The sequence below is a fragment of the Oceanibaculum pacificum genome (assembly GCF_001618175.1).
GTDB lineage: Bacteria > Pseudomonadota > Alphaproteobacteria > Oceanibaculales > Oceanibaculaceae > Oceanibaculum > Oceanibaculum pacificum.
The window spans coordinates 1-53154 of sequence record NZ_LPXN01000035.1; the positions used below are offsets into that span (position 1 = coordinate 1).

Annotated in this window: 54 protein-coding genes; 34 read left to right on the plus strand and 20 right to left on the minus strand. The window is 67.3% G+C overall.

Annotation, left to right across the window (positions count from 1 at the left end; genetic code table 11):
* Positions 1-33: 33 nt before the first annotated feature.
* The 5 genes from AUP43_RS18560 to AUP43_RS03170 form a co-directional block, all read right to left on the minus strand.
* On the minus strand, positions 34-333 hold the full coding sequence (locus AUP43_RS18560; protein ID WP_084462506.1) for a GIY-YIG nuclease family protein: 300 nt from the start codon (positions 331-333) through the stop codon (positions 34-36).
* 16 nt (positions 334-349) lie between these two features.
* Positions 350-760 carry a winged helix-turn-helix domain-containing protein gene (locus tag AUP43_RS03155; protein ID WP_084462508.1) on the minus strand — a complete coding sequence of 137 codons (411 nt, stop codon included), beginning with the start codon at positions 758-760 and terminating at the stop codon, positions 350-352.
* A gap of 78 nt (positions 761-838) precedes the next feature.
* Entirely contained in the window at positions 839-2446 is a 1608-nt protein-coding gene (locus AUP43_RS03160; protein ID WP_067552576.1) for a phosphoenolpyruvate carboxykinase, read from the minus strand.
* Between the two features lie 145 nt (positions 2447-2591).
* Positions 2592-3347, minus strand: a complete 756-nt coding sequence (locus tag AUP43_RS03165; protein ID WP_067552579.1) for a HugZ family pyridoxamine 5'-phosphate oxidase — start codon at positions 3345-3347, stop codon at positions 2592-2594.
* Positions 3325-3819 carry a copper chaperone PCu(A)C gene (locus tag AUP43_RS03170; RefSeq protein ID WP_067552582.1) on the minus strand — a complete coding sequence of 165 codons (495 nt, stop codon included), beginning with the start codon at positions 3817-3819 and terminating at the stop codon, positions 3325-3327. Before AUP43_RS03170 ends, AUP43_RS03165 begins: the two co-directional genes overlap by 23 nt.
* 236 nt (positions 3820-4055) lie before the next feature.
* Here AUP43_RS03170 and AUP43_RS03175 point away from each other — a divergent pair, with 236 nt between their 5' ends.
* The 8 genes from AUP43_RS03175 (at position 4056) to AUP43_RS03210 (ending at position 12370) form a co-directional block, all read left to right on the plus strand.
* Entirely contained in the window at positions 4056-4754 is a 699-nt protein-coding gene (locus tag AUP43_RS03175) for a response regulator transcription factor (RefSeq protein ID WP_067552585.1), read from the plus strand.
* A 32-nt stretch (positions 4755-4786) separates the two neighbouring features.
* Positions 4787-6550, plus strand: coding sequence for a stimulus-sensing domain-containing protein (locus tag AUP43_RS03180; protein ID WP_084462510.1), 1764 nt, complete (start codon positions 4787-4789; stop codon positions 6548-6550).
* A gap of 7 nt (positions 6551-6557) precedes the next feature.
* Positions 6558-6983, plus strand: a complete 426-nt coding sequence (locus AUP43_RS03185; RefSeq protein WP_067552588.1) for an HPr kinase/phosphorylase — start codon at positions 6558-6560, stop codon at positions 6981-6983.
* A gap of 10 nt (positions 6984-6993) precedes the next feature.
* Entirely contained in the window at positions 6994-7938 is a 945-nt protein-coding gene (gene rapZ / locus AUP43_RS03190; RefSeq protein WP_067552591.1) for an RNase adapter RapZ, read from the plus strand.
* Positions 7939-7976: 38 nt separating this feature from the next.
* A complete protein-coding gene (locus AUP43_RS03195; RefSeq protein ID WP_067552595.1) occupies positions 7977-8384 on the plus strand; it encodes a PTS sugar transporter subunit IIA in 408 nt (135 codons plus the stop codon).
* Positions 8381-8662, plus strand: a complete 282-nt coding sequence (locus tag AUP43_RS03200) for an HPr family phosphocarrier protein (RefSeq protein ID WP_067552598.1) — start codon at positions 8381-8383, stop codon at positions 8660-8662. The genes AUP43_RS03195 and AUP43_RS03200 overlap by 4 nt, the downstream gene beginning before the upstream one ends.
* A gap of 140 nt (positions 8663-8802) precedes the next feature.
* Complete coding sequence (gene ahcY / locus AUP43_RS03205) at positions 8803-10098, plus strand: adenosylhomocysteinase (protein ID WP_067552601.1); 1296 nt, start codon at positions 8803-8805, stop codon at positions 10096-10098.
* A 91-nt stretch (positions 10099-10189) separates the two neighbouring features.
* Complete coding sequence (locus AUP43_RS03210) at positions 10190-12370, plus strand: sensor histidine kinase (protein WP_198154808.1); 2181 nt, start codon at positions 10190-10192, stop codon at positions 12368-12370.
* Positions 12371-12375: 5 nt separating this feature from the next.
* Here the strand turns inward: AUP43_RS03210 and AUP43_RS03215 are convergent, their stop codons facing one another.
* Positions 12376-13392 (minus strand): NAD(P)/FAD-dependent oxidoreductase, encoded by a 1017-nt coding sequence (locus AUP43_RS03215; protein ID WP_067552607.1) that lies wholly within the window; start codon positions 13390-13392, stop codon positions 12376-12378.
* Between the two features lie 157 nt (positions 13393-13549).
* Here AUP43_RS03215 and tsaE point away from each other — a divergent pair, with 157 nt between their 5' ends.
* The 8 genes from tsaE to upp all read left to right on the plus strand — a co-directional run bounded on the left by tsaE (position 13550) and on the right by upp (position 24398).
* Positions 13550-14026: a tRNA (adenosine(37)-N6)-threonylcarbamoyltransferase complex ATPase subunit type 1 TsaE gene (tsaE, locus tag AUP43_RS03220; RefSeq protein WP_232314863.1), complete on the plus strand. Its 477-nt coding sequence runs from the start codon at positions 13550-13552 to the stop codon at positions 14024-14026.
* Positions 14023-15030: an aminoglycoside phosphotransferase family protein gene (locus tag AUP43_RS03225; protein WP_067552610.1), complete on the plus strand. Its 1008-nt coding sequence runs from the start codon at positions 14023-14025 to the stop codon at positions 15028-15030. Before tsaE ends, AUP43_RS03225 begins: the two co-directional genes overlap by 4 nt.
* A complete protein-coding gene (locus AUP43_RS03230) occupies positions 15027-15752 on the plus strand; it encodes a nucleotidyltransferase family protein (RefSeq protein WP_067552613.1) in 726 nt (241 codons plus the stop codon). Before AUP43_RS03225 ends, AUP43_RS03230 begins: the two co-directional genes overlap by 4 nt.
* Positions 15752-18757 (plus strand): double-strand break repair protein AddB, encoded by a 3006-nt coding sequence (gene addB / locus AUP43_RS03235; RefSeq protein WP_067552616.1) that lies wholly within the window; start codon positions 15752-15754, stop codon positions 18755-18757. Before AUP43_RS03230 ends, addB begins: the two co-directional genes overlap by 1 nt.
* A gap of 175 nt (positions 18758-18932) precedes the next feature.
* Entirely contained in the window at positions 18933-22367 is a 3435-nt protein-coding gene (gene addA / locus AUP43_RS03240) for a double-strand break repair helicase AddA (protein WP_067552619.1), read from the plus strand.
* An 8-nt stretch (positions 22368-22375) separates the two neighbouring features.
* Positions 22376-23206 carry a class D beta-lactamase gene (gene blaOXA / locus AUP43_RS03245; RefSeq protein ID WP_067552623.1) on the plus strand — a complete coding sequence of 277 codons (831 nt, stop codon included), beginning with the start codon at positions 22376-22378 and terminating at the stop codon, positions 23204-23206.
* A 132-nt stretch (positions 23207-23338) separates the two neighbouring features.
* Positions 23339-23659, plus strand: a complete 321-nt coding sequence (gene trxA / locus AUP43_RS03250; RefSeq protein ID WP_067552626.1) for a thioredoxin TrxA — start codon at positions 23339-23341, stop codon at positions 23657-23659.
* A 91-nt stretch (positions 23660-23750) separates the two neighbouring features.
* Positions 23751-24398: a uracil phosphoribosyltransferase gene (gene upp / locus AUP43_RS03255; RefSeq protein ID WP_067552629.1), complete on the plus strand. Its 648-nt coding sequence runs from the start codon at positions 23751-23753 to the stop codon at positions 24396-24398.
* A 94-nt stretch (positions 24399-24492) separates the two neighbouring features.
* Here upp and cobT read toward each other — a convergent pair whose 3' ends face one another.
* The 3 genes from cobT to AUP43_RS03270 all read right to left on the minus strand — a co-directional run bounded on the left by cobT (position 24493) and on the right by AUP43_RS03270 (position 28136).
* Positions 24493-26355: a cobaltochelatase subunit CobT gene (gene cobT / locus AUP43_RS03260; protein ID WP_067552632.1), complete on the minus strand. Its 1863-nt coding sequence runs from the start codon at positions 26353-26355 to the stop codon at positions 24493-24495.
* 33 nt (positions 26356-26388) lie between these two features.
* Positions 26389-27417, minus strand: coding sequence for a cobaltochelatase subunit CobS (gene cobS, locus AUP43_RS03265; RefSeq protein WP_067552635.1), 1029 nt, complete (start codon positions 27415-27417; stop codon positions 26389-26391).
* Positions 27418-27506: 89 nt separating this feature from the next.
* A complete protein-coding gene (locus tag AUP43_RS03270) occupies positions 27507-28136 on the minus strand; it encodes a J domain-containing protein (protein ID WP_067552638.1) in 630 nt (209 codons plus the stop codon).
* 200 nt (positions 28137-28336) lie between these two features.
* Here AUP43_RS03270 and AUP43_RS03275 point away from each other — a divergent pair, with 200 nt between their 5' ends.
* Together AUP43_RS03275 and AUP43_RS03280 are read left to right on the plus strand one after the other, a co-directional pair.
* Positions 28337-28612 carry a BolA family protein gene (locus tag AUP43_RS03275; protein WP_067552641.1) on the plus strand — a complete coding sequence of 92 codons (276 nt, stop codon included), beginning with the start codon at positions 28337-28339 and terminating at the stop codon, positions 28610-28612.
* A gap of 146 nt (positions 28613-28758) precedes the next feature.
* Positions 28759-29073 carry a ribbon-helix-helix domain-containing protein gene (locus tag AUP43_RS03280; protein ID WP_067552644.1) on the plus strand — a complete coding sequence of 105 codons (315 nt, stop codon included), beginning with the start codon at positions 28759-28761 and terminating at the stop codon, positions 29071-29073.
* 10 nt (positions 29074-29083) lie between these two features.
* On the opposite strand, the gene AUP43_RS03285 is transcribed toward AUP43_RS03280, so the two are convergent.
* Together AUP43_RS03285 and AUP43_RS03290 are read right to left on the minus strand one after the other, a co-directional pair.
* Positions 29084-29764, minus strand: a complete 681-nt coding sequence (locus AUP43_RS03285) for a glutathione S-transferase family protein (protein ID WP_067552647.1) — start codon at positions 29762-29764, stop codon at positions 29084-29086.
* 125 nt (positions 29765-29889) lie between these two features.
* A complete protein-coding gene (locus AUP43_RS03290) occupies positions 29890-30480 on the minus strand; it encodes an RNA methyltransferase (RefSeq protein ID WP_067552650.1) in 591 nt (196 codons plus the stop codon).
* A 90-nt stretch (positions 30481-30570) separates the two neighbouring features.
* Between AUP43_RS03290 and AUP43_RS03295 the strand changes: the two genes are divergently transcribed.
* Complete coding sequence (locus AUP43_RS03295) at positions 30571-31617, plus strand: asparaginase (RefSeq protein WP_067552653.1); 1047 nt, start codon at positions 30571-30573, stop codon at positions 31615-31617.
* 2 nt (positions 31618-31619) lie between these two features.
* Positions 31620-32594, plus strand: coding sequence for an NADPH:quinone oxidoreductase family protein (locus AUP43_RS03300; RefSeq protein ID WP_067552655.1), 975 nt, complete (start codon positions 31620-31622; stop codon positions 32592-32594).
* Positions 32595-32605: 11 nt separating this feature from the next.
* Here AUP43_RS03300 and dusA read toward each other — a convergent pair whose 3' ends face one another.
* Positions 32606-33613 (minus strand): tRNA dihydrouridine(20/20a) synthase DusA, encoded by a 1008-nt coding sequence (dusA, locus tag AUP43_RS03305; RefSeq protein ID WP_067552658.1) that lies wholly within the window; start codon positions 33611-33613, stop codon positions 32606-32608.
* 48 nt (positions 33614-33661) lie between these two features.
* A complete protein-coding gene (locus tag AUP43_RS03310) occupies positions 33662-34417 on the minus strand; it encodes a rhomboid family intramembrane serine protease (RefSeq protein ID WP_084462514.1) in 756 nt (251 codons plus the stop codon).
* A 114-nt stretch (positions 34418-34531) separates the two neighbouring features.
* On the opposite strand from AUP43_RS03310, the gene AUP43_RS03315 reads away from it, so the two are divergent.
* Positions 34532-35881: a pentapeptide repeat-containing protein gene (locus AUP43_RS03315; protein ID WP_067552660.1), complete on the plus strand. Its 1350-nt coding sequence runs from the start codon at positions 34532-34534 to the stop codon at positions 35879-35881.
* Here AUP43_RS03315 and AUP43_RS03320 read toward each other — a convergent pair.
* Positions 35878-36477 (minus strand): DedA family protein, encoded by a 600-nt coding sequence (locus tag AUP43_RS03320; protein WP_067552663.1) that lies wholly within the window; start codon positions 36475-36477, stop codon positions 35878-35880. The two genes, AUP43_RS03315 and AUP43_RS03320, sit on opposite strands and share 4 nt — an antisense overlap.
* 127 nt (positions 36478-36604) lie before the next feature.
* On the opposite strand from AUP43_RS03320, the gene AUP43_RS03325 reads away from it, so the two are divergent.
* The 6 genes from AUP43_RS03325 to AUP43_RS03350 all read left to right on the plus strand — a co-directional run bounded on the left by AUP43_RS03325 (position 36605) and on the right by AUP43_RS03350 (position 43956).
* Entirely contained in the window at positions 36605-37834 is a 1230-nt protein-coding gene (locus tag AUP43_RS03325; protein ID WP_067552666.1) for an MFS transporter, read from the plus strand.
* Between the two features lie 53 nt (positions 37835-37887).
* Entirely contained in the window at positions 37888-39126 is a 1239-nt protein-coding gene (locus AUP43_RS03330) for a M20/M25/M40 family metallo-hydrolase (RefSeq protein ID WP_067552669.1), read from the plus strand.
* A gap of 125 nt (positions 39127-39251) precedes the next feature.
* Positions 39252-40145, plus strand: coding sequence for an isocitrate lyase/PEP mutase family protein (locus AUP43_RS03335; RefSeq protein WP_067552672.1), 894 nt, complete (start codon positions 39252-39254; stop codon positions 40143-40145).
* Positions 40146-40239: 94 nt separating this feature from the next.
* Positions 40240-42429 (plus strand): alpha-ketoacid dehydrogenase subunit alpha/beta, encoded by a 2190-nt coding sequence (locus AUP43_RS03340; RefSeq protein ID WP_067552675.1) that lies wholly within the window; start codon positions 40240-40242, stop codon positions 42427-42429.
* 17 nt (positions 42430-42446) lie between these two features.
* Complete coding sequence (locus tag AUP43_RS03345) at positions 42447-43166, plus strand: SDR family NAD(P)-dependent oxidoreductase (RefSeq protein WP_067552678.1); 720 nt, start codon at positions 42447-42449, stop codon at positions 43164-43166.
* A gap of 13 nt (positions 43167-43179) precedes the next feature.
* Positions 43180-43956, plus strand: a complete 777-nt coding sequence (locus tag AUP43_RS03350) for an HpcH/HpaI aldolase family protein (RefSeq protein WP_067552681.1) — start codon at positions 43180-43182, stop codon at positions 43954-43956.
* Between the two features lie 7 nt (positions 43957-43963).
* Here the strand turns inward: AUP43_RS03350 and AUP43_RS03355 are convergent, their stop codons facing one another.
* The 5 genes from AUP43_RS03355 to AUP43_RS03375 form a co-directional block, all read right to left on the minus strand.
* Positions 43964-44494 carry a universal stress protein gene (locus AUP43_RS03355; protein ID WP_067552686.1) on the minus strand — a complete coding sequence of 177 codons (531 nt, stop codon included), beginning with the start codon at positions 44492-44494 and terminating at the stop codon, positions 43964-43966.
* A gap of 6 nt (positions 44495-44500) precedes the next feature.
* Complete coding sequence (locus AUP43_RS03360) at positions 44501-45262, minus strand: TIGR02186 family protein (RefSeq protein ID WP_232314864.1); 762 nt, start codon at positions 45260-45262, stop codon at positions 44501-44503.
* A complete protein-coding gene (locus AUP43_RS03365) occupies positions 45259-46182 on the minus strand; it encodes a sulfite exporter TauE/SafE family protein (protein ID WP_067552688.1) in 924 nt (307 codons plus the stop codon). The genes AUP43_RS03360 and AUP43_RS03365 overlap by 4 nt, the downstream gene beginning before the upstream one ends.
* A gap of 116 nt (positions 46183-46298) precedes the next feature.
* Positions 46299-46634, minus strand: coding sequence for a rhodanese-like domain-containing protein (locus tag AUP43_RS03370; RefSeq protein WP_067552691.1), 336 nt, complete (start codon positions 46632-46634; stop codon positions 46299-46301).
* A 12-nt stretch (positions 46635-46646) separates the two neighbouring features.
* A complete protein-coding gene (locus AUP43_RS03375; protein WP_067552694.1) occupies positions 46647-46961 on the minus strand; it encodes an ArsR/SmtB family transcription factor in 315 nt (104 codons plus the stop codon).
* A gap of 153 nt (positions 46962-47114) precedes the next feature.
* On the opposite strand from AUP43_RS03375, the gene AUP43_RS03380 reads away from it, so the two are divergent.
* The 6 genes from AUP43_RS03380 (at position 47115) to AUP43_RS03405 (ending at position 51929) form a co-directional block, all read left to right on the plus strand.
* Entirely contained in the window at positions 47115-47366 is a 252-nt protein-coding gene (locus AUP43_RS03380; protein WP_198154809.1) for a sulfurtransferase TusA family protein, read from the plus strand.
* Between the two features lie 128 nt (positions 47367-47494).
* Positions 47495-48556 (plus strand): tartrate dehydrogenase, encoded by a 1062-nt coding sequence (locus AUP43_RS03385; RefSeq protein ID WP_067552697.1) that lies wholly within the window; start codon positions 47495-47497, stop codon positions 48554-48556.
* Entirely contained in the window at positions 48553-49002 is a 450-nt protein-coding gene (locus AUP43_RS03390) for a MaoC family dehydratase (RefSeq protein WP_067552700.1), read from the plus strand. Before AUP43_RS03385 ends, AUP43_RS03390 begins: the two co-directional genes overlap by 4 nt.
* A gap of 5 nt (positions 49003-49007) precedes the next feature.
* A complete protein-coding gene (locus AUP43_RS03395; protein ID WP_067552703.1) occupies positions 49008-50264 on the plus strand; it encodes an MFS transporter in 1257 nt (418 codons plus the stop codon).
* Complete coding sequence (yddG, locus tag AUP43_RS03400) at positions 50261-51133, plus strand: aromatic amino acid exporter YddG (RefSeq protein ID WP_067552706.1); 873 nt, start codon at positions 50261-50263, stop codon at positions 51131-51133. Before AUP43_RS03395 ends, yddG begins: the two co-directional genes overlap by 4 nt.
* Positions 51134-51176: 43 nt before the next feature.
* Positions 51177-51929, plus strand: a complete 753-nt coding sequence (locus AUP43_RS03405) for a DUF3750 domain-containing protein (protein WP_067552709.1) — start codon at positions 51177-51179, stop codon at positions 51927-51929.
* Positions 51930-51994: 65 nt separating this feature from the next.
* On the opposite strand, the gene AUP43_RS03410 is transcribed toward AUP43_RS03405, so the two are convergent.
* A complete protein-coding gene (locus AUP43_RS03410; RefSeq protein WP_067552712.1) occupies positions 51995-52276 on the minus strand; it encodes a DUF2312 domain-containing protein in 282 nt (93 codons plus the stop codon).
* A 300-nt stretch (positions 52277-52576) separates the two neighbouring features.
* Here AUP43_RS03410 and AUP43_RS03415 point away from each other — a divergent pair, with 300 nt between their 5' ends.
* Positions 52577-53116: a hypothetical protein gene (locus AUP43_RS03415; RefSeq protein ID WP_067552715.1), complete on the plus strand. Its 540-nt coding sequence runs from the start codon at positions 52577-52579 to the stop codon at positions 53114-53116.
* Positions 53117-53154: the final 38 nt, after the last annotated feature.

Below are 53154 nucleotides of genomic sequence, written 5' to 3' on the forward strand. Positions count from 1 at the left end.
ACAAGGCCGGGGGTGACGGTCTGAGAATTTCCCTTACTTCGTCATTCCCGGCCTTGTGCCGGGAATCAGGTCAAGCCAATCGGGATTATCGCGTTCGATCAAATTGACTTTCCAATCGCGGCGCCTACGTTTCAGCGATTTTTCTCGCTGAATGGCCTCTAGCGCTGTCCCAAACAACTCGTAATGAACAAGGCGTTTAACCGCGTAGCGTTTAGTGAAACCCTTTACGGCGCTTTGCCTGTGCTCATATGCGCGCCGCGCAATGTCATGGGTAACGCCGATATAAACAGTGCAACGTACATCACTGGCGAGAATATAGACGTAGTAGGCCATGCGTGCCCTGTAATGGCTACTCCGACCGGTCCGCCAGCGCGTCGGTCAGCGCGGTCAGATGCGTGGCGGCGGCGATGGCGGTGGCTTCCTCCATCGCCCGGTAGTGACGGATCACCGCCTCGCCCAGGGGCGAGAGGGCGGCGCCGCCGCCGCCGGGGCCGCCATGCTGGGTTTCGACCAGCGGGGCCTTGAAGGCCTGGTTCAGCCCGTCGACCAGCAGCCAGGCGCGGCGGTAGGACATGCGCATCGCCTTGCCGGCGGCCGTGATCGAGCCATGCTGGCTGATCAGTTCCAATAACCGTACCTTGCCCGGCCCCAGCGCGCCCTGGGCGCCGAAATCGACGCGCAGCGTGAGGCGCGCGCCCTCGTCGCCACGGGCGGGCGGGGCGGAGCGGCGGGTGACGCCTTTCTGGGCTGGCTGGCTCATGCAGAAATTATAGCGCAGGCGGCACGAAAAACGGCGCGGGCCTTTCGACCCGCGCCGCTATTTTCGCGATCTCGTCAATCAGGCGGCGGCGCGGATGCCGGCGGCCTTCACATTGTCGGGAACATGCGCCTCGAACTGCTGGAAGTTCTTCTCGAACCGGCCGCGCAGGTCGTGGGCGGTGGTGTCGTAGGCGCCCTTGTCCGACCAGGTCTTGCGCGGGTCCAGCACGTCGGCCGGCACGTCCGGACAATTCTCCGGCACCAGCAGGCCGAAATTCGGGTCCTGCCGCACGCCGACCTGGGCCAGCGTGCCGTTCAGCGCGGCGGCCACCATGGCGCGGGTATAGGCGATCTTCATGCGCTGGCCGACGCCGGCCTTGCCGCCGCTCCAGCCGGTGTTCACCAGCCAGCATTTGGCGCCATGCTTGGCGATGCGGTCGCGCAGCATCTCGGCATAGACGGTCGGGTGGCGCGGCATGAAGGGCGCGCCGAAGCAGGTGGAGAAGGTCGCCTGCGGCTCGTTGCCCAGACCCTTTTCGGTGCCGGCGACGCGCGCGGTATAGCCGGACAGGAAGTGATACATCGCCTGCTCCGGGCTGAGCTGGCTGATCGGCGGCAGCACGCCGAAGGCGTCGGCCGTGAGCATCACCACATTATCGGGATGGCCGCCCATGCCCGACAGATCCATGTTGGGAATGAAGTCCAGCGGGTAGGAGGCGCGGGTATTCTCGGTCAGGCTGGCGTCGTCCAGGTCGAGCATCCGGGTGACCGGATCCATGACCACATTCTCCAGGATGGTGCCGAAGCGCTCGGTGGTGGCGAAGATTTCCGGCTCCGCCTCGCGCGACAGCCGGATCACCTTGGCGTAGCAGCCGCCCTCGAAATTGAACACGCCATTATCCGACCAGCCATGCTCGTCATCGCCGATCAGGGTGCGGGTGGAATCGGCCGATAGGGTGGTCTTGCCGGTGCCCGATAGGCCGAAGAAGATCGCCACATCGCCGCGCTGGCCGATATTGGCCGAGCAATGCATCGGCAGCACGCCCTGGGCCGGCAGCAGGTAATTCAGGATGGTGAAGACCGATTTCTTGATCTCGCCGGCATAGGAGGTGCCGCCGATCAGCACCAGGCGCTTGGCCATGTCGACCAGGATGAAGGTCTCGGAGGCCAGATCGTCGGCCTTGCCGCGCCCCATCAGGCTGGCGACGTTCACGATGGTGAATTGCGGCTGGAAGCCCGGCAGTTCGTCCAGCTTCGGCTGGATAAACATGTTGCGGGCGAACAGGTTATGCCAGGCGCTTTCGGTGATCACGCGGATCGGCAGGCGGAAGGCGGGGTCGGCCCCAGCATAGCAATCCTGCACGAAGATTTCGCGGTTCTGAAGATAGGCCTGCACGCGGGCGAGAATTTCGTCGAACCGGGCCTGGGAGATCGGCCGGTTCACCTCGCCCCAATTAATGTCCTTGTTGGAGCCGGGCTCGTCGACGAAGAACTTATCCTTCGGCGCGCGGCCGGTATGCTTGCCAGTGTTGGTCACCAGCGCGCCGCCATGACCGATCTCGGCCTCCCCGCGACGGATCGCCGCTTCGTACAGCGCCGGCGTCGTCAGGTTCCAATGCGCGGCTTTCAGATTGATAAGTCCGTGATTGTCCAGGCCGTATGCGGCCTGGGTGCCGGTGCTGTGCACGTCGGGTCTCCTCCTAAAATTCTGCCGGGCATCTTCTCGCCGAACAGGCGCGGGGGCGTATCGATGCCTCAATTAGTGCAAACTAGATAACGGGGCGGCATGGCTCCATGCAACATCCTTGTAACGCAAAAACAGCCCCGGAGTTTCAAACTGCGCCATTCCGTCGCGCCTGTTTGACCAGCCGCACCAGTTCGGCCCGCGCCTGCTCGGCGTCGCGCACGAGGTTGGCGAAGGGCAGGCGGGCGACCTGTCCGCCGCGCCGCAGATCGCAACCTTCCGGGTCGCAGCCGGTCATGATCCAGCCTTCGCCCGGCAGGCTCAGCAGCGTCGAGGCATATAGCGAGACGGCATCGGCATGATCCTCGTTCATATGCCCGACGATATCGGCCTCGCGCTCGGCCAGCGCTTCCGCGCCCGTGCTGTCGAACAGGAAATCCTCCAGCCAATGGATGCGCCCGAAGCCGGCGACCAGATGCGCGCGCTCCGGCATCAGCCGATACAGGTTGAAATCCGTGAAGCCGGCATAGAGCGCCGCCCCTGGATGCCGGGCGACGAAGCGTCGCTTCAACATCTCATCGCCGCTGGGCTGAAGGCGCCCCTGCAGCGTGACGCGCGGGCCGGTCAGCGGCTCCTCATAGCCCGCCGTGCCGTCGATCAGCAGCGACACGCGGGCGTCGGTCTTAAGGTTTTTCGTATGGTCCGCCAGGTCGGACAATAGCAGCAGCGGCCGCGCGTCATGGTCGCAGGCCAGCAGGACCAGCGAGGCATAGGGCCAGCCCTCGGCCCCCACCAGGCTGGTCGCCAGCGTGCCGCGATCCGCTGTGCGGATCAGCCGCCGGGCGATGTCGCCCGGCGTGTCCTCGACGTTAGTGCCGCTCTCAGTGGGTGTGGGCTTTGCCATGGCCGCCCATGCCGCCCATGCCCTCGGGACCGGCGGCGCCGGTCGGCAGCACCTCGGCGGTGACCTTCACCTCGCCGGCGGTCTCATAGACCAGCACCAGCGGAATCGCCTGGCCGGCGACCAGCGGCTGCTTCAATCCGATCAGCATGATATGCAGCCCGCCCGGCTGGAAGACGACCGGGGTGCCCGGCTCCACCTCCACGCCGTCAATGCGGCGCATGCGCATGATGTTATTCTCCATCATGTGGGTGTGAATCTCGACCTTTTCCGCCACGTCGGATTTCACCGCGACCAGCTTGTCGGCCTTGCCGGTATCGTTGGTCAGCGTCATGTAGACCGCGCCCGTCTTGGCGGTCGGCGGTGTCGCGCGGCTCCACACCTTGCTGGCCTCGACATGGTCATGATGGGCGCTGGCGGCGACCGGCATCAGCAACGCCAGCGCGGCGACGATAAGGGACGATAAAAGACGCATGGTTATACTCCCGGGTTCAATTGCGGCAATTTTCCGTCAAGATGATCTCTGGGAGTAATGCCTTCAACAGGTCATGACGCCGCAGAGCCGCAGATTTCCGTCGATTACAGGTAATTTGCGAAAACTTGGCAGAATGCACCGAAAAAGTCTAAATCCCTTGCTATCCATCCTGATCGGCCGGCAAAAAGCGCGTCCGATGGGGTTTTATTGGGGACGTCCTTCCAAAGGGGGAGACCGTGGCACATACCATCGCGCTGGTGGATGACGATCAGAACATCATAACTTCCGTGCAGATCGCATTGGAGGCGGAGGGCTTCGAGGTACGCACCTACGGCGATGGCGAGGAGGCCTTGCAAGGCATCAGCCAGCGCCCGGTCGATCTGGCGGTGCTGGACATCAAGATGCCGCGCATGGATGGCATGGAGCTGTTGTCCAAGCTGCGCAAGAAGACGGCGATGCCGGTGATCTTCCTGACCTCCAAGGATGACGAGGTGGACGAGGTGCTGGGCCTGCGCATGGGCGCGGACGACTACATCACCAAGCCGTTCTCGCAGCGCCTGCTGATCGAGCGCATCCGCGCGCTGCTGCGCCGCCAGGATTTGGCGCAGGAAACGACTGAGCCGGGCAAGGAGAACGTCATCGTGCGCGGCGAGCTGGTGCTCGATCCGCGCCGCCACATGTGCACCTGGAAGGGCGGGCCGGTGAACCTCACCGTCACTGAATTCCTGATCCTGAAGGCGCTGGCCCAGCGGCCTGGCCATGTGAAGAACCGCGACCAGCTGATGGATGCGGCCTATGGCGAATCGATCTATGTCGACGACCGCACCATCGACAGCCACATCAAGCGGCTGCGCAAAAAGTTCAAGCAGGTTGACGACGACTTCCAGGAAATCGAGACCCTGTATGGCGTCGGCTATCGCTATCGCGAGGGCTGATGCTTTTTTCCAGCGCAAGGGCTGCGTAGACAATGTCTTCACGCGCCGAGCACCAGTCGCAGGAACGGCGGTCCCTGCCGGTCCCCTTGGAGGACCGGCCGCCCCTAGCCGTGCTGCCGCCCGAGGGGGGGGCAGGCGAGCCCCAAGGCGGCGAGGACAGCGCCTCCGTACAGGCCCTAGAGGAGGCTGAGGCGCGCCTGCGCCGCCGCCGCCGCTGGCGCTGGTCGCCGCTGACCACGCGCATCCTGGCGATCAACCTGCTGGCGCTGGGGCTGCTGGTGGCCGGCGTGTTCTATGTCGACGAATATCGCCGCGGGCTGATCGAGGCCGAGTTGCAGGCCTTGCGCCTGCAGGCCGATCTGTTCGCCGAGGCGTTGGGCGCTGGCGCCGTGCAGATGCCGTCCGACGATGGGGTGGATATCTCCGGCGAGCTGGCGCGCCAGCTTGTGCGCCGGCTGGAAGGGCCGATGCGCACCCGCCTGCGGGTGTTCCGGCTGGATGGCGAGCTGATCGCCGACAGCCGCCTGTTGCGCGGCCCCTACGGCACGGTGCAGATCGAGCCGCTGCCGCCGATCATCGAGCGGCCCGGCCTGTCCGAACGGGTGGCCAACACGATCTATGACTGGGTGATGAACTGGCTGCCCACCAACGAGAATTTGCCGGCCTATGCCGAGGCCCCGGTGCAGAGCGGCAATGATTACCCGGAAGTGCGCAGCGCCTTGCAGGGCGACCCGGCGACCGAGCTGCGACAGACCGGCGACGGTCGCATGCTGCTGTCGGTCGCCGTGCCGGTGCAGAGCTACCGCCAGGTGCTGGGCGCGCTGATGATCACCGGCACCGACAAGGTGATCGACGAGCGGGTGCGCGCCGTGCGCATCGACATCCTGAAGGTCTTCACCCTGGTCTTCACGCTGACGGTGGCGCTGTCGCTCTATCTCGCCGGCACCATCACGCGCCCGCTCTCCAAGCTGGCGGCGGCGGCGGAGCGGATGCGCCAGGGCATGAACCGGCAATACCGCATCCCCGATTTCCGCCGCCGCAACGACGAGATCGGCGACCTGTCGGGTGCGTTGATCGAGATGACCGAAGCGATCTGGCAGCGCATGGACGCCATCGAGCGTTTCGCCGCCGATGTGTCGCACGAGATCAAGAATCCGCTGACCAGCCTGCGCAGCGCCGTGGAGACCGCCGCCCGGGTGAAGGATCCCGACCAGCAGAAGCGGCTGATGGCCGTGATCCTGGACGACGTGCAGCGCCTGGACCGGCTGATCAGCGACATCTCCGACGCCTCGCGCCTGGATTCCGAGCTGTCGCGCGCCGATGCCGAGCCGGTGGATATCACCGTCATGCTCTCGACCCTGATCGAGGTCTATATGGCGGTGACGCGGGAGGAGGGCCCCTCCTTCAGCCTCAGCCTGCCAAAGGAAAAGCTGGTGGTGCTGGGGCTGGAAACCCGCCTTGGCCAGGTGGTGCGCAATTTGATCAGCAACGCCATCAGCTTCTCGCCGCCCGATGGCACGATTGCCGTCTCGGCCCGCCGGCACGGCAATTGGGTGCTGTTCACGGTCGAGGATGAAGGCCCCGGCATCCCGGAAAACAAGCTGGCGGACATCTTCAACCGGTTCTACACGGAACGGCCGAAGGGCGAGAAGTTCGGCCGCCATTCCGGTCTCGGCCTGTCTATCTCCAAACAGATCGTCGAGGCGCTGAGCGGCACGATAACGGCGGAAAACCGCCGCGACGCCGACGGCAATATCTGCGGCGCCCGCTTCACCGTGCGCCTGCCCAAGGCCTGATCCGGCCATGAGCGAGCTGCTGGTGCATGCCACCGCCATTGCGCTGAACGGCCGCGCGGTGCTGCTGTGCGGTCCGTCCGGCAGCGGCAAGTCGGACCTGGCGCTGCGCGCCATTGAGGCCGGCGCGGTGCTGGTGGCGGACGATCAGACCCGGCTGCGCCGGCAGGGCGACCGGCTGATCGCTGAATGTCCGGAGACGATTCGCGGCCGGCTGGAGGTGCGCGGCATCGGCATTGTCGACATGCCGACGCGCGAGCGCGTGCCGGTGGCGCTGGTCGTCGATCTGGTCGCGCCGGCCCGGATGGAGCGGCTGCCGGAGCGGCGCAGCCGCGAATATCTGGGCATTGCCGTGCCGTTGCTGCTGCTTTCCCCGTTCGAGGCGTCGGCCCCGGCCAAGCTTCGGCTTGCCGTGGCCCGGCTTGCGGGGGAATAATGCGCGGCTCATGACCGACACGGCCACAGCCCCCGCCCTAACGGCGTCCCATTCCGACCGGATCGTGCTCGTCACGGGGCTATCCGGGGCCGGGCGCACCGCGTGCCTGAAGGCGCTGGAGGATATTGGCTATGAGGCCATCGACAATCTGCCGATCGGCCTGCTGCGGCTGTTGATCGATGGCGGCTGCGCCGGCCCGGCTCCGCAGGGCGGCGGCCACCCGCGCCCGATCGCCATCGGCGTCGACATCCGCACCCGCGATTTCGAGGTGGAGCGCGTCGCCGCCCTGATCGACCAGTTGCGCGCCGATAGCGGCCCCGAAGTGCGGCTGTTGTTCCTGGATTGCGATACCGAGGTGCTGGCCCGGCGCTTCACCGAGACCCGCCGCCGTCATCCGCTGGCCGCCGACCGGCCGGTGATGGACGGCATCGAGCTGGAACGCCAGCGCATCGCGCCGCTAAAGGAGCGCGCCGACCAGGTGATCGACACCACGGCGCTCGCCCCCGGCGATCTGCGCCGCCGGCTATGGGCCGAATTCGCGCTCGATCCGCGCCAGGGCGTGACCATCACGGTCGAATCCTTCTCCTACCGCGAAGGATTGCCGCGCGAGGCCGACCTGGTGTTCGACGTGCGCTTCCTGGACAATCCGCATTATGTCGATGCGCTCCGCCCGCTGGACGGCAGGCATCCGGACGTTGCCGCCCATATCGAGCGCGATGCGGGTTTCGAGCCTTTCTTCGAACGGCTGATCGCCATGCTGGGGCCGTTGCTGCCGCGCTATTACCAGGAAGGCAAAAGCTATCTCACCATCGCCATCGGCTGCACCGGCGGGCGCCATCGCTCCGTCTATGTCGCCGAGCGGCTGGCCATCTGGCTGGGCGAACAAGGCCAGCGGGTGATCCTGACCCATCGCGATCTCGAACGCTGGGCAAGCCGCCAGAAGAGCGGCCTCTAAAGAATGCCAAGGACAAGGACAAAGCAGGGGAAGTCCATATGATAGGCATGGTGCTGGTGACCCACGGCCGTCTGGCCGCGGAGCTGATCGCCGCTCTGGAACATGTCGTCGGCAAGCAGGAACGGGTCGCCGCCGTCTGCATCGGCCCGGATGACGACATGGAGCAGCGCCGGCAGGAAATTCTCGACAAGGTCGGCGAGGTGGAGGAAGGCGAGGGCGTCGTGGTGCTGACCGACATGTTCGGCGGCACGCCGTCGAACCTCGCCATCTCGATCATGAACAAGGCCAAGGTGGAGGTCATCGCCGGGGTCAATCTGCCGATGCTGATCAAGCTGGCCAGCGTGCGCCTGACCGAGGATCTGGCGCGCGCCGTGGAGAGCGCCCAGGACGCCGGACGCAAATATATCAACGTCGCCTCCAAGCTGCTCGCCGGGGAGGCCTCTTGACCACCGCCGCCGCCGTCAGCAGAACGCTGACCATCCTGAACAAGCGCGGCCTGCACGCCCGCGCGGCCGCCAAATTCGTGAAGCTGGCGGATCTGTACGAGGCCGACATCCAGGTCTCGAAGAGCGGCACCACCGTCTCCGGTCTGTCGATCATGGGCCTGATGATGCTGGCCGCCGCGCCGGGCTCCACCATCGACGTCACCGCCACCGGCCCGCAGGCCGCAGAGGCGGTGGACGCCATCGACCAACTCGTCGCCGACAAGTTCGGCGAGGAGTAGCCCGCCGCCAGGAGCAGCTCGCCCGATGCGCATAACTATATAAAGATATCTTTATTCTTGCCCCGATGGTTGCCCTCTGCTATAGCCGCGCCAGATTTTCAGACCATATCGCCTTGGGCGAATCCCAGAGGAGACAGCCGATGAGTTCCTTCACCGACTACAAGGTCGCCGACATCAAGCTGGCCGACTGGGGGCGCCGCGAGATTCGTATCGCCGAGACCGAGATGCCGGGCCTGATGGCGCTGCGCGAGGAGTATGGCGATTCCAAGCCGCTGGCTGGCGCGCGCATCGTCGGCTGCCTGCACATGACGATCCAGACCGCCGTGCTGATCGAGACGCTGACCCATCTGGGGGCCACTATCCGCTGGTCGTCCTGCAACATCTACTCGACCCAGGACCAGGCCGCCGCGGCGATCGCCGCCGCCGGCATTCCGGTCTTCGCCTGGAAGGGCGAGACGGAGGAGGAGTTCTGGTGGTGCATTGAGCAGACCGTGAAGGGCCCGGACGGCTGGACCCCGAACATGATCCTCGACGATGGCGGCGACCTGACCGTGCTGATGCACGACAAGTACCCTGAGATGCTGAACGATGTGCGCGGCCTGTCGGAAGAGACCACGACCGGCGTGCATCGCCTGTACGAGATGCAGAAGAAGGGCACGCTGAAGGTTCCGGCCATCAATGTGAACGACAGCGTCACCAAGTCGAAGTTCGACAATCTCTATGGCTGCCGCGAAAGCCTGGTCGACGGCATCCGACGCGCCACCGACGTGATGATGTCGGGCAAGGTCGCCGTGGTGTGCGGCTATGGCGATGTCGGCAAAGGCTCCGCCGCCTCGCTGCGCAATGCCGGCGCGCGCGTGATGGTCACCGAGATCGACCCGATCTGCGCCCTGCAGGCGGCCATGGAAGGCTTCCAGGTCGTGACCATGGAGGATGCCGCCCCGGTGGCCGATATCTTCGTCACCGCGACCGGCAACAAGGACATCATCACCATCGACCATATGCGGGCCATGAAGGACCGCGCCATTGTCTGCAATATCGGCCATTTCGACACCGAGATTCAGATCGGCGCGCTGTCCAACTACACCTGGGAAGAGGTGAAGCCGCAGGTCGACGAGGTGGTGTTCCCGGACAATAAGCGCCTGATCGTGCTGTCCAAGGGCCGCCTGGTGAATCTGGGCAACGCCACCGGCCATCCCAGCTTCGTGATGAGCGCCTCCTTCACCAACCAGGTGCTGGCGCAGCTGGAACTGTGGAAGAACCACGCGAATTACGAGCGCAAGGTCTATGTGCTGCCCAAGCATCTCGACGAGAAGGTGGCGGCCCTGCATCTCGCCAAGGTCGGCGCCAAGCTGACTAAGCTGACCCCGGACCAGGCCGCCTATATCGGCGTCGAGGAAACCGGGCCGTTCAAGGCCGAGCAGTATCGCTACTGATCCGGCGCGAAGCGGGTTTCCGAAGGGCCGGCGTGTCATGCGCCGGCCCTTTTGTCTTTGTCCTGGCTTACGGGCATTGAGGCGGTGGCCGGTGCTGACTACAGTTGCCGGTATGTCGCATCCTCTGCTGCGCGCGCCACTGCTCTCCATCCTCGCCGGCTGCATGCTCGCGATGCCGGCCATGCCGGCCTTCGCTCAGGCTGCCGGGCTGGTTGGCGGCCTGCCGATAGCCGGCCATCCGCTGGCGCTGGGCGGCGTCGCCCTGCTGTTTATCCTGCTTGCCGCCCTCGCCCTGATCCTGCGCCGTCGCCTTGTTCGCGCCGAGGCGCGCGCCGATGAGGCCGAGCGGGCCTTGGCGCGCACCGGCGACGCGCTGGCCGCCGCCGAGGCGCGATTGACGGAGGCCGCCGGGCGGGATGCGGTGTTCGCCGCGACCGAGGCGCTGGGGGTGCCGGTCTGGCGGCGGGACGCCGAGGCGCGCTTCGCCTGGGGCAACCGGGCCTATCGCGCGCTGCTGGCCGATACCGGCGGCGTCGAGGAGGAGGGCGAGATCGGCGGCGCGGGATCGTCCGAGACCGGGCCGGAGCTGGCGCTGCGGGCGCTGCGCAGCGGCCATCCGCAATCCGCCAGCCGGCATGTCGCGGCCGCCGGCCGCCGGCAGTTGATGGAATTCACCGAGACGCCGCTGGCCGAGGCCGCCGGCACGGTCGGCTATGTGCTCGACGTCTCGGCGCTGGAGCGCGCGCAGGCGGAACTGGACCGCCACATCGCCGCGCATGACGATGTGCTGGAGAATCTGCGGGTCGCCATCTCCATCTTCGGGCCCGACCGGCGGCTGAAATTCTTCAACGCCACCTTCGCCAGCCTGTGGAACCTGGATACCCGCTTCCTTGCCGCCGAACCCACGCTGGGCGAGGTGCTGGACGCGCTACGCGAACGCCGCCGCCTGCCGGAGGTGACCGATTTCCAGGCCGTGAAGCGCGGCATCGAGAAGCGCTTCACCTCCCTGCTGGGGCCGGACGAGGAATTGCTGCATCTCCCCGACGAAACGACGATCCGCCGGGTGACCACGCCGCATCCGTTCGGCGGGCTGGTCTTCGCCGACGAGGATGTGACCGACCGGCTGGCGATGGAGCGCAGCTACAACACGCTGAACGCGGTGCAGCGCGAGACCATCGACAAGCTGCATGAAGGCATCGCCGTGTTCGGCGGCGATGCGCGCCTCAAGCTGTGGAACCCGGTCTTCGCCCGCATGTGGGCCCTGCCCACCGAGATGCTGGAGGCCGAGCCGCATATCTCCGAGATCATGGAGGCGACGCGCGGCTTCTTCCCGCATATCGACTGGACGGCGTTCAAGGCGGAGACGCTGGCGCGGATCAGCGAGCGGGAAACCACCGCCGGCCGGCATCTGCGCGGCGATGGCACGGCCATCGACTATGCCTTCGTGCCGCTGCCCGATGGCGCGACGCTGATCTCCTATGTCGATGTCTCCGATTCCGTCCGCGTCGAGCGCGTGCTGCTGGAGCGCAACGAGGCGCTGGAGGAAGCCGACCGGCTGAAGAGCGAGTTCGTCGCCAACGTCTCCTACGAGCTGCGCACGCCGCTGAATGCCATCGTCGGCTTCTCGGAAATATTGGCGCAGGGCTATTTCGGGCCGCTGAACGACCGGCAGAAGGAATATAGCCAGGCGATCCTGACCTCCTCCCAGCGGTTGATCTCGCTGGTGAACGATATTCTCGATCTCGCCAGCATCGAGGCCGGCTACATGACGCTGACGGTGGAGCCGGTGGACATCGCCGAATGCATGGCCTCGCTGCTGGTGCTGTCCTCTGAGGGCGCGCGCAACCACGATCTACAGATCGTGCTCGACTGTCCGGACGATATCGGCTCGATCCAGGCCGACGAGCGGCGGCTGAAGCAGGCACTGTTCAACGTGATCTCCAACGCGCTGAAATTCACCCTGCCGGGCGGCACCATCACGCTCGCGGCCCGGCGGCGCGAGCCGGACCAGGTAACGCTGACCGTCAGCGACAATGGCGTCGGCATTCCGCTGCACGATCAGAATCGCGTATTTGGCAAGTTCGAGCGCGGCCGCAACCAGCGCGAGGCCGGGGCCGGCCTGGGGCTTTCCCTGGTGAAGAGCCTGGTGGAGTTGCATGGCGGCACGGTCGAGATGCGCTCGGAAATCGACCACGGCACCATCGTCCACATCCACCTTCCGGTCGACGGCCCGCCGCAACCCCCGACGCCCGTGCCGGAGGCGATGCTTTAGCAGCCTCACCCGCCGGCGGGGACGCCCTTGGTGGTGGAATATTCGAAATGCAGCGCCGTGTCGGGCCGCAGGATGGGGTGAATGGCGTGCGCCGCATGGGCCGCCTCGGCGAAGCCGGTGAGGATCAGCTTCAGCTTGCCGGGATAGGTATTGATGTCGCCGATGGCGAAAATGCCGGGCACGCTGGTCTGGCAGGTCGCGGGATCGACCGTCAGCATGTGCCGCTCCAGCGCCAGCCCCCATTCGGCGATCGGCCCCAGATTCATCGACAGGCCGAAGAAGGCCAGCATGGCGTCGGCCTCCAGCCGGCGCACCGTGCCCTCCAGCGTCGAGACGGTGACGGCGTCGAGCTGTCCGTCATGGCCCTCCAGCCCCTGTAGCTGATAGGGCACCACCAGCTCCAGCACGCCCTCGGCATGCAGCTGTTCCAGCCGACAGACATTCTCGTAGGCGGCGCGGAATTTGCCGCGCCGGTGCACCACCATGACCTGCGCGATCTCCGACAGCGACAGCGCCCAATCGACCGCGGAATCGCCGCCGCCGGCGATCACCACCTTCTTGCCGCGAAAATCCTCGCGCCGCTTCACCATGTAGTGCAGCGACTTTCCCTCATAGGCCTCGATCCCTTCGATCGGCGGCCGGTTCGGCCCGAACGCGCCGGAGCCGGCGGCGATCACCACCGCGCCGGCCTCGATCACCGTGCCGGCGGAGGTTTCCAGCCGCCAGCGCCCATCCTCCAGCCGGGTCAGGCCGGTCGCCTGCTGGCCCAGATGGAAGATCGGCGCGAAGGGGGAGGCCTGCTCCTCCAGCCGGTGGATCAGCGCCGCCGCCTCGATCTTGGGATATCCCGGAATGTCGAAGATCGGCTTTTCCGGATACAGCGCGATGCATTGCCCGCCGATGCCGTCCAGCGCGTCGACCACCTGGCAGCGAAAGCCCAGCATGCCGAGCTGGAAGATGGCGAACAGCCCGACCGGGCCGGCGCCGATGATCGCTACATCGGTCTTGTTGGGATTGCTCATGGGAACCGGTCGCTTTGCGGAAAACGTCGCTAAACATGGCCGGGCGCGGCGGCCATATCAACCCCAGGCGGAATCCGGGCATGCCCCGTTGCCTATCCGCCGCCGCCTCGCTACAACCGGGGATGACGAGTGCCGTGTCGCAGGGACCATTGCCCGCGTGTCCGATTCCACCTCCCTCATCGCCGAATTCGACCTGCCCGACGAGGCGGCCACGCTGGCGCTGGGCGCGGCGCTGGCCAGGCGGCTGCGGGCGGGCGATGTGGTGGCGCTGCGCGGCGATCTGGGGGCCGGCAAGACGGCGCTGGCGCGCGGCTTGATCCGGGCGCTGTTCGGCGCGGCTATCGAGGTGCCGAGCCCCACCTTCACCCTGGTGCAGACCTACGATCCGCCCGACGGCCCGGCCGTCTGGCATGTCGATCTGTACCGGCTGGAGCAGCCGGAGGAGGCCATCGAGCTGGGCCTGGAGGACGCCTTTGCCGACGCCGTCTCGCTGATCGAATGGCCGGACCGGCTGGGGCCGTACCTTCCCGCCCGGCGGCTCGATCTGACGCTGACCCATGCGGGAGACGGCCGCCGCGCCAGCCTGGCCGGCGGCGGCGACTGGCCCGCGCGGCTGAAAGGGCTGAGCCTGTGAGTGCGACCACCCGCGACGATCTGATCGATACCTTCCTGGCCCGCGCCGGCTGGGGCGACGGCGCGCGCGAGAAATTGCCCGGCGACGCCTCCTTCCGGCGCTACGAGCGTATCCGGCGGCAGGGCGAGAGCGCGATGCTGATGGACGCCCCGCCGCCGCAGGAGGATGTGCGCCCCTTCATCGCCATGGCCGAGCATCTGGTGGCGCTGGGCTACAGCGCGCCGCGCCTCCTGGCGCGCGATGCCGAGGCCGGCTTCCTGCTGCTGGAGGATCTGGGCGACGCCACCTTCACCCGCGCGCTGGCTTCCGGCGCGGACGAGACGCCGCTCTACACCGCCGCCGTCGATTTGCTGATCGATCTGCATCGCCAGCCGCGCGCCGCCGCCATCGACCTGCCGCCTTATGACGATGCGCTGTTCCTGCGCGAGGCGCATCTGCTGACCGACTGGTACCTGCCCGCCCTTGTCCCCGAGGCCGACATCGAGGCTGCCCGGTCCGGCCTCACGGAGGTGCTGACGCCGCTGCTGGCGCAAGCGCGGGTCGCTGCCCCGACGCTGGTGCTGCGCGACTATCACGTCGACAATCTGATGGTGCTGCCCGGCCGGGCCGGCGTCGCCGGGCTGGGGCTGCTGGATTTCCAGGATGCGGTGATCGGCCCCGCCGCCTACGATCTGGTCTCGCTATTGGAGGATGCGCGGCGCGACGTGCCGCCGGACCTCGCGGCGGCGCTGCTGGCGCGCTATGCGGCGGCCTTCCCGGACCTCGACCCGACGGCGCTGGCGCTGTCTTACCGCATCATGGGCGCGCAGCGCAGCATGAAGATTATCGGTATCTTCACCCGCCTGTCGCGCCGCGACGGCAAGCACCGCTATCTCGGCCATATCGACCGGCTGTGGCGGCTGATCGACCGCGACACCGACGATCCGGCGCTGGCGCCGCTGCGCGCCTGGCTGGCCAAGACCTTTCCGCCCGACCTGCGCCGCATCCCGGAGACGCCCGCATGAAACCACCCCGCGCGATGATCCTGGCCGCCGGCGAGGGCCGCCGCCTGCGCCCGATCACCGACACCATCCCGAAGCCGATGGTGCCGATCTGCGGCAAACCGCTGATCGACTATGCGCTGGACCGGATGGAGGAGGCCGGCATCGGCACCGTGGTGGTGAATAGCTGGTGGAAGGCGGAGGTGCTGGAAGCCCATCTGGCGAACCGCCGCAGCCCGGAAATCCTGCTATCCCGCGAGGAGGTGCTGCTGGAAACCGGCGGCGGGGTGAAAAAGGCGCTGCCGCTGCTGGGTGAGGACGCCTTCATTGCCGTGAATGGCGACAGCCTGTGGCTGAACGGCCTGTCCTCCGCCCTGGCGCGGCTGGTCGCTTTCTGGGACGATGCGACGATGGATGCGCTGCTGATGCTGTTCCCCACCTATGGCGCGCCGGGCTATCGCGGCGAGGGCGATTTCTTCCTGCATCCCGATACCCGACTGCGCCGCCGCAAGCAGAATGAGATCGTGCCCTTCGCCTATATGGGGGTGCAGATGCTGCATCCGCGCCTGTTCGAGGGCGCGCCGGACGGGCCGTTCTCGCTGAACATCCTCTACGACAAGGCGGCCGAGGCCGGGCGGCTGCACGGCATGGTGCATGACGGCATGTGGTATCACGTCAGCACGCCGGCGGATGTGGCCGAGACCGAATCCGCCTTCCTCGCCGGCCATACGCTGAAAATGGTGTGATGGCGGACGCGGCAGCCCCGCCCGTCTTCACCATCCCGCCGACAGCGGGCTTCGTCGATGCGCTGGCCGCCGGGCTGATGCAGCGCGCCGGGGGCGATCCGCTGGCGCTGTCGCGCATGCTGATCCTGCTGCCCACGCGGCGCGGCGGCCGCAGCCTGCGCGACGCCTTCCTGCGGCTGGCCGACGGGCGGCCGATGCTGTTGCCGCGCATGATGCCGCTGGGCGATCTGGATGCCGAGGAGATCGACCTGCAGGGCGGCGAGGAGCTGCTGTCTGGCGAGGGGCTGGATATCGCGCCGGCCATCCCCGGCCTGCAGCGGCAATTGCTGCTGGCCCGGCTGATCCTGCAACTGGGCGAGGGCCGGCCGGAAGGCCCGCACCGGCCCGACCAGGCGGTGCGCCTGGCGGCGGAACTGGCCCGGCTGCTCGACCAGGTGCAGACCGAGCAACTGACCTTCGACGCGCTTGCCGCCCTGGTGCCGGAGGATTACGCCCGGCACTGGCAGGTGACGCTGGAATTCCTGCGCATCGTCACCGAATTCTGGCCGCGCGTGCTGGCCGATTACGGTGCGCTCGACCCCGCCGCCCGGCGCAACGCGGTGCTGGAAGCGCAGGCCGATATCTGGCACGCCAGCCCGCCGGACCATCCCATCGTGGTCGCCGGCTCCACCGGCAGCGTGCCGGCGACGCGCGCGTTGATGGCCGCCATCGCGGCCCTGCCGCAGGGGCTGATCGTGCTGCCCGGCCTGGATAAGGAGAGCGATGACGCCACCTGGACCGCGATCGAGCGCGACGAAACCCACCCGCAATTCAATCTGGCGCAGCTGATCCGCCATCTCGGCGTGACGCGCGGCGCGGTGCGGGACTGGACCGCCTCATCCATCCCCCCGGCCCCTTCCCCCCGTCAGCGGCTGGTGGCCGAGGCGCTGCGCCCGGCGGAGACCACGGAAGCCTGGCGGCAGGCAGCGCCCTTTGGCGATTCCGACCTGGCCGGCCTGTCGCGCATCGACTGCGCCACCGCGCAGGAGGAGGCGGGCGTGATCGCCCTGGTGCTGCGCCAGGCGCTGGAGGTGCCGGGCAAGACCGCCGCGCTGGTGACGCCCGACCGGTCGCTCGCCCGCCGCGTCGCCGCCGAGCTGGCGCGCTGGGAATTGCTGGTCGACGATTCCGCCGGCGTGCCGCTGATGGAAACCCCGCCCGGCGGCTTTCTGCGCCTGACCGCGGCGCTTGCCGCCGAACGCTGCGCGCCGCTGGCCCTGCTCGCCGCGCTGAAGCACCCGCTGGCGGCCGGCGGTGAGGATCCGGCGGATTTCCGCCGCCGCGTGCGCCTGCTTGAGGAACACGCCCTGCGCGGCCCGCGCCCGAAGGAAGGCGTCGCCGGCATCCGCGAGGCGCTGGAGCAGAATATCCGCGATCTGGAGGAGCGCACCCAGCGCGACCACCGGCCGCGCCTGGCGCATCTGTTTCCCTGGCTCGACCGGCTGGAGGCGTTGCTGGCGCCGTTCAGCGCGCTGATGGCGGCGGACAGGGCCGACCCCGCCGAACTGCTGGAGGCGCATGGCCGGCTGGCCGAGGCGCTGGCCGCCAGCCGCGACGAGCCCGGCCCGGTGCGGCTGTGGCGCGGCGAGGCCGGCGAGGCGGCGGCGAATTTCCTGGCCGAACTGCGCGAGGCGGCGGGCACCCTGGGGCTGGCCGGTCCAGGCTTCTATCCCGCCCTGCTGGACGCGCTGCTGGCTGGGCGGGTGGTGCGGCCGCGGCAATCCAGCCATCCGCGCCTGTCCATCTGGGGGCCACTGGAGGCGCGCTTGCAGCAGGCCGACCTGGTGGTGCTGGGCGGGCTGAACGAGGGCACCTGGCCGCCCGAGGCCGGGGCCGACCCCTGGATGAGCCGACCGATGCGCCGCGCATTCGGCCTGCCGCTGCCGGAACGCCGCATCGGCCTGTCGGCGCACGATTTTGCGCAAGGATTCGCCGCGCCGGAGATCGTGCTGACGCGGGCCGAGAAGGTCGATGGCGCGCCGACCGTGCCCTCGCGCTGGCTGCTGCGGCTGGATACGGTCCTGGGGCCGGCCGCCGCCACGCTGCGGCGGGCGGAACCTGTCTGGCGCGGCTGGTGGGCCGCCATCGACCGGCCGCCGGCCATCCGTCCCGTCACCCGGCCGGAGCCACGGCCGCCGCTGGCGGCGCGCCCGACCCGGCTGTCGGTCACCGAGATCGAGACGCTGATGCGCGATCCCTACGCCATCTACGCCGCCAAGGTGCTGAGGCTGCACGCGCTGGACCCCATCGACGCCGACCCGGGTGCCGCGGAGCGCGGCACCATCATCCACAAGGCGCTGGAACGGTTCCTGGCGGACCATCCCGGCCATCTGCCGCCGGACGCGCAGGAGCGGCTGCTGGCCATTGGCGCGGCGGTGTTCGCCGAGGCGCTGGAGCGGCCGGGCGTCTGGGCCTTCTGGTGGCCGCGCTTCGAGCGCATCGCAAGCTGGTTCGTCGCCGCCGAGCGGGAGCGGCATGACGGAATCGCCCGGACGCTGACCGAGCTGCGCGGCCAGATCGACTTGGCAGGCTTCACGCTGACCGCCAAGGCCGACCGCATCGACCTTCTGAAGGATGGCACGCTGGCGCTGATCGACTACAAGACCGGCCAGCCACCGGCGAAGCGGGAGGTCGCCGCCGGCCATGCGCCGCAATTGCCGCTGGAAGCGCTGATCGCGGCCCAGGGCGGCTTTCCGGGGCTGGCCCCCGCAGCGGTCTCCGACCTGTCCTATTGGCGGTTGTCCGGCGGCGACCCGGCCGGCAAGATCAGCCCTGCCGCCGACGATATCGCCGCCGTGACCGAAAGCGCCCGCGACGGGCTGGAACGGCTGATCGCCGCCTATGCCGACCCCGCCACGCCCTACCTGTCGCGTCCCGATCCGGACGCCGCCCCGCGCTACAGCGATTATCTGCATCTGGCGCGGGTGAAGGAATGGTCCTCCAGCGGCGAGGAGGAGGCGGAATGAATCGGATTGCGGCGCTTTCCGCTGTGTCCTTCGAGACGCTTGCTGCGCAAGCTCCTCAGGACGAGGGGAGACGGGGGGCAAAGGCAGTAGGGCAAAACACCCCTCATGCTGAGGAGCTTGCGCAGCAAGCGTCTCGAAGCATAGCGGGGCAAGGACTCGTGGGGAGCAGGGGCGCATGACCACCCTGCTGCCCGATCCCGCCGAGGCGCAGCGGCGCGCGGCGCATCCCAGGACCTCGGTCTGGGTCGGCGCGTCGGCCGGCACCGGGAAGACCAAGGTGCTGACCGACCGGGTGCTGGGTCTGCTGCTGCAAGAGACGAAACCCGAGCGGCTGCTGTGCCTGACCTTCACCAAGGCGGCGGCGGCGGAGATGGCGAACCGGCTGAACGCCACCCTGTCGGACTGGGCGGTGATGGCCGACGATGCGCTCGCCGACCGGCTGCTGGCGCTGACCGGCGAGCGGCCGGCCCCGGAGGTCATGACCCGCGCGCGACGGCTGTTCGCCCAGGTGCTGGACACGCCGGGAGGCTTGAAGATCCAGACCATCCACGCCTTCTGTCAGGCGCTGCTGCGGCGCTTCCCGCTGGAGGCCGACATCGCCCCGCATTTCGAGGTGATGGACGAGCAGACCGCGCGCGAGCTGCTGCTGGCGGCGCGCGACCGGATGCTGGCCAGCGCCCGCGCCGGGCAGGATGCCGCGCTGTCGGAGGCGCTGTCCCTGGTCACCGCGCGGGTGAACGAGGACAGCTTCGCCGCCCTCATGGACGCGCTGGCGTCGGAGCGCGGGCGGCTCGACCGGCTGCTGGCCCGGCATGGCGGGCTGGAGGGGCTGGTGGCGGCGATCCACGCCCGGCTCGACGTGCCGGTCGGGCTGAGCGACCGGGAGCTGATCCGCGACGCCTGCGCCGATGCGGCGTTCGACGCCGCCGCCTTGCGCCGGGCAATCGCCGTGCTGGATGGCGGCAAGGCTACGGACAAGAAGCTGGCGGCGGCGCTGGACGGTTTCCTGGCGGCGACCGACCGGTTGCCGCTCTATGCAAATTATTGCGGCGGCTTCCTGACGCAGAAGGGCGAGATTCGCGCCCGCCTCGTCACCGCCGACATCGCCGCCGCCAACCCGTGGCTGATGCCGCTGCTGCTGCGCGAGGCGGAACGGCTGATCCGGCTGGAGGCGCGCTGCCGCGCCGTGCGGGTGGCCGCCGCCACGGCGGCGCTGCTGCGGCTGGGCGACGCCATGCTGGCGACCTATCGCCGGGTGAAGCAGGCCCGCGCGCTGCTGGATTACGACGATCTCATCCTGGGCACCCGCGATTTGCTGCGCAGCGGCGACGGCATCGCCGCCTGGGTGCTGTTCAAGCTGGATGGCGGCATTGACCATGTGCTGATCGACGAGGCGCAGGACACCAATCCCGAGCAATGGGAGCTGATCGAGGCGCTGACCGGGGAGTTCTTCGCCGGGCTGGGCGCGCGCGAGGAAACCCGCACCATCTTCGCGGTCGGCGACGTGAAGCAGTCGATCTATAGCTTCCAGCGCGCTGAGCCGGCGGAGTTCACCCGCATGCGCGACGAATTCCGCCATCGCGCCGGCCTGGTGGAAAAGGCCTGGGACGAGGTGGCCCTGCACACTTCCTTCCGCTCCACGGAAACCGTGCTGGAGCTGGTCGACGCGGTGTTCGCGCTCGACCCCGCCCGCCAGGGCGTGGTCGAGGGGACGGAGCCGCTGCGCCATCTCGCCTTCCGCCGTGGCCAGGCCGGACGGGTCGAGTTGTGGCCGCTGATCGCGCCGAAGGAGCGGGAGGAGCTGGAACCCTGGCAGCCGCCGGTGGTGGTGCGCCCCGGCGATTCGCCGCGCGCCAGCCTGGCGACCGCCATCGCCCGGCGCATCCGCGACTGGATCGGTCGGGACATGCTTCCCTCCAAGCAGCGCCCGGTGCGGGCCGGCGACATCTTGGTGCTGGTCCGTCGGCGCGGCGGCTTCGTGGAGGAGCTGGTGCGCGCGCTGAAGGCGCTGGAAGTGCCGGTCGCCGGCATCGACCGCATGGTGCTGACCGAGCAGCTCGCGGTCATGGACCTGATGGCGCTGGGCGATTTCCTGCTGCTGCCGGAGGACGATCTGACCCTGGCCACGGTGCTGAAGGGCCCGCTGGTCGGGTTGACCGAGGAGCAGCTGTTCGAGATCGCCTGGAACCGCAAGGGCGGGCTGTGGGCCGCGCTTCAGGCCGCCCCGCAGGATTGGGCGCAGGACGCCACAAGGCTGCTGGGCGATCTGCTGGGCCGGGTCGATTATCTGCGCCCCTACGAGCTTTATGCCGAGGCGCTGGGCCACCGGCGCGGGCGCGAGAAGCTGATCGGCCGGCTGGGCTATGAGGCGGATGATCCGATCGACGAATTCCTCGCCCGCGCGCTGGCCTATGAGCGCGAGCATGTGCCGAGCCTGCAGGGCTTCCTGGCCTGGCTGCGCGCCGCCCAGGGCGAGATCAAGCGCGATCTGGAGGCCGGGCGCGACGAGGTGCGGGTGATGACCGCGCATGGCGCCAAGGGGCTGCAGGCCCCCATCGTCATCCTGCCGGACACGGCGGCCCTGCCGATCCTGCCGCCGCCGCTGCTGTGGACCCGCGACGATGTGCAGGGCGGGCTGATGCTGTGGTCGCCCAACGCCGCGTCGGACGACGCGGTGGCCGGGGCCGCGCGCGAGACGGCGAAACGCCGCCAGCAGGAGGAATATCGCCGGCTGCTCTATGTCGCGCTGACCCGCGCCGAGGACCGGCTGATCATCTGCGGCTGGGAGACGCGCAAGAAGACGCCGGACGAGTGTTGGTACCGGCTGGTCGAGCAGGCGATGCGCGATCGCGGGCGGGAATTGGCCTGCGATTTCATCGACAGGGGCGCGGTCGGCCGGGTGCTGGAAAACCCGCAGAACGTCACCGTGACGATCCAGGAAAAGCCGCATCGCGCACCGATCCAGCCGCTGTCGCCGGAAGCCTGGGCGCGCGCCATGCCCGCCGCCGAACCCTCGCCCTCGCGCCCGCTGACCCCGTCGCGGCCGAGCGGGGAGGAACCCTCCGTGCGCTCCCCGCTTTCCGTCGATTCGGAGACCGAGGCGGCGCGCTTCAAGCGCGGCACCTTGATCCATCGGCTGCTCCAGACCCTGCCGGACGTGCTGGCCGAACGCCGCACGGCGGCGGCCGCGCGGTTCCTCGCGCGCCCGGTGCATGGGCTGGACGCGGCGCAGGTCGCCGCCTATGCGGCCGAGGCGCTGGCGGTGCTGGATGATCCGACGTTCGGCGCCATCTTCGGCCCCGGTTCGGTCGCCGAAGTGCCGGTGGTCGGGCGCATCGGCCAGGGCGAGGACAGCATCGTCATCTCCGGCCAGATCGACCGGCTGCTGGTCAGCGAGACGGAAGCGCTGATCGTCGATTACAAGACCAACCGCCCGCCGCCGCTGGAGGCGCATCAGGTGTCGCCGGTCTATCTGCGGCAAATGGCCAGCTACCAGGCGGCGCTTGAGGCGGTCTATCCCGGCCGGGCGATCCGCTGTGCCTTGCTTTGGACAGATGGGCCGCGTTTGATGCCCCTGCCGGATGCGATCCTGGCGCCCTATCGACCCTGAGGACTCCCATGCTGCGCTATCTGCTGCCGGCCTTCCTGCTGCTCCTGGCCGCTCCCGTCCATGCCCAAACGGCATCCGACACCGCCACCTGCACCGTGATCGCCGATGGCGAGACCGGCGACATCCTGTTCCGCGCAGGCCCCTCCTGCGACAAGCCGGTCAGCCCCTGTTCCACCTTCAAGGTGCCGCTGGCGGTGATCGGCTACGATGCCGGGCTGCTGACCAGCGCCAAGGAGCCGGCGATCCCCTACGACCCCGCGCTGAACGTCTCGATGGAGGCCTGGCGACAGACTACGTCGCCGGAGCGCTGGATGCGCTATTCCGTCGTCTGGTACTCGCAGGCGCTGACCGCCGAGTTGGGCATGAAGCGGTTCCAGGCCTATATCGACGCTTTCGATTACGGCAATCGCGACCTGTCCGGCGATGCCGGCAAGGATAACGGGCTGACTCATGCCTGGCTCAGCTCATCCTTGAAGATATCGCCGGTGCAGCAGCTCGACTTCCTCGGCCGGATGCTGCGCCACGAGCTGCCGGCCAGCGCGCGGGCGCAGCGGCTGGCGGCGGAGATTCAGCCGGCATTCCCGCTGCCGGGCGCGCCCGACGGCTGGGCCGCCTACGGCAAGACCGGCACCGGCTATCGCGAGAAGGCCGACGGCACGCTCGACCGCAGCCGGCAGATCGGCTGGTTCGTCGGCTGGGCGGAAAAGGGCGAAAGGCGGCTGATCTTCACCCGGCTGCTGGAGGATGAGGGCCCCCGCGACGGCCCCGCCAGCTTCGCCGCGCGCGACGGATTGCTGGCCGATCTGGCGACTATGCTCGCCCGGGAAACGTTGAAGTGACGGCGGGCGGCCCCCGCGTCGCTTGACCGCTCGCCCCCACCTTCCTAGATTTGGTGCGAATTCGGGAATGTCCCCGACTCATGCCACGGGACGCCACGCGCCGGCGTCGGACGAGAAAAAGGCTGATAAGACATGAGCACGACGAAGGTTACCGACAGCTCTTTCGAGACGGACGTCCTCAACGCCGACAAGCCGGTGGTGGTGGATTTCTGGGCCGAATGGTGCGGCCCCTGCAAGATGATCTCCCCGATCCTCGACGAGATCGCCGGCGACATGGGCGACAAGGTCACCATCGCCAAGCTGAACATCGACGAGAATCCCTCGACCCCGCAGAAATACGGCGTGCGCGGCATTCCGACGCTGATGCTGTTCAAGAACGGCCAGGTCGCGGCGACCAAGATCGGCGCGCTGCCGAAGAGCGCGCTGTATCAGTGGGTCGAATCCAACATCTGACGGTTTCGGCGCGACAACGCCGTTGAGAACCCCTAGCCGTGGCCGGGGGTTTTTCTTTTCCGCGACGCCGGCTCTGAGTATTGTGCGGCCCATGACCCAGCGCGATTTTCCCAACCTGCATATCCTCGACCACCCGCTGATCCAGCATAAGCTGTCGAAGATGCGCGACCGCCAGACGACGACGATCAAATTCCGCCTGCTGCTGAAGGAGATCGCGCTGCTGATGGGCTACGAGATTACCCGCGTGCTGCCGATGACGACGGAGCCGGTGCAAACCCCGCTGGCGGTGATGGACGCGCCGGTGATCGACGGCCGCAAGCTGGCGGTTGTCTCCATCCTGCGCGCCGGCCTCGGCATGGCCGACGGGCTGCTGGAGCTGGTGCCCGCCGCGCGCATCGGCCATGTCGGCCTGTATCGCGACCACGACACCAAGCAGCCGGTGGAATATCTGGTGAAGCTGCCCTCCGCCGAGGGCCGGCTGTTCATCCTGGTCGACCCGATGCTGGCGACCGGCAATTCCGCCGTGCATGCGGTCGATGTGCTGAACCGCCATGGCGTGAAGGACGAGAATATCCGCTTCATGGCGCTGGTCGCCGCGCCCGAGGGCGTGGCGCAGTTCAACAAGCACCACCCGGACGTGCCGATCTATGTCGCCGCGCTGGACGAGAAGCTCGACGAGAACGCCTATATCGTCCCCGGCCTGGGCGATGCCGGGGACCGGCTGTTCGGGACGAAATAGCGGTCAGTAAGACCGCAGCATGTACCCCCGATACAAGACCGGGGGTGACGAATGGGGGGGCGAGGTCGAGGGTGACGGGCTGTGAGGATACCCCTCAGTTCATCCGCGCCTTGCGGCGGCTGCCGGGAAGGTCGTCGTCGTCGAACAGGGAGGCGAGCTGTTCCATCATGGTGCCGCCGAGCTGTTCGGCGTCGACCAGGGTGACGGCGCGGCGGTAGTAGCGCGTGACGTCATGGCCGATGCCGATGGCGACGAGCTGCACCGGCGAGCGGGTCTCGATATAGTGGATCGCCTCGCGCAGGTGCTTTTCCAGATAATTGCCCGGATTGACCGACAGCGTCGAATCGTCGACCGGCGCACCGTCGGAAATCACCATCAGGATGCGGCGCTCTTCGTTGCGGGCGATCAGCCGGTTATGCGCCCAGAGCAGCGCTTCGCCGTCGATATTCTCCTTCAGGATGCCTTCGCGCAGCATCAGGCCCAGATTCTTGCGGGCCCGGCGCAGCGGCTCGTCGGCATTCTTGTAGACGATGTGGCGCAGATCGTTCAGCCGGCCCGGATTGGGGGCCTTGCCGTTGGAAATCCACCGCTCGCGGCTGAGGCCGCCCTTCCAGGCGCGCGTGGTGAAGCCCAGAATCTCCACCTTCACGCCGCAGCGCTCCAGCGTGCGGGCCAGGATGTCCGCGCTCATCGCCGCGATGGTGATCGGCCGGCCGCGCATCGAACCTGAATTGTCGATCAGCAGGGTGACCACGGTGTCGCGGAAATTGGTTTCCTTCTCGATCTTGTAGGACAGCGGATAGGTCGGGTTGGTGACCACGCGCGACAGCCGGCCGGTATCCAGCATGCCGTCATCCAGATCGAACTCCCAGGTGCGGCTCTGCTTGGCCATCAGGCGGCGCTGCAGCCGGTTGGCCAGCTTGCCAATGACGCCCTGCAGGTGGGTGAGCTGCTGGTCCAGCAGCTTGCGCAGCCTTGTCAGCTCGTCGGCGTCGCACAGCGCATCGGCCTCGACCACCTCGTCATATTCGGTGGTGTAGGGCTGGTAGGGGCGGTTGTCGCCCTGGCCCGGCCGGTTGCGCTGCTGCTGGGGCGAGCCTGGCTCCTCCGATTGTTCGTCGGTGCCGCCGGGCATCATCTCGCCCTCGGCCTGCTCCCCGCTTTCCTCGCCCTCGTCGCCGGCCTGCATCTCCTGCGGCATGGCGTCCTCGCCGCCGGCCTGGTCGGCCGCCGACTCCATGTCGCTTTCGTCCTGCTCGTCGGACTCGCCGCCATCGTCGCCGCCTTCCGACTCGTCCATATTGTCGTCGTCGGAATCCCCATCCTCGCCGGGGTCGAGATTGAGGTCGCGGATCAGCTGGCGGGTCGCCTTGGCATAGCCGTCCTGGTCTTGCAGCAGCGGGCCCAGGCCCTGCAGATCCTCGCCGCAGCGCTGCTCGACCCAGGGCCGCCACAGATCGACCAGCCGGCGCGCGCTGGGCGGCGGCGCGTCGCCGGTGATGCGCTCGCGCGCCAGCAGGCGGATGACCTCCGCCAGATTGGCCTCGTTGCGCTCGGTGATATGCTCGAAGCCCTTGCGCTTGCAGCGTTCGTCCAGCGCGGCGGCCAGATTGCCGGCCACGCCCGCCATCTGGCGCGAGCCGATGGCCTCGACGCGGGCCTGCTCGACCGCATCGAAGATCGCCTTCGCCATGCCGCCCGACGGCGCGCGGCGGGTGTGCAGCTTCTCGTTATGGTGCTTCAGCTTCAGGGCGATGGCGTCTGCCTCGCCGCGCACCAGGGCGACATCGTGCGGATTGAGGTCGGTCGCCGGCACCGGCAGCCGGGCTCGGCCGGCGACCATGCCGGCCTGCTCGACGCCGTAGGTCACGTCGACCTCCGGCTCGCCGGCCATGGCGCGCAGTGTCGCCGCGGTCGCCCGCTTGAACTCCTCGACGGGGGTTTCGCCGTCAGACATGCCTAATCCACTCTATTCAGCGGCTGTTATTGCTCAATTCTTGGTCGAGCGAATGCCGATATCCTCCAGGTCGCGGCCGAAGCTGCGCTGGTAATATTCCGCCACTGCGGCGCGCTCCACCTCGTCGCACTTGTTCAGGAAGGTGAGGCGGAAGGCCATCGCGACATCGTTGAATATCTTCGCATTCTCCGCCCAGGTGATGACGGTGCGGGGGCTCATCACGGTGGAGATGTCGCCATTGATGAAGCCGGCGCGGGTCAAATCGGCGACGCGCACCATGGCCGACAGCGTCTCGCGGCCCTCCTTGTTGTCGTAGCCGGGCAGCTTGGCGGCGACGATCTTCACCTCGTCGTCATGCGGCAGATAATTGAGCGTGGCGACGATCGACCAGCGGTCCATCTGGCCCTGGTTGATCTGCTGGGTGCCGTGATACAGGCCGGTCGTGTCGCCCAGGCCCACCGTGTTGGCGGTGGAGAACAGGCGGAACGACTTGTTCGGGCGGATGACGCGGTTCTGGTCCAGCAGGGTCAGCTTGCCCTCGACCTCCAGAACGCGCTGGATGACGAACATCACGTCGGCGCGGCCGGCATCATATTCGTCGAACACCAGAGCGACGGGGTTCTGCAGCGCCCAGGGCAGGATGCCTTCGCGGAACTCGGTCACCTGCTGGCCTTCGCGCAGCACGATGGCGTCCTTGCCGATCAGGTCGATGCGGCTGATGTGGCTGTCCAGGTTCACGCGCACGCAGGGCCAGTTCAGGCGGGCGGCGACCTGCTCGATATGGGTCGACTTGCCGGTGCCGTGATAGCCCTGGATCATGACGCGGCGGTTATGCGCGAAGCCGGCCAGGATGGCCAGGGTGGTCGCCCGGTCGAACTGGTAGCTCTCGTCCAGGTCCGGCACATATTCGCTGCCGACGCTGAAGGCCGGCACGTCCATATCGACATCGATGCCGAAGGTCTGACGGACCGAGACGGTGATGTCCGGGGCGTCCAGCGAATGCGCGCGCGGCGTTTCGGCGTAGTGTTTCTGGGCGGCGGCGGACGCAGTTGCTTGTGCCATGAACAGGGACTTCCGTGCTGTTTTTAAGACCTTCGGGTCGGATCAGGCGAGAACGCTAGCGCAAACGGCCATGAAACCGCAGCGCGTTTTTAACATAAGAACTTTCGCAAGGTGGCATAGGCCTGATTGATGGTCTTCAGGCGCTCTTCCGCTTGCTTGTCGCCGCCATTCGCATCGGGGTGATGCTGCTTGACGAGCTGGCGATAACGAACCCGAACTTCCTGCCAGGTGACCGGAAAGTCGAGTCCCATCGTATGTGCGGCCTGCATTTCCGGCGTCTGGCTGGCCCGCGCCGGCCGCTCGGCGCGGCCGCCGGCCTCCTCCTGGCCGCCCACGGCTTCCTCATAGACGCCGAAATCGTCATGCACTCTGTAGGAGCGCTGGGCGCCTTCGCCGCGCCGGTCGCGCCGGCCGCCGGGCTGGGTGCCCTGCTGGCCGCCCAGCTTCCAGGTCGGCCGGTCCCAGATAATGTCGCGGCGGATATGGGCTTCCACCTCATCCTCGCTCATGCCGGAAAAATAATTCCAGGAGGCGTTGTAGGCGCGCACATGGTCCAGGCAGAACCAGCGGTAATCGTTCAGCGCGCTGCGGCTCTTCGGCGCGCGATACTCGCCGGCGGCCGCGCAGCCGGGAATTTCGCACAATCGCACGCCGCCCTGGCTGGCATATCGCTGCCGCCATTCCGCTTCCCAGGGGTCGATTGCTTTTGCCCGCGCCATGGCAGGAATTATGGTGGGGCAACCGCCGCCCCGCAAGCGCTTGGAGAGCGGTGAATTGCCGCCATGCGTCAACAGGGCCCTGGTTGTTCCTGCGCCCGCGCGCCTTACCTACTGACTGAAAGCCCGTCGGCCGATCCGCTCCTGTTGCCGTTCGGACCGATAAACTTTATGAACGAATGGGAAGATGAGGGGAAACCAGGATGACGGTCGCCGCGACGATGCGCAGCAAGCTGGAGCAGGCTTTCACACCGGCCTTGCTGGAGATCGTGGACGAATCGCACCGCCATGTCGGCCATGCCGGGCATAGCGGGGCCGGGGAAAGCCATTTCCAGATCCGCATCGTCGCCCCCGCTTTCGAGGGCAAGTCGCGGGTCGAGCGGCAGCGGCTGGTCTATGGCGTGCTGGCGGAGGAGCTTGCCGGCCCGGTCCATGCGCTGGCGCTGACGGTGCGCACGCCCGCCGAGGCCGCTGTCTGAGGCGGCCACGGTGTTTCAACCATTAAGAGTAAATGTTCGCTGTGAACATTTCATGGTTGCAATCATGACGCGCTCCGCTAAATTGGCATACCAGGATAACCGACCGGCCAATTTCGTCCGGCGCACGTGGACAGCGCGATAAGTGGATGGGCACCAGCCTGAGAAGCCATAACGTCGTCGTGAACGGTCACCGAACCAGCATGCGCCTGGAGCCGGAGATGTGGTCGGCCCTGCGGGAGGTCGCCGGCCGCGAGCAGATGTCGATCAACCAGCTCTGCACGCTGATCAACCGGGTGCGCGACCGTTCCAGCCTGACCTCGGCGGTGCGGGTGTTCATCCTGGCCTATTTCCGGTCGGTGGCGAAGCAGTTGGAGGCGCCGCATTTCAGCGGTGCCCGGCAGCCGCTGGATACGGCGCTGGGATTGACCCGCCAGCAGGTATCGTCGAGCCCCAGGCTGTAAGGGCGGTTGCCTAGAAATCCAGATCGGCGTAATGCGCCGGCGGGGCCGATCCCGCCATTCGGTCCGCCAGCAGCGGACGGAAGGAAGGCCGCGACTTCACGCGGGCGTACCATTCCTTGGCGTCGCCATGCTCATCCCAGGGCACATTGCCGATATAATCGATGCAGGACAGATGCGCGGCCGCCGCCAGATCGGCGAGGCTGAGGTGGTCGCCGCCCAACCAGGTCCGGCGCTCGCACAGATAGCCGATATAATCCAGATGGTAGTGAATGTTCGACAGGCCGGCGCGGATAGCCTCGCTGGACGGGCCGCCCAGGCCCAGCAGCCGCTTCATCAGCTTCTCGCCGACCAAATTGCGGGTGACTTCCTCGTCGAACTTGCCGTCGAACCAGGCCGACAGCCGGCGAATCTCGGCCCGCTCCACCGGGCTGCCCATGATCAGCAGGCGCTGCGGATAGACCTCTTCCAGATATTCCGCGATGACGGTGGAATCGGCCAGCACCGCCGTTTCGTTCGGCGCCTCGTCATCGACCAGCACCGGCACCTGGCAGGCCGGGTTCATCGCCAGGAAATCGCTGCGCCGATCCCACACCCGCTCTTCCTTCAATTCGAAGGCGAGATCCTTTTCGGCGAGGATGAGACGAATCTTGCGGCAGAAGGGAGACAGCCACTGATGATAGAGAATGCGCATTTCCAGCCGGCTCTGTGCGAAACCGCCCGCATATTGCGTAATTTCTAGGGCTTAGCGCAAGCGCTGGTTGGTTAACGCCTGTTACTGTGGCGATTTGCAGCGGCAGATAACGGCAGGAAGCGCTCTCAATCCGTGCGCCCGCCATTGTCCTCGACGGCTTTGCGGGCGGCCTGGCGGGCACGGCGGCGTTCCTTCTTCATCCAGAGCGGCTGGCCGAAAACCGGCTCCGGCAGCGGCTCTGCCGGGCCGCCGGGCAGGATCGGCCGGGTTTGGAACCGGCCCAGCGTCAGCAGCCGGTCATACATGACGATGGCCCCGGCGACCGCGACATTGACGCAGAATTGCATCGGTATCTTCACCACATGGTCGCACAGCGCGACGATCTCCGGGTCCAGGCTGTTGCGCTCCGGCCCCAATATGTAGGCCGCCTGGCGCGGATGGCGGAAGCTGGGCAGTTCCACCGCATCCTCGGTCAGCTCGACGCCGACCAGCGTGCAATCTTGAGGCAGGCGGAAATCGCGCGGGCCGTCGAACCGGTAATAGGGCAGGCTGCGCAGCGCGTTCGAGGTGTCGGTCTGGTTCAGCTTCCGCTGGTCGTAGGATTCCGCCACAGTGAAGACGAAGCTGGCGCCGAAGGCGTGCGCCGTGCGGAACAGGGTGCCGGCGTTCTGCGCCTTACTGAGGCCCTGCACCCCGATCGCGAAATAGCCCTTCATCGTCGCCGTCCTTCCCGATTGCCAGCGGCCCGGCCCGAGGGCAAGGTTGCTGCCGCAAGAATCACAAGCCTTAAAAGCGGAACGCCCCCAATGACAGAAGAAATCCTTCGCGTCCAGACCAGCGCTCACAGCGCGGCCCCTATCGCCGTGGAGGTGACGCGCGGCGGCATGGTCGAAAGTTTCCACCGCGTCATCGCCGCCGTGACCGATGCGTCGGGCAGCCTGCGCCATGCCTGGGGCGATGCCGATCGGCTGGTCTATGGCCGGTCCGCGATCAAGCCGATCCAGGCCATCGCCCTGGTGGAGAGCGGGGCCGCCGAGGCCTTCGGGCTGGCCGACAAGCATGTGTCGCTGGCCTGCGCCTCGCATAGCGGCGAGACCATGCATACCGAGACGGTGCGCGACTGGCTGGGCCAGCTCGGCCTCGGCAATGACGATCTGGAGTGCGGCAACCAGATGCCCGGCCATGAGCCGACCGCGCATGCCATGATCCGCCAGGGCGAGAGCCCGTGCCGCATTCACAATAATTGCTCGGGCAAGCATAGCGGTTTCCTGACGACGGCGATGCATCTGGGCGAACCGACCAAGGGCTATATCGGCGCCGATCATCCGGTGCAGAAGCGGCTGATGCGGCTGTGCCAGGAGATGGGCGGCGAGGATTTGTCCCACACGCCGCGCGGCATTGATGGCTGCGGTATCCCGGTCTTCGGCATGTCGCTGAAGGCGATGGCGGTGGCGATGGCCCGCATGGCCGATCCGGCGGAGCTGCCGGCCACGCGCCGCGACGCCATCCTGCGCATCCGCAAGGCGGTGGCGGCCGAACCGCTGATGATCGCCGGCACCGGCCGTTTCGGCTCCCTCGTGCTGCAGCAGCTGGGCGAGCGCATCCTGCTGAAGACCGGGGCGGAGGGCGTCTATACCGCCGCCCTGCCGGAACTGGGCCTCGGCATCGCGCTGAAGGTGGATGACGGCAATCACCGCGCCTCCACCGTGGCGCTGGGCTGGATCCTGACCCGGCTCGGCGTGCTGCGGAAGGCCGACCAGGAGGCGCTGGCCAACCAGCTTGTGGCGCCGATCGCCAACTGGGTCGGCTATGGCTGCGGCGTGGTCCGTCCGGCTCCCGATCTGGCCTTGTGATCATGCGCGCGGTTCTGTGTGAAAGCCTGGACGGCCCGGACGCGCTGACGATCGGCGTACGGCCCGACCCCGTGGCCGGCCCCGGCGAGGTGTTGGTCGACATCAAGGCCGGCGGCCTGAATTTTGCCGATACGCTGATGGTGCAGGGCAAGTACCAGGAAAAGCCGCCGCTGCCCTTCGTGCCGGGGCTGGAGGCGGCCGGCGTGGTCGCCGCCGTTGGCGAGGGTGTGATCCGGGTGAAGCCGGGCGACCGGGTGGCCGCCCTGGTCGATTACGGGGCCTTCGCCGAGAAGGCCGTGGCGCGTGAGCGCGATGTCTTCCCGATACCCGATTCGATGGATTTCGAGGCCGGGGCCGCCTTTCCGGTCGCCTATGGCACGGCGCATGGCGGGCTGGTCTGGCGCGACAATCTCCAGCCCGGCGAGGTGCTGGTGGTGCATGGCGCCGCCGGCGGGGCCGGGCTGGCTGCCGTCGAGGTTGGCAAGGCGATGGGCGCGACCGTCATCGCCACTGCCGGCGGGCCGGAAAAGGTGGCGCTGGCGCTGGCGCGCGGGGCCGATCACGGCATCGACTACAAGACCGAGGATGTGAAGGAGCGGGTGCGCGCGCTGACCGGCGGCGAAGGGGCGGATGTCTATTTCGATCCCGTCGGCGGCGATGTGTTCGACGCCTCGATCCGCGCCATCCGCTTCGGCGGCCGCATCGTCGTCATCGGCTTCGCGGCCGGCCGCATCCCGCAGGTGCCGGCCAATCTGCTGCTGGTGAAGAATATCGCCGTCACCGGGCTGTATTGGGGCGAGCACCGCCGCCGCCATCCCGACTGGATGCTGGCGCAGTTCGCCGACCTGACGCGCTGGCATGCGGAGGGCCGGCTAAACCCGCACATCTCCCACCGTTTCCCGCTGGAGCAGGCGGGCGAGGCGATGCGCACTCTGCTGGCGCGCAAATCCACCGGCAAGGTGGTGCTGACGGTCTGAAACCCAGAGGATCAGGCCGCCGCGCGCTCCGCCTGGGGGCGCACCTTGTCGGCCGCTTCCAGGATCAGCGAGGCGTCGGCCCCGGCGCGGTGCGCGTTCTCGGACAGGTGGCGGCGGAAGGCGCGGGCGCCGGGCAGGCCGTTGAACAGCCCCAGAATATGGCGCGTCATATGGTTCAGCGGCGTGCCCTCGGCCAATTCCCGCTCGACATAGGGGATGAAGCCGCGCAGCAAATCGTGGCGGGTCGGCACCGGCCCGGCATCACCGAACAGCCGACTGTCGGCCTCGGCCAGCATGTAGGGTTCCTGATAGGCGGCGCGGCCGATCATCACGCCGTCGGTCTGGGCCAGATGCGCCGCCGCCTGGTCCAGCGTCAGCACGCCACCATTCAGCACGATCTCCAGCTCCGGCAATTCCTGCTTCAGCCGGTAGACCAGCTCGTAGCGCAGCGGCGGGATGTCGCGATTTTCCTTTGGGCTGAGGCCCTGCAGCCAGGCCTTGCGGGCATGGATGGTGAAGCTGCGGCACCCGGCATCGGCCACCGTCTCGACGAAGCGCTTCAGGTCGTCGTAATCCTCCATCGCATCGACGCCGATGCGCGACTTCACCGTGACCGGCAGGGATGTCGCGGCGATCATTGCTTTCACCCCGGCGGCCACCGTATGCGGCTCCTCCATCAGGCAGGCGCCGAAGCGGCCCTTCTGCACCCGGTCGCTGGGGCAGCCGCAATTCAGGTTCACCTCGTCATAGCCATGGGCCTCGACGATCTCGGCGCTGGCCGCCAGATCGTCCGGCTCCGACCCGCCGAGCTGGCAGGCGACCGGATGCTCGGCCGGATCGAAGCGCAGCAGCCGCGCGCGGTCGCCCTGCAGCACCGCGCCGGTCGTGACCATCTCGGTATAGAGCAGCGCCCGCCGGCTGATCAGCCGCAGGAAATAGCGGTCGTGCCGGTCGGTCCAATCCATCATCGGCGCGACGCTGAGGCGCCGCGACAGGGCTGGCTGCGATAGCTGGGTCATTGGCGGAGAATGCGCAAAATCAGCGCTTTTTGTCCAGCCTTAGCCCCATCACCCCCACGGACCCGATCCCCGGCGCTGGCGGCGCGACCAGGGGCCGGCGGTACGCACCCGGCGGCGGGGCGCGCCGAATAGCGGGACGTCGCGCCGCTTCAGCAACCCAACCAGCAGCATGCCGGCGACGAAGCCGCCAATATGCGCGTACCAGGCCACGCCGCCCTCGCTGCCGGTATCCAGCAGCGCGCTGACGATCTGGATGACGAAATAGAAGCCCAGCACCAGGATCGCCGGCAGCGGGGTCATCCGGGTGAACAGGCCGAGCGGAATCAGCACCCAGACATTGGTGCGCGGAAACAGCAGCAGATAGGCCCCCAGCACGCCGGAGATGGCGCCGCTGGCCCCGATCATCGGCACGCCGGAGGCCGGGTCGGCCGCCACTTGCAGGAACGCCGCCGCCCCACCGCACAGCAGATAGAACAGCAGGTATCGGACGCGCCCTAGCGCCTCCTCCACATTATTCCCGAAGATCCAGAGATAGAGCATGTTGCCGCCCAGATGCAGCCAGCCGCCATGCAGGAACATGGAGGTCAGCACCGTCATCCAAGGATCGACCAACGCCACGCCGGCCGGCAGCACCTGGGTGCCGAGGAGCACCGAGGGGATCAGCCCCAACGCGTAAACCGCGCGATTGCCCGCATCGTCGCCTAACGACGCTTGCCAGGCAAATACGGCGATGCAGGCGACGATCAGCAGGATCGTCAGGATCGCCTGTCTTTCCGTGGGGTTATCGTCGCTGAGCGGTATCAAGAGCTGACAGATTCCGTCACAATTAAATGATTTTTACGTTCATTTTGTGCAATTTACGGCTTTTTAATCCCCCGTGGCGCATCATAATAGGTACAGCATTTCAGATTGTCCCAGATGACCAGTTCCGAGCCTTCCCTCACTCTCATACGTGCGATCGACGCGCACGAAAAATATGTCACGGGGCGCGGCGGGCGGCGGCTGGTCGTCACCGGCGCGCCGTACGACAATCTGAACCTGTCGGACCGGGTGATGAAAGGCGCCTCGATGTCCCGCTGCAGCTTCAGCAATTCGGTGATGCAGCGTGTAATCCTTTCCGAGGCCGATTTGTTCGCCGCCAATTTCTTCAAGGCCGATCTGCGCGGCGCCCTCCTGATCAAGGCCGATCTGCGCGGCGCCCTCCTGATCAAGGCCGATCTGCGCGGCGCCCTCCTGATCAAGGCCGATCTGCGCGGCGCCCTCCTGATCAAGGCCGATCTGCGCGGCGCCAATCTGGGCAAGGCGCAACTGGCCGACGCCGATTTCACCGATGCCGACCTGCGGCCCGGCCAGATCATCGTGATGCGCAACGGCGAGCAGCACGAGGAAGAACAGGCCGTCGATCTGGGCGGCGCGCGCATCGACCGGGCGCGCATGTCGGGCGCCAATCTGAACCGCGCCAATCTGGCCGTCAGCTCCGCCGAATCGGCCGATTTCTCCAATGCGCGGATGACCGAGGTGAATCTCTCCGGCGCCAATCTGGCCAATGCCAGTTTCCGCAACGCCAAGCTGCGCAACGCCATCATGATCGGGGCCAAGGTGGGCGGCACCGATTTCTCCGGCGCGGACCTCAGCGGGGCCAATCTGCGCAATGTCGATCTTTCCACCGCGAACATGAAGAACGCGGATTTGAAGGATGCGGTGTTGAAGAGCGGCCAGGGGGACATCCCCTCCCTGGTCCAGTATCTGATCGACCAGCACAGCATCTGGATCGCAACCAACGGCGCTGGCGGCGAGCGGGCGGATTTCTCGCGCAACGACCTCTCGAAGCTGGATCTGTCGGCGACCGATTTGCGCGCCGCGATCTTGCGCGAAACCCTGCTGCAGAAGAGCCAGCTGGTGAATGCCGAGCTGCTGCTGGCCGATTTCAGCGGCGCCGACCTGAGCGGCGCGGATTTCAGCGACGCCACCATGAAGGGCGCTAAGCTGAAGGAAGCCAATTTGGCGCGCATTTCCCTGCGCAATGCCGATTTGACGCCCTTGCAGCTGCGCCGGCCGGATGGCGGCGTCAGTGGCCGCGTGCTGTGCGTCGATCTCAGCGACGCCGATCTGCGCGACGCGGATTTGCGGGGCGCCGACCTGCGTCAGGCCGATCTGCGCAATGCGAATCTGGAGGGCGCCAATTTGACCGGGGCCGATCTGCGCGGCGCCATCCTGGACAATACCAAGCTGGGCGGCGCGGTCACGGCCGGCACCAAGTTCGGCTAAGCCGCGCCTTTGCGCCGCGCCAGGCGATAGACGTAAGTCCCGACAATGCCGACCACGACCAGGATCGACAGCGGGTCCAGCACCGCCGACACCTTGTCGTAGCTGCCCTGCAGCAGATAGCCGGCCAGCGCCAGCAACCCTGTCCAGGCCAGCGTGCCGACGGTGGTGAACAGCAGGAACAGCGCCATCGGCATGCGCGCGATGCCGGCGGGCACCGAGATCAGCGTGCGCACGGTTGGCACCAGCCGGCCAAGCAGCACCGCCCCCCCGCGATGCCGGTCGAACCAGTCGGTGGCGCGGTCCACATCCTCCGGCCCCATGGTCAGCCATTTGCCGTGCCGTTTGGCCAGCCGCTTGAACCGCTTCAGGCCCCAGCGATGCCCGGCATAATACCAGGGCAGGGCGCCGAGGACCGATCCCAGGCCGCCCGCCGCGATCACGCCGGCCATCGTCAGCTCCCCCTTGGCGGCGGCGAAGCCGGCGAGCGGCATGATCAGCTCCGAGGGGATCGGGGGGAAGATATTCTCGACGAACATCAGGAAGGCGATGCCGAGATAGCCGCCATCGGCCACGATGCCGGAAATCCAATCGATCATGAGACAGCCGACCTGACCTTTGAGCAGTGAACCGGGATGCCCCCGCCTTCGAGGGCAAGAAGCGGATAGGCCGGGCAGCATACCCCCGGCACGGTGCGCGGATCGCATCGCCACCGGAGATTTGGCCATGAAACGCCCCGCTTCAATCCCCTTTCTCGCCGTCAGCACCGCTCTCGCCCAGGGCGCGGACCAATTGGCGCTGGCCGCCGTGCCGCTGGTGGCTGCCGTGGCGCTGGGGGCGGGACCGGCGCTGATCGGCCTGCTGGTCGCCGCGCAAAGCGCCGCCTGGCTGCTGGTCTCCCTGCCGGCCGGCGCGCTGGTCGACCGGTTGCCGAAACGCCGGCTGCTGGTCGCCGCCCAGCTTCTGGCGTCGCTGGCCTTCGCCGCCGCAGCGCTGGCGGCCTGGGCCGCCGAACCCGCCTTGCTGGCCGCCGCCGGCTTCCTGGGGTCGGCGGGTACGGTGCTGTTCGTACTGGGCGGTTTCGCCGCCGTCCCGGCGCTGGTCGATCCGGCCCGCCTGCCCCGCGCCAATGCACGGCTGGAGCTGGCGCGCGCCGTCGCCACCCTGGCCGCACCGCTACTGGCCGGGGCCGCCGCCCAGGCCGGCCAGCCGGCGCTGGCGCTGCTGGCCGCCAGCGCCGCCGCCCTGCTGGCTGCCGCGACGGCCCTGCGCCTGCCGCCGCTCTCCCTGCCGGCATCCGCCGACGCCCGTCCGTCCTTGCCGCGCGCCGTGGCGGAGGGCGCCGGCTTCGTATTGCGCCAGCCCTTGCTGCGGGCGATTGCCGCCTGCGCGGTTGCCTGGAACACCGCCTTTTTCATGCTGACCGCCGCTTTCATTCCCTTCGCGCTGGAACGGCTGGGACTATCGGCCGGGCAAGCCGGTATCGCGCTGGGCAGCTATGGCGTCGGGCTGATCCTGGGCGCGCTCGCGGCCCCCCGCCTGGCGGAGCGCTGGACGCCCGCCCGGCTGCTGACGCTGGGGCCGGGCCTGTCCGTGCTTGCCGGGCTGGCGTTGGTCGCCGGGCCGTGGACGCCGGAGAATATTCCGCCCCTGGCCTTGCCCATGCTGGCGCATTTCCTGATCGGCTTCGGCCCGATGCTATGGCAGGTCAGCCAGACCAGCCTGCGCCAGATCGTGACGCCGGCCGCCTTGCTGGGCCGGGTCGGGGCGACGATACAGGTCGCGGTGTTCGGCGTGCGGCCGCTGGGCGCGCTGGCCGGCGGCGCTCTGGCCGTCCGCTACGGGCTGGATACGGCGATGCTGGCGGCGACCGCCGGTTTCGCGTTGTCCTTCGCCATCATCCTCGCCTCGCCGCTGGCCCGCCTGAAGCGCTTGCCGAGCGCCATCGCCGTCTAGACGGCGCGCGCCGCAGGCACTATCCCTGTAGCCACGAACAGGGAGAGGAAAACATGCCCGATCAGCGCACCCAGCTTGCCGCCTTCATCGATAGCCAGCACGCCGCCCAGGCGGCCTTTCTGGCGGCACTGGTGCGCGTGCCGTCGGACAATCCGCCGGGCGATTGCGCGCCGCATGGCGAGGCCGCGGCGGCACTGCTGGAGGCGATGGGCTTCGCGGTGGAGCGCCATCCGGTGCAGGCCGATCAATGCATCGCCAACGGCATGATCAGCGCCACCAATTTAGTGATTCGCCGCACCTTCGGCGATGGCGGCGGCCCGACCATCGCGCTGAACGCGCATGGCGACGTGGTCGCCCCCGGCGAGGGCTGGAGCGTCGATCCCTACGGGGCCGAGGTGAAGGACGGCGTGATGTACGGTCGTGGCGTCGCGGTCTCGAAATCCGACTTCGCTACCTACGCCTATGCGCTGAAGGCGCTGGAAGCGCTGGACGCGCCGCTGAACGGCACGGTGGAGCTGCATCTGACCTATGACGAGGAGGCGGGCGGCGGCATCGGCCCGCAATTCCTGCTGGAGAACGGCATCTCCAAGCCGGATTTCGCGATCTCCGCCGGCTTCTCCTATGCCGTGGTCACGGCGCATAATGGCTGCCTGCATCTGGAGGTGACGGTGGCCGGCAAATCCGCCCACGCCGCCCGGCCGGATACCGGCCATGACGCGCTGGAGGCGACGACGGCGATCCTGACCGCGCTCTATGGTCTGCGCGACGGGCTGCGGCAGACGCTCTCCCAGGTGCCCGGCATCACCCACCCGACGCTGGTGGTCGGGCTGATCGAGGGCGGCATCAACACCAATGTGGTGCCCGACAAGGTCAGCTTCCGCCTCGACCGGCGGCTGATTCCGGAAGAGAACCCGGCCGAGGCGGAGGCCGCCCTGCGCCAGGCCATTGCGGCGGCGGCGGCCGGCCTGCCCGGCATCACGGTCTCTGTCCGCCGCATCCTGCTGGCCGCGCCGTTCGGCCCGCTGCCCGGCGTTGAGCGGCTGGTGGAGCCGCTGACCCGGCATGCCAGCGCGGTGTTCGGCGAAGCCGTCGGCACCGGGGGGCTGCAAATCTATACCGACGCCCGGCTCTATACGGCCGCCGGCGTGCCGACGGTGCTGTATGGCGCCGGGCCGCGCAGCATCCTGGAGGCCAACGGCCACCGCGCCGACGAGAAGCTGGTGCTCGACGATCTGCGCCGGGCCACCATCGTGGTCGCCGCGGCCCTGGCGGAGATGCTAAGTCCCGGCTGACAGATGCGTCAGAGGGCGTTGCAGAATTCGCAGCCCTGAAAAGCCCTGCGGAAATGCTAGGCTTGCCGAATAAGAGGCAAGGGCCGACCCTGTCGGCATCACGCCCACAATACGGGAGGAAGCGAATGACTGCGGAATCGAGCGCATCGAGGCTGCGCGCCCTGTTGCGGGCGCAGCCCTGCCTGCTGGCCCCCGGCGTCTATGATTGCCTGTCGGCGATGCTGGCGGCGGAGGCGGGATTCAGCGCCATCAGCATTTCCGGCTATTCCACCGAGGCGTCGCAATTCGGCCTGCCCGATCTGGGCTTCATGGGGCTGACCGACATCGAGACCATGGCCCGCCGCATCTGCGCCGCCACCGATCGTCCGGCGATCTGCGATGCCGATACCGGCTATGGCGGGGCCAATAATGTCTGGCAGACCGTGCAGCGGCTGGAGGCGGCGGGCGTTGCCGGGCTGCATATCGAGGACCAGGCCGACCCGAAGAAATGCGGCGGCCTGCCCGGCCGTACGGTGGTCCCGGCCGCCGAGATGGCGGCCAAGGTGCGCGCCGCCTGTGCCGCCCGGCGGAATCCCGACACGCTGATCATAGCCCGCAGCGATGCGCGCGGGGCCGAGGGCATCGAGGCTGTCGCAAGCCGGCTGAACCAGTATCTGGAAGCCGGGGCCGACATGGCGCTGGCGGCGGAGAATTACGATCTCGACGAGGTGAAATATTTGGCCGGCGCGGTCAAAGGCCCCTTCGCCATCTGCGGCGGCGTGCCCGGCTGGGGCGGCTCGCACGAGAGCGCCGCCGCCTATGGCGAGATTGGCATGAAGCTCGTGATCTATCCGTTCAGCTCGCTCTATGTCGCTGCGCGGGCAATGCGCGAGGCCTATGCCGAGATGGCCCGGACCGGCGGCTTCTCCAAGGAGATGGTCGAGGCCCGCATGGTCGGCTTCAAGGATTTTAGCGAGTTCATCGGCGTCGATGTGTGGAGCTGGCGCGAAACCCAGTTCGCCGAAGACAAGAAGGACTGACGCCCCACCCATTTCATCACCCGACCGGCGCAAAGGGCGGCATGTAAGATCGTCTTATGTCGGACAATCGGACAAACAGGAGGAAACCCGTCCCATGAAACTGACCGAGATTCCCTGCCCGACGCCGATGCACCGCCTGAGCGTGGAGGAGAAGGACTGGAAGGCCTTCACGCCGGCCGAGGCGAAGCGCGTGCTGACTCTGCTGACCGCCGCCCGCCGCTTCGAGGAGGCGATCTTCATGCTGGACCGGCGCGGGCTGGTACACGGCCCTGCCCATTCCTCCATTGGCCAGGAGGGCGGGGCCGCCGGCTGTATCGCCGCCCTGCCGCGCGAAGCGCGCATCAATGGCAGCCACCGGGCGCACCATCAGGTCATCGCCAAGACCGTGCACGCGCTCTATGAGGATGGCTTCGACCCGGCGCGGGCGAACCGCCTGCCGGAGGAGATGCGCCTGCAGACCCGCAACATGATGGCCGATATCATGGGGCTGAAGGATGGCTGGTCGGGCGGGCGCGGCGGCTCGATGCATCTGCGCCACGATCCGGTCGGCGTGATGGGCACCAACGCCATCGTCGCCGGCGGCCTGCCGATCGCCTGCGGCATCGCCTGGGCGGAGAAGATCCGCGAGACCGGCAACATCACCGTCACCTTCTTCGGCGACGGCACCACGCATCAGGGCACCACGCATGAGGCGCTGAACCTGGCCGCGCTGATGGATTTGCCGGTGATCTTCTTCCTGGAGAATAACGGCTACGCCGTCTCCATGAGCATCGAGCAATCGACGCGCGAGCAGGAGCTGATGACCCGCGCCCAGGCGCAGGGCATCCCCTCCATTCGGGTTGACGGCATGGACCCGCTGGCGGTGAACCTGGCGACCAGATGGGCGGTCGAGGAAATCCGCAAGAAACGCGGCCCGGTGCTGATCCGCGCCGATGTCTACCGCTATTACCACCAATCCGTGCCCTATCCCGGCAGCGTCTTCGGCTATCGCACGAAGGAGGAGGAGGATGACTGGCGCAAGCGCGACCCGCTGGACTATCTGACCCATCAGCTGGAGCAGCGCGGTATCCTCACCAAGGCCGAGATGGAGACCATCGACGGCATCGTGCGCGAAGCGGTGGACGATGCCGTCGCCTATTGCACCGAGGGCAAGGGCAGCGCCATGAAGATCAAGGATGATCTGTGGCCCGACCCGGCCACGGTTGATGACGGGTTCATCGGTGATCTGTCCGAATTCGCCGGCGTGCGATTCGCCGAGCCGGAGGATTTCAAGCCGGAAGAGATGGAGGAGATGCGCCTGATCGATACGCTGCCCCGCGTCATGGGCAAGCGCATGGAGCAGGATGAGCGCTTCTTCGTCATCGGCGAGGATGTCGCCAATATGGGCGGCGGCACGGTGGGCGCCACCAAGGGCATCATCGATAAATTCGCCGGCCGCATCGTCAACATGCCGATCTCGGAGAACGGTTTCTGCGGCCTGGCCGCCGGCATGGCCAGCATGGGCCTGCGGCCGGTGATCGAACTGATGTATTCCGACTTCTTCATGGTCGCCGGCGATCAGCTGTTCAACCAGATCGGCAAGATGCGCCATCTGTTCGGCGGCAGCCACGAGGTGCCCGTCGTGCTGCGCTGCCGCGTGCCGGGGACGGAGGGATACGGTTCGCAGCATTCGATGGACCCGTCGGGCGTGTTCGCCCTGTTCCCCGGCTGGCGCATCGTCGTGCCGTCCAACGCCTTCGACTATGTCGGGCTGATGAATTCGGCGCTGACCTGCAACGATCCGGTGCTGGTGGTCGAGCATCAGGCGCTGCACAAGAAGGTCTCGATGGTGCCGGCATCGCTGGACTATCACATCCCCTTCGGCAAGGCGCGCCGGGTGGCGAGCGGCGGTCAGGTAACGCTGCTGGCGACGTTGACCATGGTCGAGACCTGCGTCGAGGCAGCGCGCGAGATGGGCGTGGCGGCCGATGTGATCGACCTGCGCACTGTCTCGATCCGCGATCTGGACTGGGACACCATCGGCCAGTCGATCCGCAAGACCAACAATGTCGCCATTGTCGAGCAATCAACGCGCGGCACCAGCATCGGTGCGCTGATTTCCGACGAGATCCAGCGCCGCTTCTTCGATCATCTGGACCAGCCGGTAAAGCGCGTCACCGGCCGCTGGGCAGCCCCGACCGTCTCCAAGGTTCTGGAGCAGGCCGCCGTCGGCAACCGCACTGATGTCGACAACACCCTGCGGGAGTTGCTCGCCGAAAGCCGGCAGCGCCCGGTCGCGGCCTAGAAGCGGAAGGAAAACACATGACCAATCTTTATGAGCTGACCGGAAGGCGCATTCTGGTGACCGGGGCGAATGGCGGAATCGGGCGGCAATTCTGTCAAATCGCCAGCGGCTTCGGGGCGGAGCTGATCCTGACCGACAGCACGCCGATGGACGAACTGGTCGCCAGCCTGCCGGGCAAGGTGACGGCGACGGTGTGCGACAAGACCGACCGCAAGGCCGTTGAGGCGCTGGTGGCCGATGCCGGAAAACTAGACGGGCTGGTCGAGCTGGCTGCCTGGTGCCCGTGGGACGACTGGACGTCCGATGATTGGGACCAGGTGTTCCATAAGGTGATGGATGTGAATGTGCTGGGCATGCTGCATTTCGTCCGAGCCGCCCTGCCGGCGATGCAAGGGCGCGACGGGGCCAGCATCGTGCTGGTCAGCTCGGTCGCCGGGCGAATGGGCGGGTTGCGCGCCAGCCCGCATTACGTCGCCTCCAAGGGCGGGGTGAATTCGATGATGAAATGGCTGGCCCGCAAGGCCGCCCCCGACGGTATCCGCGTGAACGCCGTCGCCCCCGGCCCGGTCGCCACGCCCATGACCACCGGCATGAGCTTCGAGACAACCGGCATCCCGCTCGGCCGCGTCGCCCAGCCGGCGGAGATCGCCTGGCCCATCGCCTTCCTGTGCTCGCCCGCCGCCAGCTACATCACCGGGACCATCCTGGACGTGAATGGCGGCGTGTTCATGAATTGACGGGAGAGTCCGCATGAAGAAACGCTTCGCCGATCTGATCGCCGGCAGTGGCCCGCGCTACGGCACCTGGTCGCAATTCGCCTCGGCAGAGGTGGTGGATGTGCTGGCCGCCACCGGCTTCAACTTCACCATCATTGATACAGAGCATGGCTTCTTCGGGCTGGAGACGGGGGAGAACCTGATCCGCGCCTGCGATGCCGGCGGGCTGGTGCCGCTGCTGCGGGTGCCGAAGAACGAGGCCTATATGATCATGAAGGCGCTGGATGCGGGCGCCGCAGGCATCGTCGTGCCGAAGATCATGAACGAAGCCGACGTGGTCGCCGCCGTGGATGCCGCGCGCTACCAGCCGGACGGCAATCGCGGCGCCTGCCCCTGCACCCGCGCTTCCGACCATCTGACGCTGGACTGGCGCGGCTTCGCCGCCAAGGCCAACCGCGAGACCGGCGTGATCCCGCTGATCGAAACGCCGGAAGGGGTGGCGGATTTCGCCCGGATCGTGCGCGTGCCCGGAATTCTCGCGGTTCTGTTCGGCCCGTTCGACCTGTCGGTGGCGATGGGCCATCAGGGCAATTTCACCCATCCCGATGTGATCGGCGCGCTGGAGGGCATGGCGCGGGAGGCCGCCGCCGCCGGCGTGCCGGTCATCATGCCGGTCTTCTCGCCCGCGCTCGACCAGGCCAAGGCGCAGATCGACCGCTGGCGGGAAAAGGGCATCCGCCTGTTCACCGTCGGCACCGACAAGCTGCTGCTGGCGGATTACTGCCGGCGCTATCTGGAGGGGCTGCGCTAAGGGCGGATTAGGTCAGCCGCTCGATCTCTTCGGCGGAGAGATTGCCGGGCACCACCGTGATCGGCACCCGCATCTTGTTGGCGACCTTGCCGACCAGATGGCTGACCAGCGGGCCGGGGCCTTCCGGCCCGGTGCCGGAGGCCAGCACCAGGATGGAGATGGAGGGTTCCTCGTCGATCAGCTTGATGATCTGGTCGCGCCGGCTGCCCTCGCGGATATAGATCACCGGGAGCTTGCCGGTGATCGCGTTCGCGGCGTCGGAGAAATTCGCGATGTTGGCCTCGGCTTCCTGCCGGCGTTCTTCGCGGATCAGGTCGCCGACCGACATCCAGGGCTCGATCTCGGCCGGCTCGATCACATAGAGCAGCGCCAGCCTGCCGCCGGAATTGCGCACGCGCCGGCAGGCGTAGGTGAGGGCGGCCTGCATTTCCGGCGTGTCGTCCACCACCACCAGGAAGACGCGGTCGTGGCTTGGCGTGGCGACGGGCTCCGGTGCGTCGGGACCGCTCTCGGGGCCAGTCTGGTTCGTGTCGTCCATGGGCCTCTAGCTCTTTCGGAAGATGACCGAAGCCAGCCATCCTGCCATTACCGCGATAATCACCGCAATGAGGCCGTAGGCGGCCGATTGCTCATAGGCGAAATCATAGACGTCCGCGCCGATGCCGATCTTGGAGATCAGCAGCGGCGTGGTCTGCGCGCTGGCCACGTCATTGTCGCGGATCAGATAGGCGGTGATGATATAGGTGCCGGTCGGTACGTTGGCGGGCAGGAACAGCCGGGTGCGGAACAATGTCCGGCCGATGAAGGAAACCTCGCCGATCTCGTCCTGGAACAGGCCGCGCACCTGCTTGCGGCGGATCAGCGCCTGGCGGAAATCGATCATTTCGCGCTCCGTGGCCCGCTGGCCCTCGACCGGCGATATCCGCAGATGCTGCGCGCCGACCTCAAGCCGCGCTTGCAGCGCGTCGTTCAGGAACGTGTTCACCGGCCGGCTGCTCGCCACCGCGTAATAGGAGGGCACGCCGGAAAACCGCAGGCTCTTGGCGTTCAGCCAGACGCCCAGCACCTTGTCCTTGCGGCGCACGATCACATCCTGCGCCGGGCCGGTGACCACGACCACCACGTCGCCCTGTCCCTCGATGGCGCCGAACAGCAGCACGTCGGTGCCGGTGAAGCCGGTGGTGATGGCGACGAGATGTTCCGACAGGTCGGCCACCAGATCCTGCGCCTTCGCGTGACTGGGCAGCGTCAGCAGCGCCATCACCAGCATCAGCAGCAGGCTGGGCGAGGCGGGCGCGCGGTTCATCGCACAATGACCGGAAATTGCAGCGAATAGAGATCGCCCGGCATGGCGACCAGATCGACCAGCAGCTTGCCGCAGACTGTCAGCACCATCAGCGCCAGCAGCGCGCGAAGCTGCTCGCCGCGCAGATAGGTGCCGAATTTGGAGCCGATTTGCGCCCCGACCACGCCGCCGACCAGCAGCAGAAGCGCCAGGAAAATATCCACCGTCTGGTTCTGCAGCGATTGCAGGAAGGTGACGTTGGCGGCAACGAAGATGACCTGGAACAGCGAGGTGCCGACCACCATCGCCGTCGGCATGCCCAGCAGATAGATCATCGCCGGCATCATGATGAAGCTGCCGCCGACGCCCATGATCGCCGACAGAATGCCGACGATGACGCCCAGGCTGAAGGGCAGCAGCGCGCTGATATACAGCTTGGAGCGGCGGAACCGCATCTTCAGCGGCAGGCCGTGCAGCCAGTTATGTTCGTGCAGCTTGCCGCGCTGGGCGACGCCGCGCCGGCGGCGGATGATGGCGCGCACCGATTCCTGCAGCATCAGCAGACCGACCGTGCCGAGCAGCAGGACGAACAGCAGCGAGATGATCAGGTCGATCTGTCCCAGCCCTTGCAGCAGGCTGAACAGCCAGACGCCGACGGTGGAGCCGAAGAGGCCGCCGGCCAGCAGCACCAGCCCCATCTTCAGGTCGACATTCTTGCGCCGCCAATGCGCCAGCACGCCGGATACCGAGGCGGCGACGATCTGCGCGGATTGGGTGCCGACCGCGACGGCGGGGGGAATGCCAAGGAAAATCAGCAGCGGCGTCATCAGGAAGCCGCCGCCGACGCCGAACACGCCGGAGAGAAAGCCCACCAATCCGCCCATCCCGAGAATCAGGATTACGTTCACCGACATTTCGGCGATGGGCAGGTGGACATACATGAATGCGGGCCGTCGGCTGGAATCGACGAGAGGGACGGCTGGGGGCCGTCCCTTTCCGCTTATAGTGTGGCCTTATCGGCCAGCTTACGCAACGGGTAGTATCGCGGAAAAGGCCGCTATTCCTGGCCCCGCAGGAAGGGCAGGCCGGCCTGCGCCCAGGCGATGATGCCGCCCTGCAAGCGGTATATCGGGCCTTGCGCGCCGGCCAGGGCCATCTGCCCGGCCGCGGCGCCGCAGCGCACGCCGCTGCGGCAGTGGAACACCAGTTTCTTGCCCTCGGGGGTCTCGATGCGGGCGGCGTCGAATTGCGAGAGCGGCATCAAGGTCGCCCCGTCGATCCGCGCCTCGTCCCATTCGTGCCGCTCGCGAACGTCGTACAGCACGGCTTCGCCCCGCACCAGCCAACCGCGGAGGGTTTCCGGATCGATCATCTGGATGTCGGGGGCGGGCACGGCGGCGGTTCCTTAGGCGGCGTCGGCGGTGCGCACCGGCTCGCTGGCGCCATAGAGGCCGTACAGCGTCTCCAGGATCGTCGTCACCTCAGCGTTGGAGACGGAATAGAAAATCGTCTGGGCCGAGCGACGGGTCTTCACCAGACCGTCACGGCGCAGGCGCGCCAGATGCTGGGACAGGGCCGACTGGCTCAGCTTCACCAGCTTCTCCAGCTCGCTCACGGACTTCTCGCCTTCGGCGGCCAGCAGGTGCAGGATCAACAGCCGGCGCTCGTTGCCCATGGCTTTGAGAACGACGCTCGCGCGGCGGGTGTTCTGTTGGAACATCGCGAATTCCTAGGTAAACCTTGACGTTGATGATGCCGGAACCCGGCGTGGCGGCGGATAATAGTCATCTCGCCCGGCGGTGGGTAGCATATTGAGCGCTAATACGGCATTACCAGGGCCGGAACCGAGAAAAATCAGCGGAGTGCGACGATTTTGCCCAGTACGCAAAGCAATGACCTTGCGCCCATCGAGCTGGATACGACCGGGCTGAAATGCCCGCTGCCGGTGCTGAAGGCGCGCAAGAAGCTGAAGGAGGTGCCGGCAGGCGGCGGCCGCCTCAAGGTGCTCGCCACCGATCCCGGCGCGGTGAAGGATTTCGAGGCTTTCTGCGAGGCGACCGGCACGCGCTATGTGTCCTGGTCGGAGGCGGGCGGCGTTTACACCATCCTGCTGGAACGGCCGTAAGCGCGCGCGGGCGCAGCCTTTCTTACATGAGGGGGTTGCGGGTTGGCGGCTTGCGGCGCGCGCATGCCGCGCGATAGATTGCGTGCAACGCATAGCAAGCAACAATCGAGCAGTGAGAGGACAGGCGCATGGCGGCCCATAAGATCGCGGTGATCCCCGGCGACGGCATCGGTACGGAAGTGGTGCCCGAGGGGCTGAAGGTGCTGGACGCGGTCGGCCGCAAATTCGGCATCGACTACGAGTTCACCCATTTCGACTGGTCGTGCGAGCGCTACAAGGATACCGGCGAGTTCATGCCGAAGGACGGTATCGAGCAGCTTTCCGGCCATGACGCGATCTTCCTGGGCGCGGTCGGCTGGCCCGGCGTGCCGGACCATGTCTCGCTGTGGGGCCTCCTGATCCCGATCCGCCGCGAATTCGACCAGTATGTGAACCTGCGGCCGGTCCGCCTGTTCGAAGGCGTGCGCAGCCCGCTGGCGGATCGCAAGCCGGGCGAGATCGACTATTACGTCGTGCGCGAGAATTGCGAGGGCGAGTATTCCGCCATGGGCGGGCGGCATAATCGCGGCACCGAGCATGACATGGCGATCCAGGAGACGGTGTTCACCCGGCGCGGCGTCGACCGGGTGATGAAGTTCGCCTTCGAGCTGGCGGCCAAGCGCGGCAAGCACGTCACCTCGGCCACCAAGTCGAACGGCATCATCCACACCATGCCGTTCTGGGACGAGCGGTTCGAGGAAATGAAAAAATCTTTTCCGGATTTCAAAACCGATCAGTTCCATATCGACATTCTGACCGCGCATTTCGTGCAGCATCCGGACTGGTTCGACGTCGTCGTGGCCTCCAACCTGTTCGGCGACATCCTGTCCGATCTCGGCCCGGCGACCACCGGCACCATCGCCATCGCGCCGTCGGCCAACATGAACCCGGAGCGTAAATACCCCTCGATGTTCGAGCCGGTGCATGGCTCCGCCCCGGACATTGCCGGCAAGGGCATCTGCAACCCGATCGGCCAGATCTGGTCCGGCGCCATGATGCTCCAGCATCTGGGGCATCAGGAGGCGCATGACGCGATCCTGGTCGCCATTGAGGAGGTGCTGAAGGGCGGCGGGCCGAAGACGCCGGATCTGGGCGGCCAGGCCAAGACCAGCGACCTGGGCAACGCCATCGCCGAGGCCATCGCGGGATGAGCCGCTATTTCGAGGATTTCGCCGTCGGCCAGCGCTTCACCAGCGCCGGCGTCACGCTGTCCGAGGGGCAGATCCTCGATTTCGCCTTCCAATACGATCCGCAGCCGATCCATATCGACAAGGTGGCGGCGGAGGCGGGGCCGTTCGGCGGCATCATCTCCAGCGGCTTCCTGACGCTGGCGTGCAGCTTCCGCATGTTCTACCAGCTTGGCCTGGTCAGCGAGACCGGCATGGGCGGCATCGGCATGGACGAGCTGCGCTGGCAGAAGCCGGTGCGGCCCGGCGACACGATCCGCGCCACGGTCGAGGTGCTGGAGATGCGCGAGAGCGGCTCCAGGCCCGACCGGGGGTTCGTGACCATGCAGTGCCAGACGCATAATCAGGAGGGCGATCTGGTGATGAGCTATCGGTCGATCCAGATCGTCCGCCGCCGCCCGGCGGCCTGACCGCCATGTCCGACAGCGCGCCCTCGGTTCGGCCGTCCGTCTGGTGGGTGCTGACCGCGACGACGGCGACCCAGGCGCTGGCCTCGATGACCGTGCTGGTGCCCGCCGCCATCGCCCCGGTGCTGGGCGCGGCGCTCGATCTGCCGACCTCGCTGATCGGCTACCAGATGACCGTCACCTACGCCGGGGGCATCACCACCTCGCTGCTGGGCGGCGCGCTGGTGCGCCGGCTGGGGGCGTGCCGCACCAGCCAGACCGCGCTGGCGCTGTGCGCCACCGGCGCGCTGCTGATCGCCAGCGGGCTGCTGCCGCTGATCATCATCGGCTCCTACATCATGGGGCTGGGCTATGGCTGCACCAACCCGGCGGCGGCCCACCTGCTGGCGCGCTTCGCCTCCGGCCCGCGCATGAACCTGATCTTCTCCATCAAGCAGACCGGCGTGCCCTGGGGCGGCATGATGGCCGGGCTGCTGGTGCCCTCGGTCACGGTGGCGCTGGGCTGGCAGGCGGCGGTCATCATGGTGGCCTGCATGTCGCTGGCGATGCTGGCGCTGCTGCAACGCTCCCGCGCCGCCTGGGACGATGACCGCGATCCCAGCGTGCGGCTGCTGCAATCGCCCCTGGCGGCGATCAAGCTGGTGTGGACCAACCCGACCCTGCGCTATCTCTCGATGACGGCGATGACGCTGTCCTTCTCGCAGATGTGCGTCTCCGCCTTCCTGGTGGCGATGCTGGTGGAGGAGGCGGGCTTCGCGCTGGTCGCCGCCGGCATCGTGTTGTCGGTGGCGCAGATCTCCAGCGTGGTCGCCCGTCTCGGCTGGGGCTGGCTGGCGGATTTCCTGCAAAGCGGCGTGCTGGTGCTGAAAATCCTGGTGGCGCTGATGATCGCCGGGGCCGGCGCCGCCATCTTCCTGAATCCGTCCTGGCCGGTGGCGGCGATCTACGCGCTGTTCATCCTGCTGGGGGTGACCGCCATCGGCTGGAACGGCGTCTATATGGCCGCCGTGGCGCGCCTTGCCCCGCCGGGCCAGATCGGCATGGCGACCGGCGGCTCGCTGGTCATGACCTTCGCCGGCGTGCTGACCGGCCCGGCGCTGTTCTCCGCCAGCACCAAGATCAGCGGTGGCTACGCGCCGTCCTTCCTGCTGATCGTGCTGATCGGCTCGCTGGGCATGGTCAGCCTGATCCTGGCCGGCCGGCGCGACCGGATGCAGGCGGCAGCGCAGGCGACCCCCGAGACCGGGCCGCAAACCCCGGCATGAGCAACCGGGCGACGCTGATCGGCGGTACGGCGGTGCTGATGTGGGCGACGCTGGCGCTGTTCACCACGCTGACCGGCAAGATCCCGCCCTTCCTGCTGGTCGCCATGGCGTTCGCCGTCGCCACCGCGATGATCGCCGTGAAATGGGCCGTGCGCGGCGAGAACCCGATGGTCTTTCTGCGCCAGCCCTGGCCGGTCTGGCTGCTCGGCGTGGGCGGGCTGTTCGGCTATCACTTCTTCTATTTCCTGGCGCTGCGCAACGCGCCGCCGGTCGAGGCCGGGCTGATCGCCTATCTCTGGCCGCTGCTGATCGTGATCTTCTCCTCGCTGCTGCCGGGGGAGCGGCTGCGCTGGTGGCATCTGGCGGGGTCGCTGGCCGGGCTGGCCGGGGCGGCGCTGCTGGTCACCGGCGGCGGGCAGGTCGCCTTCCGCGCGGAATATGCGCTGGGCTATCTGGCGGCGCTGGCCTGCGCCTTCACCTGGTCCGGCTATTCGGTGCTCAGCCGCTTCGTGAAATCGGTGCCGACCGACGCGGTGGGCGGCTTCTGCGCCGCCTCCGCCCTGCTGGGGCTGATCTGCCATCTGATCTTCGAGACCACGGTCCTGCCGGCCTCCCCGCCCGAGTGGCTGGCGGTGCTGGCGCTGGGGCTGGGGCCGGTGGGGGCCGCCTTCTTCACCTGGGATTACGGGGTAAAGCACGGCGACATCAAGGCGCTGGGGGCGTTCAGCTACGCCGCGCCGCTGCTCTCCACCATCCTTCTGGTGCTGACCGGCCAGGGCGAGGCCAGCGGCCTGCTGGCGTTGGCCTGCGTGCTGATCGTCGGCGGGGCGGTGCTGGCGGCGAAGGATATGTTCGCCCGCAAAGCGTAAGCGCTGCATTGTTTTTTGCCGGCACGGGGCCATCTGACCCTTCATGCTGCGACTCATCCTTATCGGCCTATTGCTCCTCGTCATCTTTCCCGTGCTGGCCAGCGCGGCCAAGGTGATGTCCGCCGACAATTCCCACTGGAGCACCGCGCGCCGGGATTCCACCGGCATCGCCCCCGACCCCAAGACCACGCCGGAAGCCGTCGTGCAGGTCTATGCCGCCCGCGCCTTCAACTGGCGCGGCATTTTCGGCGTGCATAGCTGGATCGCCGTGAAGCCGGAAAAGGCGGAAAGCTTCACCCGCTACGAGGTTGAGGGCTGGGGCGTGTCCAGCGGCCGCGAATCGGTGCGCATCGGCAGCTATCGGCCGCCGGACGCCTATTGGTTCGGCAATTACCCGGAATTGCTGGTCGATATTCGCGGCGCGGAGGCGGCCGCGCTGATCCCGCAGATCGCGGCGGCGGCGAATTCCTATCCCTATCGCGACCGCTATACCATCTGGCCGGGGCCGAACAGCAACAGCTTCGTCGCCCATGTGGCGCGCAACGTGCCGGGCCTGCGGCTGGATCTGCCGCCCACCGCCATCGGCAAGGATTACCGCACCGACGGCATTTTCGGCGTCGCACCCAGCAATACCGGCCTGCAACTCAGCCTGTTCGGGCTGGCCGGCGTGACGCTGGCGCTGGAGGAGGGTGTGGAGGTGAATCTGCTCGGCCTGACGGTCGGCATCGACATACTGACGCCGGCCATCAAGCTGCCCGGCATCGGCCGCATCGGCTTTCCGCAGGGACCGTCCTAAGGGTTTTTTCCGCTATGCTGCGAGACGCCCGCTTGTGCGGGCGTCTCGAAGGACCGGGCCGCCGGCTACTCCGCGGCCTCGTTCTGGTCGACCCCGCTGGAGGGGATCATGCCGAGCGCGGCCATGTAGAGTTCGAGCATCGTCTCCAACTCCTGGCGGTCGTTGCTCTCCATTTTGCGCAGCTTGATCACCTGGCGCATGACCTTGGTGTCGAAGCCGGTGCCCTTCGCCTCGGCGAAGACGTCGCGGATATCGGCCGCCAGCGCCGCCTTCTCCTCTTCCAGCCGTTCGATCCGTTCGATGAAGGAGCGCAGCCGCTCCGACGCGATGCCGCCGACGTCAGGCATGGGGAATTCCTCTGTAACAGGCTTGGGTTCGCGAAAGCCGGACGATAGCGACAGGCCGCGCCGGCTGCAAGCGGGCAAAGGCGTCCCGACAGGTCATTCGGAACGCGCGTGACAGCCGCCGGGTTATGGTTGACGAGAAGTCGCGTAATACAATTCAGAAATTGGCTAAATATTTAAGAAAAAGCATCGATTGCGGTTTGCAAATTACTGTTGTGAAAAAAATAAAAGCGTTTAACGATTCAAACACAATCTGGCGCGCGCAAGCGTCGTTAAGGTTAACGAACGGGGAAAAGCAGCCTAATGTTTTCACTAGCGAAGAAGAAAGACCCGGAGGCGGAACGGCGACTGATCGACGCCCTTAAGGCGCGCTGCGACGCACAGTTGGCGCAGCTTTCCGGCATGGCGGAGAAGGCCGATACCAGCGGCGCCGAGCGCGCCGCCGCCCGTCTGGTCGAGTTGGCGAAGAACCCGAAGCTGCCGGGCGCGGACAAGAAATTCTACATGTCCGAGGCGCAGCGCCTGGAGTGCGAGGCCAACATCAAGGCGACCGACGCCGCCGTGCATCGCGCCATGGCCGCCGCGATGGCCGACGACAAGGAGACCCGCGACAAGGAGATCACCGCCCTGCGCAAGACCATGCAGAAGGCGATCAGCCTGCGCGCGCCGACGGGTTTCCGCATGAATACGGAAAAGTCGCTGGAGAACATCCTGCTCTCCGGCAATGTGAAGCATGACGGCCCGACCAAGGCCAAGCCGCTCGACACCGCCCCGAAGCTGGAACGCAGCGCCAAGGACGGCCTGCCCGCCATCGTCGCCGCCCCGCAGGACGCGAAGGAATAGGCGGCGGCGCCTGTTTTCCCTCCCACCGTCATTCCCGG

Bases quoted from the DNA above. Each gene is read 5' to 3' on its own strand.
- AUP43_RS18560 (WP_084462506.1), bottom strand. From the start codon at position 333: ATGGCCTACTACGTCTATATTCTCGCCAGTGATGTACGTTGCACTGTT.
- AUP43_RS03155 (WP_084462508.1), bottom strand. From the start codon at position 760: ATGAGCCAGCCAGCCCAGAAAGGCGTCACCCGCCGCTCCGCCCCGCCC.
- AUP43_RS03165 (WP_067552579.1), bottom strand. From the start codon at position 3,347: ATGGCAAAGCCCACACCCACTGAGAGCGGCACTAACGTCGAGGACACG.
- AUP43_RS03170 (WP_067552582.1), bottom strand. From the start codon at position 3,819: ATGCGTCTTTTATCGTCCCTTATCGTCGCCGCGCTGGCGTTGCTGATG.
- AUP43_RS03180 (WP_084462510.1), top strand. From the start codon at position 4,787: ATGTCTTCACGCGCCGAGCACCAGTCGCAGGAACGGCGGTCCCTGCCG.
- AUP43_RS03185 (WP_067552588.1), top strand. From the start codon at position 6,558: ATGAGCGAGCTGCTGGTGCATGCCACCGCCATTGCGCTGAACGGCCGC.
- rapZ (WP_067552591.1), top strand. From the start codon at position 6,994: ATGACCGACACGGCCACAGCCCCCGCCCTAACGGCGTCCCATTCCGAC.
- AUP43_RS03195 (WP_067552595.1), top strand. From the start codon at position 7,977: ATGATAGGCATGGTGCTGGTGACCCACGGCCGTCTGGCCGCGGAGCTG.
- ahcY (WP_067552601.1), top strand. From the start codon at position 8,803: ATGAGTTCCTTCACCGACTACAAGGTCGCCGACATCAAGCTGGCCGAC.
- AUP43_RS03215 (WP_067552607.1), bottom strand. From the start codon at position 13,392: ATGAGCAATCCCAACAAGACCGATGTAGCGATCATCGGCGCCGGCCCG.
- AUP43_RS03230 (WP_067552613.1), top strand. From the start codon at position 15,027: ATGAAACCACCCCGCGCGATGATCCTGGCCGCCGGCGAGGGCCGCCGC.
- addB (WP_067552616.1), top strand. From the start codon at position 15,752: ATGGCGGACGCGGCAGCCCCGCCCGTCTTCACCATCCCGCCGACAGCG.
- addA (WP_067552619.1), top strand. From the start codon at position 18,933: ATGACCACCCTGCTGCCCGATCCCGCCGAGGCGCAGCGGCGCGCGGCG.
- blaOXA (WP_067552623.1), top strand. From the start codon at position 22,376: ATGCTGCGCTATCTGCTGCCGGCCTTCCTGCTGCTCCTGGCCGCTCCC.
- trxA (WP_067552626.1), top strand. From the start codon at position 23,339: ATGAGCACGACGAAGGTTACCGACAGCTCTTTCGAGACGGACGTCCTC.
- upp (WP_067552629.1), top strand. From the start codon at position 23,751: ATGACCCAGCGCGATTTTCCCAACCTGCATATCCTCGACCACCCGCTG.
- cobT (WP_067552632.1), bottom strand. From the start codon at position 26,355: ATGTCTGACGGCGAAACCCCCGTCGAGGAGTTCAAGCGGGCGACCGCG.
- cobS (WP_067552635.1), bottom strand. From the start codon at position 27,417: ATGGCACAAGCAACTGCGTCCGCCGCCGCCCAGAAACACTACGCCGAA.
- AUP43_RS03270 (WP_067552638.1), bottom strand. From the start codon at position 28,136: ATGGCGCGGGCAAAAGCAATCGACCCCTGGGAAGCGGAATGGCGGCAG.
- AUP43_RS03275 (WP_067552641.1), top strand. From the start codon at position 28,337: ATGACGGTCGCCGCGACGATGCGCAGCAAGCTGGAGCAGGCTTTCACA.
- AUP43_RS03280 (WP_067552644.1), top strand. From the start codon at position 28,759: ATGGGCACCAGCCTGAGAAGCCATAACGTCGTCGTGAACGGTCACCGA.
- AUP43_RS03285 (WP_067552647.1), bottom strand. From the start codon at position 29,764: ATGCGCATTCTCTATCATCAGTGGCTGTCTCCCTTCTGCCGCAAGATT.
- AUP43_RS03290 (WP_067552650.1), bottom strand. From the start codon at position 30,480: ATGAAGGGCTATTTCGCGATCGGGGTGCAGGGCCTCAGTAAGGCGCAG.
- AUP43_RS03295 (WP_067552653.1), top strand. From the start codon at position 30,571: ATGACAGAAGAAATCCTTCGCGTCCAGACCAGCGCTCACAGCGCGGCC.
- AUP43_RS03300 (WP_067552655.1), top strand. From the start codon at position 31,620: ATGCGCGCGGTTCTGTGTGAAAGCCTGGACGGCCCGGACGCGCTGACG.
- dusA (WP_067552658.1), bottom strand. From the start codon at position 33,613: ATGACCCAGCTATCGCAGCCAGCCCTGTCGCGGCGCCTCAGCGTCGCG.
- AUP43_RS03315 (WP_067552660.1), top strand. From the start codon at position 34,532: ATGACCAGTTCCGAGCCTTCCCTCACTCTCATACGTGCGATCGACGCG.
- AUP43_RS03320 (WP_067552663.1), bottom strand. From the start codon at position 36,477: ATGATCGATTGGATTTCCGGCATCGTGGCCGATGGCGGCTATCTCGGC.
- AUP43_RS03325 (WP_067552666.1), top strand. From the start codon at position 36,605: ATGAAACGCCCCGCTTCAATCCCCTTTCTCGCCGTCAGCACCGCTCTC.
- AUP43_RS03330 (WP_067552669.1), top strand. From the start codon at position 37,888: ATGCCCGATCAGCGCACCCAGCTTGCCGCCTTCATCGATAGCCAGCAC.
- AUP43_RS03335 (WP_067552672.1), top strand. From the start codon at position 39,252: ATGACTGCGGAATCGAGCGCATCGAGGCTGCGCGCCCTGTTGCGGGCG.
- AUP43_RS03340 (WP_067552675.1), top strand. From the start codon at position 40,240: ATGAAACTGACCGAGATTCCCTGCCCGACGCCGATGCACCGCCTGAGC.
- AUP43_RS03345 (WP_067552678.1), top strand. From the start codon at position 42,447: ATGACCAATCTTTATGAGCTGACCGGAAGGCGCATTCTGGTGACCGGG.
- AUP43_RS03350 (WP_067552681.1), top strand. From the start codon at position 43,180: ATGAAGAAACGCTTCGCCGATCTGATCGCCGGCAGTGGCCCGCGCTAC.
- AUP43_RS03355 (WP_067552686.1), bottom strand. From the start codon at position 44,494: ATGGACGACACGAACCAGACTGGCCCCGAGAGCGGTCCCGACGCACCG.
- AUP43_RS03360 (WP_232314864.1), bottom strand. From the start codon at position 45,262: ATGAACCGCGCGCCCGCCTCGCCCAGCCTGCTGCTGATGCTGGTGATG.
- AUP43_RS03365 (WP_067552688.1), bottom strand. From the start codon at position 46,182: ATGTATGTCCACCTGCCCATCGCCGAAATGTCGGTGAACGTAATCCTG.
- AUP43_RS03375 (WP_067552694.1), bottom strand. From the start codon at position 46,961: ATGTTCCAACAGAACACCCGCCGCGCGAGCGTCGTTCTCAAAGCCATG.
- AUP43_RS03385 (WP_067552697.1), top strand. From the start codon at position 47,495: ATGGCGGCCCATAAGATCGCGGTGATCCCCGGCGACGGCATCGGTACG.
- AUP43_RS03390 (WP_067552700.1), top strand. From the start codon at position 48,553: ATGAGCCGCTATTTCGAGGATTTCGCCGTCGGCCAGCGCTTCACCAGC.
- AUP43_RS03395 (WP_067552703.1), top strand. From the start codon at position 49,008: ATGTCCGACAGCGCGCCCTCGGTTCGGCCGTCCGTCTGGTGGGTGCTG.
- yddG (WP_067552706.1), top strand. From the start codon at position 50,261: ATGAGCAACCGGGCGACGCTGATCGGCGGTACGGCGGTGCTGATGTGG.
- AUP43_RS03405 (WP_067552709.1), top strand. From the start codon at position 51,177: ATGCTGCGACTCATCCTTATCGGCCTATTGCTCCTCGTCATCTTTCCC.
- AUP43_RS03410 (WP_067552712.1), bottom strand. From the start codon at position 52,276: ATGCCTGACGTCGGCGGCATCGCGTCGGAGCGGCTGCGCTCCTTCATC.
- AUP43_RS03415 (WP_067552715.1), top strand. From the start codon at position 52,577: ATGTTTTCACTAGCGAAGAAGAAAGACCCGGAGGCGGAACGGCGACTG.